Raw genomic sequence first — 57,671 nt, 5'->3', positions numbered from 1 at the left:
ATAGGTGAACGCGCCGAGCATGTAGTTGTGCGGCACGGCGGCCATATCGCCCGCCGAGTACAAACCCTTGACCGAGGTTTCAGCCTTTTCGTTGACCCACACCCCCGACGCCGAATGCCCGCTGCAAAAACCGATTTCGGAGATGTGCATCTCGACCATCTGCGTGCGGTAATCGGTGCCGCGATTGGCGTGGAACTGGCCACGACTCGGGCGTTCGTTGCTGTGCAGGATCTCTTCGATGTTCTGGATGGTTTCCTCGGCCAGGTGATCGAGCTTCAGGAACACCGGGCCATTGCCGCTTTCGAGTTCCTGGTGGAACTCCCACATCATCTGCCCGCTCCAGTAGTCACATTCGATGAAGCGTTCACCTTTGTTGTTGGCGGTGTAGCCGCCCAATGGACCGGTGACATAGGCGCAGGCCGGGCCGTTGTAGTCCTTGATCAACGGGTTGATCTGGAAGCATTCGAGGTTCGCCAGCTCGGCGCCGGCGTGATAAGCCATGGCGTAACCGTCGCCGGCATTGGTCGGGTTTTCGTAGGTGCCCATCAGGTAACCCGAGGAAGGCAAACCCAGGCGTCCGGCGGCGCCGCAGCAAAGGATCACGGCTTTGGCCTTGATCACGTGGAAGTCCGCCGTGCGGCAGTCGAAACCCATCACGCCGTTGACCGCGCCCTCTTCGTCCGTCAGCAAGCGCGTGCAAACCAGCCGATTGGTGATGCTCACCCGCGCCCGTTTCAACTGGCGGTACAGGACTTTTTTGATGTCGTGTCCTTCCGGCATCGGCAGCACGTAGGCGCCCATGTGGTGGACCTTTTTCACCGCGTAGTCGCCGGTTTCGTCCTTCTCGAACTTCACTCCCCAGCGATCCAGTTGCTCGATGGTTTCAAAGCTGTGGGTCGCATAGGCGTAGACCGCCGCCTGATTGACGATGCCGTCGTTGGCGATGGTGATTTCCTTGGTGTACTGCTCCGGCGTCGAGTGGCCGGGAATGATCGCGTTGTTCAGGCCGTCCATGCCCATGCTGATCGCGCCGCTACGCTTGACGTTGGCCTTGTCGATCAGCAACACGCGCAAATCGCGGTTGCGTTCCTTGGCCTTGATCGCTGCCATGGGACCTGCGGTGCCGCCGCCGATCACGACGATGTCGTATTCCTGTTCCAACGTGCTGCGCGTCATGCCTGCTCCCCTTTTTGCCGGTCGATCCGCAGGCGGTACTGGAAGGCATCGCCACGGTAGTAAAGGTGTTCGAAGTCCACTGGCCGGCCTTCGGCGTCGTGGGTCAGACGCTCGATGCGCATGATCGGCGAGCCGGTTTCGACGTTCAGGGCCTGGGTCAGGTCGCTGTCGGCCAACACCGCGTCGATGGCCAGATCGGCATGACCGAGGGTCAGGCCACAGTCGTTTTCCAGGATTAGGAAGATGTCGCGGGTGACCAGATCGGCCTTTTCCAGACGCTCACCGATGTCTTTGGGCAAGTAGGTGATTTCCAGCGAGATCGGCTCGCGATTGATCAGCCGTACGCGTTTGATCTGCGCCACGGTTTCACCTTCGGCAACCTGCAAACGCTCGGCGACGAGTTTGTCGGCGGCGATGAATTTGAAGCTTCGCAGGCGGTTGATCACTTCGTAGCCGCGACCGGTCATGGACTCGGCCAGGCCTTGCAAGGTGCTGACGTTCTGGAAGGTTTTCGGCTTGGCAACGAAGGTGCCTTTGCCATGGATCTTGAAAATCAGCCCTTCCTTTTGCAGATCGCCGAGGGCCTGGCGCACGGTGATGCGGCTGACTTTGAACAGCGCCCCCAGCTCACTTTCCGAAGGCATCTGGCTGCCTTGCGGGTATTCGCCGTCGAGGATACGGGTGCGCAACACATCCCGCAGTTGGGTGTACAGCGGGACGCTGCCAAGGGATAGAACGTTATCGGTCATGGAAGATCACTTGTTATAACGAGTTATGACGTGATCTTAGAGAGACAGTGCGGGGGTTGAGAAATATTGTTTAAGCATAAGGTTAGATTCACGCGCAGCCGTGTAGCAGCTGTCGAGGCTGCGAGGCTGCGTTAGCGTTTGAGGATCTGGTCCATTATCCGATCGGTTTTCAGCGCTTGTTCCGCCACCGCCGGGTGCAGCGCCTCACCCCGAATGTGCGCGTTCATGCCCAGCACGTGATGCCACTGAATGTGCGCGTGATTGTCGATGTGCAGGCTGAGTGTTTCATCGGCTTCCAGCACCACCGGCTGTTCATCAAACACGGCAAAACTGATCCGCCCTTGGCTGCCAATCACCTCGACCCGATCTTCGCGGCGATCCGCAACGAAGTTCCAGCAGCCCATGCCCAACGCGCCCGAAGCAAACCGCCAACTGGCGCTGACGGCATCTTCAGCGGCATACAACCCGGCCTGCTGCGCGGTAAACCCGGCAACGTCGACGATGTCCCCGAGCAAATACTGAAACAGGTCAAAGCCATGGCTGGCCAGGTCGGCGAAATACCCACCGCCGGCAATCACCGGATCGGTGCGCCAGTTGTGGGCGCCGTTGAGATCATCGGCCGATGGGGTTTTGATCAAGCTCCAGGTCAGGTGCCGGACCTCACCGATCCGCCCTTCCTCAAGCCACTGCCGCACTTGCTGAAAGCGCGGCAGCGAACGTCGGTAGTAGGAAACGAACAGATGCAGGCCGGCCTCGGCAAAGGCCGTTTGCATCTCCAGGCTTTGCCCGGCGTTCAGCGACATGGGTTTTTCGACGCAGCAATGTTTGCCGGCGGCGGCCACCCTCAAGGCATAAACGTGATGACTGGCCGGTGGCGTGGCGATGTACACCGCGTCGACCTCTGGATCATTGATCAACGCTTCAGCGTCGGTGTAGAACCTGGCGATGCCATGGCGCGCGGCATAATCGCTGACCGCGTCCAGCCGTCGCCCCATCACCGCCACCAGCGCCGAGCCAGGTGCCTTGTAGAAGGCCGGCCCGCTCTTGCGTTCGGTGACATCCCCGCAACCAATCATGCCCCAGCGCACCACGTTCATAGTCACTCCTTGATCGTTAGCCGACGCGCAATGCGCGCAGGTCCAGATGACCGTCCTTGAGTGGCGGGCACCAGTAATAGCCGCCAGTGATCGGGCGGCTGATGCGGTACAAACCGTCGGTGATGCCGTCTTCCAGACCGCTCATGCGCCGCAGTTGGGCTTCGAAGGCGTCGAGGGAGAAACCGAACGCCAGGAACATCAGGCCAGCGCGCTCACCTTCGATCCACGGCATAGAGCGACGGACCACGAACGCTTCGGGGGCGAAGCTTTCCTGGGCGGTGCGTTTGACGTGGGCGGAGATCGGCGCGTCGTCGAGTTCTTCGTTGTCGCTCAAGCGACGGCCCATGATGTTGTCCTTCTCATGGGACGGCATCGCGTGGAAGCCTTTCAGGTCGTGCTGCCATTGCTGGATCGCGGCGAAGCTGCCACCGACCGTACCATCAGCGCCCTCACCCACCAACGCGGCGGCCACGGCGGCTTCGTCGTGCGGGTTTTCGGTGCCGTCTTCGTAGCCGGTCAGGTCGTGGCCGGTGAGGTGGCGGAAGGTTTCGTTCATCTGCACCAGGCGCAGGGCCGGCGCCAGCGCGGCTTCAATGGCGTTGCTGCGATTGAGCAATTCGCCACGGTCGACACCGTGCAACCAGCACCACAGCGCGTGTTGGGTCGACGGGTTGTCGACGCCGACACCGGTCAGCGCCGGAAACGGACGCAGGCCTTCGATGTGGCCATGCAGGGCTTTTACCAGGGATTCACCGAAACCGACCACCGCCGACTTCCCGTCCACCAACCCCTGCAATTTGTCGAGCGCCGCTGGCAATGCAGCGGCGGATTCGAGGGCGAAGAACATATGACGGGCTTGAGGCGGAACGGGGGTGGCGAGAATGCCCGGCTGGTAGTAACTCATATGAACTCCTTTAGAAAGAGCGCGAAGTTTAACCGCAGCGTCGGCCGTTGTGTGTTCCCAGGTCAAAAGATCACGTTTCAACAAGCGGGCAAAGCAGTCTACGCTTGAGGCACAAGATCCAGACCTCCAGCCCTCTACTCTGCCCATCAGCGCTCAATACCAGTTAAAAAGTCGAGCCATTAAGGCGTATAACCTTTCAAGTGACATTCGCAACTGCAAGCCGCCAATGCATGGCTGACATCACACATGGGGTAGCGACATGACCACAGCACATATCCTTGGCAACCTGTTTCCCGATGCAAGCGACATCCCGGAAAAATACCGCCTCGACGGCCAGACCGAACAGCGTGAATACCTGGTCGACGGTGAACTGAAAACCTGGAATGGCCCCCTCGCCCAAGTCCGTAGCCCGGTGTACCTGACCGGCGAAAAGGGCGACGAACAAGTGATCCTCGGCAGCACGCCGCTGCTGGATGCCGACACCGCATTGACTGCCCTCGACGCCGCCGTCCGCGCCTATGACCGGGGCCAGGGCCTTTGGCCGACCCTGCGCGTGGCCGAACGCATCCAGCACGTCGAAGCGTTTCTGCGGCGCATGCGCGAACAGCGCGAAGCCGTGGTCAAGCTGCTGATGTGGGAAATCGGCAAGAACCTCAAGGACTCGGAAAAAGAGTTCGACCGCACCTGCGACTACATCGTCGACACCATCAACGCCCTCAAGGAACTCGACCGTCGCTCCAGCCGTTTCGAACTGGAACAGGACACGCTCGGCCAGATCCGCCGCGTACCGCTGGGCGTAGCGTTGTGCATGGGGCCTTACAACTACCCGCTGAACGAAACCTTCACCACGCTGATTCCGGCGTTGATCATGGGCAACACCGTGGTGTTCAAACCGGCCAAGCTCGGCGTGCTGTTGATTCGCCCACTGCTGGAGGCCTTCCGTGACAGCTTCCCGCCCGGCGTCATCAACGTCATCTACGGCAGCGGCCGCGAGACTGTCAGCGCGCTGATGGCCAGTGGCAAGATCGATATTTTTGCCTTCATCGGCACCAACAAGGCCGCCAGCGACCTGAAAAAACTCCATCCAAAACCGCACCGCTTGCGCGCGGCACTGGGGCTGGATGCGAAGAACCCCGGCATCGTGTTGCCGGAGGTCGATCTGGACAATGCGGTCAGCGAAGCGCTCACCGGCTCATTGTCGTTCAACGGTCAGCGCTGCACCGCGCTGAAAATCCTCTTCGTCCACGAAGACGTGGTCGACGCCTTCATCGAGAAATTCAACGCCAAACTGGCCGCGTTGAAACCGGGCATGCCGTGGGACAGTGGCGTAGCCCTGACACCGCTGCCGGAGTCGAGCAAGGTCGACTACCTGCACTCGCTGGTGGCGGACGCGGTCAGCAAAGGCGCGACCGTGGTCAATCCCAACGGCGGCGAAGCCCGCGCGTCATTCTTCTACCCCGCCGTGTTGTACCCGGTGACCCCGCAAATGCGCGTTTATCAGGAAGAACAGTTCGGCCCGGTCATCCCGATCGTGCCGTACCGTCATCTCGACACGGTGATCGATTACGTCCTGGAATCGGACTTCGGCCAGCAGCTGAGTATCTTCGGCACCAACCCGGTGGCGGTCGGTCGGCTGGTGGACACCTTCGCCAACCAGGTCGGCCGGATCAACCTCAACGCCCAGTGCCAGCGCGGCCCGGACACCTTCCCGTTCAACGGTCGCAAAAACTCCGCCGAAGGCACGTTGTCGGTGCATGACGCGCTGCGGGTGTTTTCGATCCGCACTCTGGTGGCGACCAAGTTCCAGGAGACCAACAAGGAGCTGATCAGCGAGATCATCAGCGGCCGCAGTTCGAGCTTCCTGACCACCGATTACATCTTCTGAGGAGACCGAGCCTGAGTACATTCAGAGCCAACCGACTGCCACCGTTGATGCGCCGGTTACTGCGTCCGTTGCTGGACCCGTATCGGCGTTATCGCCACGCCCGGGTTATCCATGCGGTCAGAGTGTCGCTGGGGTTGCTGGCCACGATTCTGCTGACCACCGGGATCAACCTGCCCCACGGCGAGTGGGCTTCGGTGACGATGCTGGTGGTGATCGGCGGCTTGCAGCATCACGGCAACATCGGCAAAAAAGCCGCCGAGCGCGCCATCGGCACCTTGATCGGCGCGGGCGTCGGCTTACTGCTGGTGGCGCAACAAGCCTGGCTCGGGTTGCCATGGCTGACCTATTTCGCGATGGCCGTGGTCTGCGGGTTCTTCTCGTACCACGCCATCGGCAAGGGCGGTTACACCGCGCTGCTGTCGGCGATTACCGTGTTTATTGTCGCCGGGCATGGTGACAACCCGATCACCGACGGGTTGTGGCGCGGGGTCGACATCCTGATCGGCATCGCCCTGGCCCTGGCGTTTTCCTTCGCCCTGCCGCTCTACGCGGTTTATTCGTGGCGCTACAACCTGGCCGATGCCTTGCGCGATTGCGCGACGATTTATGGACGCATCATCAATGGCCAATCGGTCAGCGACGACGAACACCACAAACTCGTGGGCCGCCTGAACACCGTGATGGTGCAACTGCGCTCGCTGATGCCGTCGGTGTCCAAGGAAGTGCGGATTTCCATGACCGAACTCGACGCCATCCAGCGCCACCTACGGATGTGCGTCAGCACCTTGGAAATCCTCGGCAACACCCGACCGGACGCCAATGATCCCGAGGCCATGGCCCATCTGCAATCGGCCTTGAAAACCGAGCATCGGCTGGTTCGCGTGCAACTGATCGGTATGGCCCGAGCGCTGAAATCCGGCGTGACCCAGCGGCTCAGTCGGCCTGTTGAACTGCCGTCGGACTCAACTTTGGATACACCGGTGTACAGCCCTCTGGACGGCTACCGATTGCTGGTCCGGCAACTGGCGGCCAACATCGGCGAGATGCGCCAGCGACTGGCCAAGACGGCACCGCGCTGGAACATCTGACACCCGCCTCGCTCCTACAGGGGTTATGCGTTAGACGGCGACTCGCCGAAACTTCAGGCTCCAGCCCTGTTGCATCCCGGCGGCGGCCAGCAGAATCGCGGCGACGCCGATCCATTGCAGCGGCTCCAGGCGATGGCCGAAGGCAAACCAGTCAACGAAAATGGCCGCAATCGGGTAGATGAACGACAGCGCACCGGTCAGTGCCGTCGGCAGTTTTTGAATCGCGCCGTAGAGCAGCACGTACATCACACCGGTGTGCACGATGCCCAGGGTCACCAGGCTGGCCCAGGCACTCGGCGCTTGCGGCAGTGCGGAAAAGTGCGCGAAGGGGGCGAGCAGCAGGACCCCGGTGGTGACCTGGATCAGCGCGATCAAATGCGGTGGCGTACCGGTCAGGCGCTTGATGATCAACGCGGCAACCGCGTAGAGGAACGCGGCGCCCAGCGCCAATGCGATACCCATCAGGTAATTATTGCCGCTTTCGCCTTGTCCGCCATGCGCGCTGACAATCGCTAACATCCCCAGAAACGAGATGCCCAGCCAGAACAGTTTCTGCAGGGTGATTTTCTCGTTCAGGAACAGCGCGGCCAACCCCACCAACATGAACGGCTGAACGTTGTACACCGCCGTGCCGATGGCAATCGAGGCGCGGGAGTACGACGCGAACAACAGCACCCAGTTGCCGACAATCGCCACGCCGCTGAGCACCGCCAGCAGGAAGGTGGTGCGGGTCAAAATGCCGGGGCGCAGGAAGCCGAATGCCGCGCAAATCAGCAACAAGGTGCCGGCGCCGAACACGCAGCGCCAGAACACCACGTCCAGCACCGGTTGCCCGGACACCAGCACGAACCAGCCGATGGTCCCGGAGATCAGCATGGCGGCGGTCATTTCGAATGACCCGTGACGAATTGATTTGTCCATCATCAGACTCCTGTGTTTGAGGCCAAAGTATGCCAATCCGCCGAGTGCCTTCTCCAGCGCAAAAATCAGGCTAAACTCGATTTCTGCCTTTTTTATCAAGGCGATTTCAATGAACGGCCTAATAGGGGATTTGCCATGACCGACGACATCGACCAAGTGCTGATCAGCGCATTGATGGAAGACTCGCGGCGCTCGCTCAAGGCCCTGGCGAACATCAGCGGCCTGTCTTCGCCCAGCGTCGCCGAGCGTTTGCGCCGGCTGGAAGAGCGCGGCGTGCTCAAGGGCTACACCGTCGAGATTGATCCCAAGTGCTTCGGCTATCAACTGCAGGCCATCGTGCGCATCCGCCCGCTGCCAGGCCAGTTGCAGGAAGTGGAACGGCAGATCCAGGCCATCCCGGAATTTACCGAGTGCGACAAGGTAACCGGCGACGACTGCTTCATCGCTCGCCTGCATGTGCGCTCGATGGAACAACTCGACACCCTGCTCGACCGCCTTAACACCCACGCCGAAACCAACACGGCGATCGTCAAGAAAACCCCGGTCAAACGCCGCTTGCCACCGATGGCGTAACCCGCCAGCCGAATCGCAGGCAATAAAAAACCCGCCGTGGCGGGTTTTTTACTCAAGGCTGTCGATTAATCATCGCGGCTCATGATGCCGAACAGTTGCAACAAGCTGACGAACAGGTTGTAGATCGATACATACAGGCTGATGGTCGCCATGATGTAGTTGCGCTCGCCGCCGTGAATGATGGCGCTGGTCTGGAACAGAATGCAGACCGAGGAAAACAACACGAAACCTGCGCTGATCGCCAGTTGCAGACCGCTGATCTGGAAGAAGAAGCTCGCCAGCGTCGCACCCAGCAGCACGAAGAAGCCTGCGGTGATGAAACCACCGAGGAAGCTCATGTCCTTGCGAGTGATCAGCACATAGGCCGACAGACCGCCGAACACCAGCGCAGTCATCGCGAAAGCCGAACTCACGACTTCAGCACCGCCCTGCATGCCCAGGTAACGGTTGAGGATCGGGCCGAGCAGGAAACCCATGAAACCGGTCAGGGCAAATGCCGACACCAGGCCCCAAGCCGAATCACGGAGTTTGTTGGTGAGGAAGAAAAGGCCGTAGAAGCCGATCAGCACCACGAAAATATTCGGGTAACCGACACGCATCTGCTGAGCGACAAACGCCATCACGCCGCTGAATGCGAGAGTGAGTGCGAGTAAGCCGTAAGTGTTGCGCAGGACGCGGCTAACCTCTAGCTGCTCAGCCTGCACGCTGTTATTAACTGCGTAATCCTGTTCGCGCATGGCGACACTCCTGTTGGTTTGAAACGTTCAGTCGCAAAGATCATAACAGACGCCCTGTAACAAGCTATGCAGAGAGTTTGACAGTGTGTTTCATTCAGGTATTATGGCGCCCGCAACGCAAACGGAGGTGTGGCCGAGTGGTTTAAGGCAACGGTCTTGAAAACCGTCGACTGTAACAGGTCCATGAGTTCGAATCCCATCGCCTCCGCCATATTTGTACCGACAAAGCCCTGATTATTCAGGGCTTTTTCGTTTCTGGCTTTTGGCCAATCTGCCAGCCCACACTTCAGCCCACACCTTGGATGAAGTATCACTTTTCGACCAGCGGCTGGTTTCCGAACGATCTCTGCCTGTAGTGACAGCCCTAAAGAATCGGTTTTCCGAACTCTACATTCGGGCATTAGCCCGCAGCGTGGACAACCGCGACGCTCACAGAGACGGGGGCTGTTCGAGCCTGTCATGGTTGGACAAGGCGGCGTGTCCTATCCGAATTGACTGTAGATGCGCGGTGTCTTACCAAGACAGCGGAGCCTGCAAGGACTCATGCAATGAAGTCGTGCTGCTGTGATGGTACGGCCAGGTGTTTCTCGACAAGCTGGATGAGGCAATGCAAATGCTGGCAGGAGCCGGGGGGGCGAGTCGACAGGTAGAACGCAGCATCGTTGGTCGTTGCGAATTGGCTACACAGGTCTGGTCAGCGATCTGGTACTACCACGCCTGATCTGCGAATTCCGGTACCAGCACCCTGCCATCGGACTCGACATCTGCTAGTTCAGTATTCAGATTAGAAAATGAGTGGTTTGTAGAAATAGAGGTTTTTTCAGAATGAGATAAGATCCGCTCGAGCGGCGTGCGCTGATCCCAATGGCGAGTCAGCAAGAGCCTCAAGTGGAATTGCTTAGGGCCTTCCTGGAGGGCGACGCGGGATAATAAAACTCCGCACCCTCGGCGTCGGACCGCTGATCGCCCTGCTGCTGAATAAAATCGTCCCGACAAAAAGCAAAGTACACAGTGATGAGCAACTGCCAGCCAACGACTCAGTGTTGATCGACAGCAAACATGAATAATCAGTGGTACCTAGAATTACGTCGAGTTAATTGATGATTCCTGATCACAATACCTTTGCGTAAATCAACGTTCTCCCCATGGATGCCTGAAGGGATACTACCGGACTTAAGTGTGGCGCACCCATGACCACTCGAAGCCTGTTACCAGATTGAAATAGCTTCAATCCGGCCTTTCATGAGGACTCACGATGCACGCTGATTTCGCCGCCTGGTCCTGGACCGCTGGTCAAGGTATCTACGGATTACAACTGATCCGCAAACCCCTTGTGCAACCTGGCCCGGGCGAGGTTCTGATTGCCAACCGAGCGCTGGCGCTTAACCCGGTGGACTGGAAAATCATCGAGTGGGGCCATCCGACATGGAAGACCGGCCATGTGCCCGGCGTGGATGGCATGGGCGTTGTGGTTGCCTGCGGTGCCGGAGTTCCAATCAAACCAGGGACTCGCGTGGCGTATCACCAGTCACTGGAACGCGATGGCAGTTTTGCCGAGTTCTGTTTGCTCGATTCCGCGACCGTCATGACGGTACCGGCCGCGCTCGATGACGCCATCGCCGCGTCGCTCCCCTGCCCCGGCCTGACCGCCTGGCAAGCATTAAACAAAGTACCGGTTAGCGGGCCGAGCGATATGTTGGTGGTCGGTGCCGGTGGCGCGGTGGGCCTGCTATTAGTGCAACTGGCAGTACAACGTGGTTGCCGAGTGTGGGCAACGGCGGCCACAAAGCATCATGCGAACTTAAAAGCGCTGGGTGCCGTTGGCGTGTTCGACTACCAGGATCGCAACTGGCAGCAAAACCTTCAAGCGAGCCTGGGTGAGCGTCGCCTCAAGGTTGTATTCGATACTGTCAGTGGCGCGCATGCGGCGGCCCTGGCACCTTTGCTGGGTTACAACGGTCATCTGGTGTGTATTCAGGATCGGCAGGAAACTGCACCGTTGCCGGCCTTCAGCACCGCGATTTCCCTGCATGAGGTTGCGCTCAACAGCTTCCATTCCTACGCAAGCCTGGGCGATCGACAACTGCTTCGAGACGCTGGCGAACACCTCCTCGAAAGCATGCTGGGCGGTCGCCTGACCGTACCTGAACGTCGAATCTTTGATTTTCGTAACCTTCCTGAAGCCCTGCTGGCTCTCAAGCAAGGTGGCGAAGGTGGAAAATGGATTGCCCTGTTGAACGAGTCAGGCGTCACGCCTTCCGGACAGCCGTAAAAAGAAATCGCCCGAGGCTCTTTTAGGGAGCCCTCGGGCGACAGATCAGCATGACCGAACGGAGGCGCTCTGGTTATACCTCCGCGAGATTTTCCTTTTTCTCCAGCCAATCGATCATCAGCTCACCCCAAGCGATGTCCGCTTGCAGCGCGTCTTTGGCCTTGGTCGAGTCGCGGGTGCGCAAACCTTCCAGCACTTCGAAATGCTTGTGTTTGGCACTGGCCAGCTCCCGCTTGGGGACCTCGGCGTGAAACCGGCTCAGCAGCGGCCCCATGATAACCCACATATTTTCGAGTGTTTTCGACACCACGGGCATGCGTGCCGCAGAGATCAACCCGAAGTGAAACTCCCGGTTGAGCAACGCCGCTTGTTTGTAATCGACCGTTACCGCTTTCTGGAACGCATCCTGAATGGCTTCGAGTTTCTCCAGTTCAGGTCGGGTGATCCGCTGGGCCGCTACACCCGCCGCCTCGCCTTCCAGCAAATGGCGGATCAGCTGGATTTCACGCAACTGGCTGACCGTCAGCTCAGGCACATAAATCGAGGTCGCGGCTTTCATGTCTAGCGCATGGTCGCTGACCAGACGGAAAATAGCTTCCCGCACGGGGGTGATCGAAACACCGAATTCTTCGGCCAGTGTGCTGATGCGCAACCGGTCTCCGGGTTGGTATTGCCCGTCCATCAACGCGGTGCGGATGATGGAATACACCCGTTCGCTCAAGTTGCCTTTATCAATGGGCTTATGCACGGTCACTGTTACTCGATCTCCATGGTCGATTACTGTGCGTCGGGCGACAGACTTGTGAATCTGCCGACCTGAAACGTCGATAACGCATCATACATCATCAACTTGCGCCTGCCACTCCGGCTGACGACTTGCTTATATGCGTGCATCGCGCCGACCGACGCCTTGCAACAACACCGCGATGACAATAATCGCGCCTTTGATGATCTGTTGTGGATAGGCCGGCACACTCAGCAAGTTCATGATGTTGCCGATCAACCCCAACACCAGCACACCCACGACGGTGTAGAAAATCGTGCCTTTGCCACCGGACAGCAGTGCCCCTCCGATTACGCAAGCGGCGATGGCGTCCAGTTCCAGGGCCATGCCGGCGCTGGGTGTGGCTACACCTGAGCGCGAAGCAATCACCACCCCGGCCAATGCTGCCAGGCCGCCGCAAATACCATAGGCGGCCAGTTTGTAGCGCTCCACCGGAATACCCGCCAGGCGCACAGCGGTTTCATTGCTGCCACTGGCAATGGTCAGGCGGCCATAGGCGTTGTAGCGTAGGATCAAGGCAAATACCACCGTCACCAGCCCCGCCAGCCACACCGGCCACGGGATCCCCAGCACGCCGTCGGCCAACCGGCCGAAATCACGTAACAGCTGGGCACTGACCAGTCTGTCATCCAGCCGTTGTGGCTGACCGTTGGACAGGATGAACGCAAGGCCACGAGCAACCGTCATCATGGCCAGGGTCGCGATAAAAGGGGCCATGCGGAAGTACGCGATAAAGGTGCCTGTCACCAGCCCCATCAGGACACCGGCCGCCACCGCAATCGCCACAGCCAGCAGTAACCCGAAACCACCTTCAACCGGAAGCACATTGAGGGTCATCGCAACCACGATTCCACCCACGGCAGCGACCGAGGCAACGGACAAATCGATGCCCGCTGTCAGGATCACAATCAACATGCCGATGCTGACCAGCAGCAACGGCGTCAATTGGCGCAACAGGTTGCCGAGGTTCTGATACGTGAAGAAGTCCGCCGAGAGCACGCTGGCGACGACGGCCAGTACCACCAGCATCACCAGCGCGTTGTGTTCTAGAAACAGACGCTGTAACGAACGACGGCCTGCCCGGCTTTCTCGAGCGTGATTGTTTTCCTGCAAAAGCTCGGCCGTGGCCAGCTTGGAATTAGGGTTACTCATGGTGCTCGACTCCCATTGCCAGGCAAATCATTTCTTGTTCTTTAATGCGCTCGCCCACCAGTTCGCCAGCGATCGCGCCTTCTCGCATCACCAGCACGCGATCACACATGCCGATGATTTCAATCATTTCCGAAGAGACCATGATGATCGCCACGCCCTGTTCAGCGAGGTCATTGATGACCCGGTAGATTTCCGTTTTCGCGCCAACATCTACGCCACGGGTAGGCTCGTCGAGAATCAGCACGCGGCAGCCCGCATCGACCCACTTCATCAGGGCGACTTTCTGTTGATTACCCCCTGACAGGTCACCGACCAACTGCTCGATCGAATGCGTCTTGACCGCCAGTTGCTGGCGCAAGGCTTCGATACCCTGGGTCTCCCGGCCATTGGCAATCCAACCCATACGCCCGGTATAAGGGCTGTCGGGACGCAGCGCGCCGTTGACCCGTATAGACATCTCCAGCAACACGCCTTGTTGCTTGCGGTCCTCGGGCAACAGGCCGATGCCGTTGGTAATAGCTTCCCGTGGTGTTCGGTTGTGTATCTCCCGGCCATCGAGGTACAGCGCGCCGGAGGTTTTCCGATCAGCCCCGAAGATCGCGCGCATGGTTTCGGTACGTCCGGCACCGACCAGCCCACAAAAGCCGAGGACTTCTCCCGCCCGTACCTCAAAGCTCACATCGCGCACCAGACGTCCCGCGCACAGGTGCTCGACCTTCAGCAACACCTCGCCGATGCATGGAGGGCGCGGCGGGAACAGGTCACTCAGTTCGCGACCAATCATCATCTCGATCAAGCCACGCTCGGTAATGTCAGCCAGTTCCAGTGTGCCGACCGTCTTGCCGTCCTTGAGCACCGTGGCGCGATCGCAGATCCGGAAAATTTCATCCATGCGGTGCGAGACATAAACGATGCACGCGCCTTTGCGGCGCAATTCATCGAGGATTTTGAACAGCTTCTCGGCCTCATGGGAGGTAAGCACTGCCGTCGGCTCGTCGAAGACCAGCACCGATGAGTTACGCGACAGTGCCTTGCAGATCTCCACTGCTTGCTGGTATGCCACCGGCAAACTACCAACCGACTGGCGCACATCGATATCGCTGAAACCCAGTTCATCGAGAATCGCCCGAGCTTTTTTGCGCATGGCGGCCCACTGGACAAACCCCTTGCTCTTGCCCAGATCATCGATGCAGATGTTCTCGGCCACCGATAAATGCGGGGCCAGGGCGAACTCCTGGTAGATGATCGAAATACCCAGCTTGAGCGCATCGCCGGGTTTGCGAATATCGACTTTCTCGCCGTTCAGGCTGACCCCTCCGGCATCACGCACATAGGCCCCGGAAAGAATCTTCATCAAGGTTGATTTGCCGGCACCGTTCTCGCCCATCAGTGCGTGGATTTCCCCCGCACGGGCCGAAAAATTCGCGCTGTTCAGGGCACTGATACCTCCGAACTTTTTCGAGATGTCGAGCATCTCTACGGCAGGTTTGTGCATCGCGTTCATTGTGTTCACCGTCTATAAACTGTCGCCATTCGAGCTGTGGCCGCCGTCAAACACAGCAGCCCCAGGCCGGTTCAATCGTGCGAAATTACTTCATCGCGGTTTTGATCTGCTCGATGGAGCGGAACGGCGGGACGGTTTCGGTGGATGGCGGCAAGCTGTCGGCCTTGATGTAGGTGTCGACGTTGTCCGGTGTGATCAGCGTGACCGGGAAGTACGACGCTAACGGCAGGTTGTTGGCATCCAGTCCCTTGTCGAGAATCTGGTGGATCAACTCGATGGCGGCCACACCGGTTTCCGAACCACTGTTGGTGGCACTTACCAGCAACTTGCCTTGCTTGATCAAGCCCAGCGCCACGCGAAAGCTGCCGGCGGCGGAAGCGACCATGACGCTGTTTTTCTTACCGGCATTTTCCAGGGCATTGATCGCGCCAATGGCAATGAAGTCGTTCTCTGCCAAGACCAGATTGAGTTTGTCACCCTGGGACGAAAGGATGTCTTCCGTGGCCGCCAGCCCACCCTCTTCGGTCCAGTCACCACGACCCCAGGCGAGTACGTTGAAGCCACCTTCCGACCAGCTGAAGCTGCCCTTGGCCTTGACCTGCTGGAACAGTTTGAAGCCCTTGAGCATTGCGTCTTCTTTGGAAAGTCCCAGCTTCCGCTCTTGCGAGCGCGCATAAACGATCCCGGAGATCATGCCGTTGAGGCGGCTTTCGGAGGTCGAGTTGCCCATCACCCCAATGACCATGGCGGCGTTGATCACCTTGGCCGGATCGGTCTTGGCCGCAACGTAACGCCCTGCCTCGAATCCACTGCCGTACGGATTGCCGGTGCTGGTGGTGATCACCGGCGCGCGTGCGTCCGGGGCGGTACCGACGGTGATCACCGGAATCCCGGCCGCCACCGCCCGCTCGACATCCGATACCGAACCGAGAACATCGGTTGGGTCAATCACGATCAGATCGACGCCCAGGGTGATGAAGTTATCGACCTGGGCACTCTGCTTGGCGACATCGCTGTCAGCCACTTGCAGCTCAATATCGTAGTTGTACTTCTTCGCGATGGTTTTCGAGTCGTCGATCATCGAGACAAACCAGGGGTTGCCGAGGGTGATTTCAGTCCAGCCGATACGCAAACGCTCGCCCTTCTTTTTCAGTGGCAAGGCTTTGTTGATCGAGGTGCGATCCGGCATGTCAGGATCAATCACGCCCGACAATGCGGTGTTAGGTATCAAACTGTAGATTTCATGTTTGGGAGCCGCCCAGGCGTGGGTGCCGATGAGGCTCGCCAGGGCCAATGTGGTGATCGAACGAACAGCTGACAGCTTCATAATTATTATTCTCCAGTGCGCTGATTTTGATCGGTGATGCAGGTGCTGTTTGTTTCAAACAGCACCGATTTCTCGTTTAAGGCTCAGGCCTGCAAATCGATCCAGGCGGATTTAAGTTCCGAGTACTTGTCCAGTGCGTGCAGCGAGCGGTCGCGCCCGTTGCCCGATTGCTTGTACCCGCCAAACGGCATGGTGATATCGCCACCGTCGAAGCAGTTGACCCAGACGCTGCCGGCGCGCAGAGAGCGGATGATCGAGTGGGCACGGGACAGGTCGCTGGTCCAGAGACTGGCGGCCAGGCCATAGGGCGAATCATTGGCGATGCGCACGGCGTCCAGGTGATCCTTGGCGTTGATCACCGACAGCACTGGCCCGAATATTTCTTCCCGGGCGATGGTCATGTCGTTAGTGACATTGTCGAAGATCGTCGGCGGGATGAAGAAGCCATCGGCCAAGGCGCCGCTGGCACGTTCACCTCCGAGGATGATGCGGGCGCCCTCTTCCGAGCCTTTCTTGATGTAACCGAGCACGCGATCCATCTGCGCCTTGTCGACCATGGCACCCAACTGCGTGGCCGGGTCGAGTGGGTCGCCGACGGCGATGGTCCGCGCCACCTTCAAGACTTCGGCAACAAACTCCTTGCGAATGCCTTGCTCGACAATCAGGCGCGAAGGCGCTACACACACTTCTCCCTGGTTGAAAAACATGGATTTGGCAGCGGTGGCGGCGGCTTTTTCCAGGTCGCGACAGTCATTGAGAATGATGTTCGGGGTCTTGCCGCCACACTCCAGCCAAACCCGTTTCATGTTCGACTGGCCGGAGTACTGCAGGAACAATTTGCCGACTTCACCGGAGCCAGTGAACACCAGCGTATCGACATCCATGTGCAGGCCCAAGGCACGGCCTGCGGTAGGACCGAACCCCGGCAGCACGTTGAACACACCCGGTGGAATGCCCGCCTGCGCGGCCAGGTTGGCGATACGTAGTGCGGTCAACGGCGATTGTTCGGCCGGTTTGAGGATTACCGAGTTACCCATTGCCAGGGCTGGGGCAACTTTCCACATCGCCATCAACATGGGGAAATTCCACGGGGTCACGGCAGCGACCACGCCAATGGCTTCGCGGGTAATCATCCCCAGCGCGCCTGGTCCCGATGGGGCGATTTCGTCGTAGACCTTGTCGCAGCATTCGGCATACCACTGCAGGCATTCGAGCACCGCATGTACATCGAAACCGGCGCTTTCGGACACGGGTTTGCCCATGTCCAACGTCTCGAGCAATGCCAGTTCGGTCATGTGTTGCTCGAACAACGCCGCAAAACGCAGCATGACTTTTTTGCGCTCCTTGGGTGCCAATTGCGACCACACGCCGCTATCGAACGCCTGGCGGGCGATCTTCACGGCGACATCGACGTCTTCGGCCTGGCAGGACGCGACGTAATTCAGCACCTGGCCGTTGCGCGGGGAAATATTGGCAAAAGTTTCTCCACTCAGGGCGTCGACAAAACGGCCATTGATGAAGGCTTGCCCTGGCAGGTTAAGGGCGGCGACACGCTGCTGGACCGCAGCGATATCAACGAGAGTGTTCATGCTGTTGCGTCTCCTGTTTTTATTTTAGGCGTAGGCGCCCAACGACGATATATCATGCATTATTGAAATCGCAAGCGAAGAAATGCCCTGAATCAGGGTGTTTTCTTCACAAGTTCTGTTCGTTAAACCGTGTAATCCTTTAGAAACTGACCTCGGTTTTCAGTCCGAACACCACGACGCTTTTATCCCCACTCAGCCCGCCAGGATTGACGACGTATTGCACGTTGGGCCGCAGGGTCAGGGCCGGTGTCACGCTGACGCCGTAGTACAACTCCATCGGGTATTCAGTGTCCGGTGCCGGTTGGGTGAATGCGTTTTGCTGACGGACGCGCTTGGCGGATTGTGAATTCACCTCGAGACGACCGATTGCCAGGCCGATTTCATCCTGCGGACGCGCGGCAAACGGGCCGGTGATAAACGCGCCGACGTGAAAGACCTTTTCCACGTAGGACACGTCGCGATCCGATTGAATGAAATTGGCAAACAGGGTCAGGCCACGGGCACTGTTATTCGGATCCTGATACACCCGTTGCTCGGCCATGGCGTAGTAACCGTTGGCCTGATCGTGCTGATCCGGCGCATCGCCGGTCAGGCCGATGGGCTGGCCATTGACGTCGTGGTAGACATCGTTGAAGTCACCGGTATTGCGCCAGATCCCTGCTCGATAGCTGCCGGGCAAGCCGTTCAGGGTCGGCTTCCAGGCCAACTCGCCGACCGCCAGATAACCGGTGGTGCCGGACGGGCTGCCAAAATTCAGGCCTTGGGAGTTTTCGGTAAAGCGCGGGTTGACCTGATACAGCGAAGCATTGACGAACAGTTCGTCAGTCAGCTTCGCTGCCACCGCGCCCCCCCATTGGCTGACCGGCCAGGTGAACCAGTTCGGTGTGATGTAACCGGGCACCGCGCCGCAGAACGTCAGGTTTTGAAACTTGCAGGAAAACGGAAATACGTCGCCGCTCATGGGTAAGCGCCCGAGTTTCACCACCAGTCGATCATCCAGTAACGCCTGTTGGTAATAGAACTGCACCAAGCGGGTAACGCTGCCGTAACCGTAGATTTCCTGGGCCGCCAACAAGGTGTTGGTCCCGGCTTCAGCGGTCAAGTTTTCGCCGTTGCGATTGCTGAAGGTCATGCGAAAACTCGCCCCCTGCCAGCCCAACAACTTCTGTAAATCGAAGTTGGTGTCAATCATCAGCTGATCGCTGTAAGTCCCTTTGTGCTCGTCGCCGCCCTGGGTGTTGTAGGCCAACTCGTTAACGTAGTTCAGCTGAAAATCAACACCCTGCTCATGCAAGCGGGTGCGTTCACCGTTCCAATCCCCCAGCAGAAAATTATTCGGCGAGTAACTGGCTGCATGAGCACCCGGTAATACGCAGGCGCTCAAAAGTCCGACGGCAACTATCGTTTTGTTGGTCATTATTATTGTTCCCGAAACTATTTTTATTGTTGGTCTTAGTGTTTTTCGAGCATGCAAAACCCCGCCAACCCAACTGACGGGTCGGTCAATCAACATTCTTTAGAACTTCGTGACAGAGACTTCGGCTAGAAACACATTCTCACTATGTCGGCGACCTCCTCTTTGCTGTTGATCTGTTTCGGATGACAAGCCAGGTCCTGGTTGAAACTGGTCCATACGGTCTGGGCGAAATCATCGATCTGCTCCGGGCGCAAGCCGTAGCTGCGGAAAGTGTCGGTCACACCCAACTGGCTGAACAGTTTTTTCAAGATGTCGGGAAGGCACTCGGCGCGTTCAATCTCGGAAAGGCCCAGCGTCGACGGGTCAAGGATCCCGGCCACGCGCGCGAACTTGTCGGCACATACCGGCAGCGTCCAGCCAATGACATAAGGCGTACTGGCCGCGACAGTGCCGCCATGCGGCGCATCAGTCATCGCCCCCAACGGTTGGCCCAAGGCATGGGAAACCGTTACGCCGGCACTTGCTATCGCCATGCCGCCGAGGGTCGAGGCAAAGGCCATGCGTGCGCGGGCCTCCAGGTCATCGCCGTGCTTTACGCACCGCAGGGCATTGGCGGCGAACAAACGTATCGACTCCAGAGCAACCATTTCCACCCACGGCGTGCAGTGGATGCTGATGTACGCCTCCAGCGCGTGGCAGAAGGTGTCGACAGCGGTCAACGCGGTCAACTTCGGCGGTTTCGAAACCAGAATCTGTGGATCGATCAAGGCGACATCGGGGTAGATGAACGGGTTGACGATGGCGCATTTGAGACCCAGTTCAGGGTTATTGATCACCGAAAAAGGGGTCGCTTCGGTGCCGGTGCCGGAGGTGGTCGGCACCACCAACAATGGCAGCCCACGGCTTTTCGGGCGGGTGACGGCCTCGCCCAGGCGCTCGGTATAGTCCCAACAGCTTCCGCCATGAACGGCAACGAAAGCCACGGCTTTGGCCGAGTCGATAGCGCTGCCGCCGCCCACCGCCACCACCACATCGCAACCAGCGTTGCGAACAAGCTCGACCGCACGATCGATCGTGGTATGCCGAGGGTTGGGCACGATGTCGTAGAACTCGACAAACTCAATGCCGCGTTCGGTAAAACTGCCGGAAATTTGCGCCACCAGGTCACTGCCCTGAAGAAACGGATCAACCATCAAAAAGACCTTTTTGCCGAACGGCTCGACCTTTTCACCCATGCGCTTGATCGCCCCGACTTCGAAATCCAGGGTCAACGGCAGACTTGCCTGAAATGCTTTCATCAGATCACCTTTGGGTTGTGGAAAGTGCACTGCCAACGGTCTCAACCGATCAGCAACGACCCGCCTTTTTTATAGAGTTCGCCCAGATCGCTCGCGGCGATCAGGGCCGCTTTCATTTCATCGAAAGTGACTTCGAACGGTTCGACCTTGCTGGTCTGATTGGGGTCGGCAGCAGTGCGCGCCACGCAATCGAGTTCTTGCGCGGTGATATCGGCCAGGCCCAGGTCTTCGAAGGTAACCGGCAAACCGATACTCAGGCAGAACCTCAGCACCGTATCCAGCTCACGACTGGATTTGCCTTCCAGCACCAGCATCACCAGAACGCCGAAGGCCACGTACTCGCCGTGGTACATCGTCGCCCGGGCACCCAGTTCACTGAACCCGCAATACACCGCATGGGCTGTCGCCACGCCGTTGCTCTCAAAGCCGATGCCACTCATCAGCGCATTGGCTTCGACCACACGGTTGAAGGCTTTGGTCACGCATTGGTTTTCCGCGGCGCGCCTGGCTTGCAGACCATCCTCCAGCAGTACCCGATAACACAGCTCGGCGATGGCCATTGAGGTCAGCGTCGACTTGGCACCGCCGCCGCCCGCCTTCATCCCGGCACCGGCGTTACCGAGAAAATTGTCCCGGTCCGACTCAACACAGGTGCGTGCTTCGAAATACGTCGACAGTGCATCGCCCATTCCGGCCACTAACAGGCGCACCGGGGCTTGGGCGATGATCCAGGTATCGACCACCACCACATCCGGGCTGCGTTCATAGAAAAGGACGTCATCAAACGCTCCCGCTTCGGTGTACAGCACCGAGAGTGAACTGGTGGGGGCGTCGTTGGAAACGATGGTAGGCACGATGCACAGCGGCACCTTGGCCTGATTGGCAACGGCTTTGGCGGCGTCGAGCACCTTGCCCCCGCCGACACCAATCACCCCGTCGCATTCAAGGGTATTGATGCTTGCCGTCAGCCGCTGGATTTCCTGACGCGTCACTTCGCCGGAAAAAATGCCGTAGTGCAGTTGCGTGAGTTCGGCATCGAAACTGGCACTCAGGGTCTGTCTCAGGCTGTCGAGGCGGCCCTGGGTGGTGATCACTAAAAAACGCCGACCGAACCAGGCCACATGCCGGTGCAGTCGATCAAGCTCCTTGTAGCCCTGGATATAGCGGCCGGGTGCAGCAAACATTTGAGTCATGTCATCGTCATCCTGGCCTCGTCGTGGAGGCTTTTTGTTATTGCTTTGAGGACGTTTGCGAGAGACTCAGCTCTCGGCGGATCGATGATATATCATATTTAATTTTCAACTACCAAGCGCTTTTTTGCGAGACGCACCGCCGTGAAAAACCCGGGATTGACGCTTGGGGGGCACCAAGATATATGATGCATGAAAATAAGAACAACACTGTTCGGAGGAAGGCATGCACGATTACGTTGTCATTGGAGGCGGTTCAGCGGGCTGCGCGTTGACCGGCCGCCTGATCGAGGCCGGCGCCTCGGTTCTGCTCATTGAGGCCGGCCCTCGAGATACTCATCCGCTGATCCACATCCCCGCCGGATTCACCCGGCTGCTGTCCAGCTCACTGTTGTCGCGCCACGAAACCCAACCGCAAACGGCCATGGACGGGCGCAAGCGCATTCTTCCCCAGGGTCGGGTGCTGGGCGGTGGGAGCTCGGTGAATGCGCTGATTTATATCCGCGGCCAGCACGAGGATTACGACGACTGGGCTGGCGCAGGCTGCGACGGTTGGTCGTTTCGCGAAGTGCTGCCGTACTTCAAGCGTGCCGAAGACAATGAGCGCTTCGACAATGGTTACCACGCTACCGGTGGCCCGCTGGGTGTCTCGGACCTCAAGCAAGTGTGCGAGTTGTCCCGTGGGGTTGTGCGTGCCGCGCAGCAGGCCGGTATCCCCTTCACGCCCGACTTCAATGGCGAACGCCAGAACGGCGTCGGCTTTAACCAGATCACCGCTCGCAACAATCGCCGCTGCAGCGCCGCCGTGGCGTACCTGCGCGCAGCGGAAAAATCCGATCGTCTGACGGTCGTCACCGACGCCACAGTGCAACGCATCCTGATCGAGGGTGATCAGGCCATGGGGGTCGAGTACACCCATAAAGGCCAGCGGGTCCACGCCCGTGGCAGTAAAGAAGTGATCCTCAGCGCGGGCGCCATTCAGTCACCCAAGTTGTTGATGCTGTCCGGTATCGGCCGGGCTGAAGAACTTGAACGCCATGGCATCCCGTTGCTGCATGAATTACCCGGCGTCGGCCAGAACCTGCAAGACCATGCGGAAGTCGGCACCATTGCCTATTGCCACGGCAAGTACGGTTACTACGGCCAGGACAATGCCTTCAACACGGTCAAGAACGGCCTGCAGTACTTGATGTTTGGCAGTGGTCCTGTCAGTTCGAACGTCACCGAAGCCTGTGCGTTCGTCAACACCGACAACCCACAGGAACGACCGAATGCTCAGATGCATTTCGTGCCCATCGTGTTTTTCGACCTCGATCAGGAGGCCATCAAAAAGCCCGGCGCGACCATAAATACCTGCGTACTACGCCCCATGAGCCGCGGCGAAATCCGCCTGGGCGACAACAAGGCTGGAACGCCGCCGCGCATTGACCCGCGGTATTTCGCCCACCCGGAAGACCGGCGTGTCGCGATCAAGGGCTTGAACCTGTCACGGGAAATTCTCGCGCAACCGGCCATGCGTGCGTACACCGGCGAAGAGGTTTTCCCGGGACTGAGCGTGCGCAGCGATGAAGCGTTGCTGAGCTACATCAACCAGCGCGCCAAGACCGTCTACCACCCGGTCGGCACCTGCAAGATGGGTGACGACGACATGGCCGTGGTCGACCCGCAACTGCGCGTTCGCGGCCTGCGAAATCTGCGGGTGGTCGATGCCTCGATCATGCCCAATCTGATCTCCGGCAATACCAATGCACCGTCCATCATGATCGGTGAAAAAGCCGCGGACATGATCCTCGGGCGAGCCCCGTTGCCAGCCTTCGCATCCCACCTTTGAAAGAGGAATTTCGTTGTGCCTATCAGCGGTAAAACCAAAGTAGTCGTTCATCTGACTTACCCGGCCAAACACCTGCGCACCCCTGAGTTTTTCAACCCATTGCTGGAGCGCCTCGGTCATGACGGCGTGCTGGTGCCTTGGGAAGTCTCACCGGCCAACCTGGCCACGGCGTGGGAAGGATTGCGCGGAATCGAAAACCTGGCGGGCGTGATTGTCACCGTTCCGCACAAGCTGGAGGTGGCGAAGTTGTGTGATGAACTTAAAGGCACGGCCAGTCTGCTGAAGGTGTGCAACGTCGCCAAACGTCTGCCTGATGGGCGCTTCAGCGGGCGCATGTTCGACGGTGACGGTTTTGTCGGCGGCCTTAAAAAACAAGGTCATGACCTGAGTCACAAACGTGTCCTGTTACTGGGTGCGGGGGGCGCGGCCACGGGCATAGCCCATGCATTGCTCGCCGAAGCGATTCAAGAATTGGTAATCAGCAACCGCACACCGGCCAAGGCCGAAGAACTGGCGCGCGAACTGCGGCAGCTTTTCCCTGATCGGCAGATCAATGCAGGCCCCGCCGACGCGACGGGGTTCGATGTGGTGATTAACGGGACCGCGCTGGGTCTCAAAGCCGAGGACCCACTGCCACTGCCCATCGAGACGCTCGCCCCCGGCACGGTGGTCGGCGAAGTGGTGATGAACCCGGACATCACGCCGCTGCTGCGCGCCGCCGCCGAGCGTGGCTGCATCATCCATAAAGGCGCGCACATGATCACTGGCCAGATTGATCTGCTGGCCGAGTTTCTGTTTTCCAAAACCGGCGTTTAAACGCCCTCCTCTCAGACATAAGGAAAAACCATGAAAAAGACTGCAATCGTGACCGGCGGCGGCTCCGGCATCGGCCTCGCTACGGCACAACGCCTGCACGCGGACGGCTATGAAGTATTCACCGTAGGGCTCGGTGAACCCGAGCAACGCATCGAGGGCATTCACTACCAGGAACTGGACGTGACCAACGACGAGGCAGTAACCGTGTTCTTCGAGCAGTTCGAGCGCGTCGACGCCATCGTCAACGCCGCCGGTATCATTGACCACAATCGTGAGTGGGAGCTCGAAGGCTTCAGTCGCGTCATGGACGTCAATCTCACCGCCGTGTTGCGCATCACCAACGCCGCCCTGCCCGGCCTGAAGGCTGCTCGGGGTGCGGTGGTGAATTTCGCCTCGATGTGGGGGATTTTCGGCTCCGCCAAGACCCCGGCCTACGCGTCGAGCAAAGCGGCCATCTCCGAACTGACACGCTGCATGGCGGTGGCGTGGGCGACCGATGGCGTGCGGGCCAATGCCGTCGCGCCGGGCTGGATTCTGACGAATCTGTCGCGTCGTGCGTTTGAAGACCCGGTCCGCTCGGAAGGTATCCTGGCGCGCATTCCGATGAAAAGCTGGGGAGCACCGGAAGACATCGCCAATGTAATCGCCTTCCTGGTGTCGGATAACGCGCGCTACGTGACGGGCACAACGTTGCCGGTAGATGGCGGGTATTCGATCGCCTGACGTCATCTCGTCGCTTGGGTGCTTGACCGTTTAAAAACATGATATATCATGCATCACAACAAGACCGAGGCGTCGGCACCCTGTCGCCGAGCCTCGAATAACAATAAGCAGTGAAGTGAGAGGTGCTGAATGAATCTGGTTTTCGGCTCGCCCGGACGGTACGTCCAGGGCACTGAAGTGCTCGCTGAGGCGGGTACTTATCTGGCGCACTGCGGACGCAAGGCCGTGGTGGTCATCGACAGTTATGTGCTGGGCCTTATCCGGCAACGACTCGATGACACCTGTGCGCAATCCGATGTCGAGTTGCACTACATCACCTTCGACGGCGAGATCACTGCCGATGGGATTGCCGGCCTGAGGATGGCCGCCTCGGAGATTGAGTTCGACATGATCCTGGCCGTCGGTGGCGGCAAGTGCATCGACGCCGGCAAAGCCCTCGCCCACACCTCGGGTCGTGCGCTGATCACCATGCCCACCGTGGCGTCCAACGACGCCCCAACCTCCAAGAACTACGTGGTCTACGACGCTCATCATCAACTGAGCGAAGTCGGTCACCTGCTCGTCAGTCCTCGCTACGTGCTGGTGGACACCTCACTGATTGCCCAGGCACCGCGTCAGTTTTTGCTGGCCGGTATCGCCGATGCCCTGACCAAAAAGTTCGAAGCCGAGCAGTGCTACAAATCCGGTGGCGTGAACATGTTTGGCGCACGCCCCGCGCTGTCGGGGCTGGTGCTGGCGCGCGAGTGTTATCACATCATTCGCAAATACGCCGAACCGGCGCTGGCCCAGGCCGGTACTGGCGAGGTGACTGTTGCCTTTGATCACTTGGTTGAAGCCGTGCTTTTGATGAGCGGCCTGGGGTTCGAAAGCGGTGGCCTGTCCATTGCCCACGCGATGACGCGCGGGCTGTCGAAAATCCCTGGCGCGCAACAGCAGGTTCATGGCTGGCAAGTGGCGTATGGCTTGCTGGTGCAGTTGGTTCTGGAAGACCGCGACGCCGAACTCATGGGCGATATGTTGAGCTTCTATCAACGTATCGGCTTGCCACGCAACTTGACCGAACTAGGCGTACTCAGCGTCGACGATTCGGTGTTGATGCGGGTGGCCGAACCCACCCTGAAGGCCCCTCACGCCCGCAACTTTGCCTCCGTTTCGGGCGGCGTACTGACGTGCGACGAACTGATCGCGGCGATGCGCGCGCTCGAAGGGTTGACCCACTGAACACCCACTGAAACATCGACGATTGAACCCACAACCACCCCGTTGAAGTTCAAGCCCCGCCACTGAGATTCAACTTCAACAAATTCATGCCTGTGATTGGAGGTAGAGATGTCTGCACCCCGCAAAACACTCGAACAGTGGAAAGCCAGCAATTTTGTGCCTTCCCCCGAGACGGTTATCAAGTTGAAAGACCGGGCGAAATTCGTCCGGCTTGAAACTATTCGCCTGATTGAAATCGCCAAGACCGGCCACTACACCTCGGTGTTCTCCGCCGCTGAGTTGTTCTCTGCGCTCTACTACGACGTGATGACTATTCGCCCCGATGAGCCGAAGTGGCCAGGACGCGACCGATTCCTGATGGGCAAGGGCCACGCCGCCGTGGGCCAGTTCCCGATTCTTGCGGACCTTGGCGTGTTCCCCAAGGAGTGGCTCGATGAATACACCCGCCTGGGCAGCCCTCTGGGCGATCACCCTGACATGCGCAAAGTGCCCGGCATCGACTTCTCCTCAGGCTCCATTGGCCACGCCCTCTCCGGCGGTCTGGGCATGTGCCTGGCCCAGCGTTTCACCGGCGAAGTCTACGACGTGTTCGTCATGCTCGGCGACGGTGAAATGCAAGAAGGTCAGGTGTGGGAAGCCGCGATGAGTGCGGCTCACCACAGAGCCAAACACCTGATCGCGATTGTCGACCGCAACGGCTTCCAGCTCGACGGCCAAGTGGACGACGTGATCGGCATCGAACCGCTGGACGAAAAGTGGCGAGCTTTTGGTTGGGAAGTTCATGTCATCGACGGGCACAACATTGCTGAAGTGACTGAAACCCTGCGTCGGGTGAAAGCCGATGAAACCCGCGACAAACCGGTCTGCATCATTGCCAAGACCGTCAAAGGCAAAGGTGTTTCCTACATGGAAACCGAACCTGGCTGGCACCTCGGTTACCTCGACCCGGAAGACGCCAAACGCGCTATCGCTGAAATTGAAGCCATGGAGATCTGATCATGAATGCCCCTCTTTCCCCCAATTCCTGGCAGTACCGTGGCCTCAACGCGCTCAACCCGGGCCTGTCTTATTTGTCCGACGCGCTGATCGAGCTGACCAAGGCCGGCTACCCGGTGATGGCCGGCTCGGCTGACTTGCAGTACTCCAACGGCCTGAACAAATTTGCCAGTGAGTACCCTGAGCGTTACCTGCAGTTCGGTATCTCCGAACAGAACATGGTGACCGCCGCTGCTGGCCTGGCTACCTGTGGCGTGATGCCGTTCGTGGCGACCTTTGCTTCGTTCCTCGGCCTGCTGTGTTGTGAGCAGATCCGCATGGACGTTGCCTACTCGGCGCAACCGGTGCGGTTGATCGGTCACCACACGGGTATTTCTCTGGGTTTCTACGGCACTTCGCACCACGCCACTGAAGACATTGCGACCATGCGTTCGATCGCGGACCTGGCGGTGGTTTCACCGGCTGATGGCCCACAACTGGTCGCGGCAATCAAAGCCTCGGCCACTTATGACAAACCGGTGTATTTCCGAATTGGCCGTGGTCGTGACCCGATTGTTTACGAGGATGGCGTTGTCTTCGAATTCGGCAAGGCCCATGAGCATATCGAAGGTGAAGAGCTGACCATCATCGCCTGCGGCATCACCGTGCATGCGGCCCTCACCGCCGCTCGCAAAATGAACGCTGAAGGCCGTTCCGTGGGTGTGATCGACATGGCGTCGATCAAGCCGATCGACCGTGACGCAATCCTGCGGGCGGCGGCGCGCAGCAAACGCATGATGACGGTAGAGGAGCACAACGTGCTCGGCGGCCTGGGCGCTGCGGTGGCCGAAGTCCTGGCGGACGAAGGCGTTGGTGTGAAGCTCAAGCGCCACGGAATCTACGACGAATACAGCCTGATCGCTCCGCCGACGCACTTGTACGAACACTACAAGCTCGATGCAGCCGGGATCGAGGAGGTGGCGTTGGCACACCTCAACGCCTGATACCCGCCCTGTGGGAGCAAGCACGCTCCCACAGGGGATTTTTACTGGACTGAAAACCACGTTTTTTTCAGGGAGCCTTACGCACCCCCATCGTCACCCGCCACGTCCCGTGGTTCATGAAACATCTCGGAGCCAACAATGAATAACATCACCGAGACCCTGTCCGATTACTCGATCGGGCAAGGCAAAACACATACGTCCTTGCGCAGAAAGTCATTGATGGCCACCGGCATCGGCAACTTACTGGAGTGGTTCGACTGGACAATCTACACCGTGGCATCGGTCTACATCGCCGCCGCACTCTTCGATAAAAGCAACGCCACTTCTGCCCTGCTAAACACCTTGGCGGTATTTGCCGCCGGGTTTCTGTTACGGCCGATTGGCGGCATCTTCTTCGGCATCCTGGCCGACAAACTGGGCAGACGCATGGTGTTGCTCAGCACCATGTTGTTGATGGCTGGCGCGAGTCTGCTGATCGCCTTTATTCCCTCCTATGATTCGATTGGCAGTTGGGCTTCAGGACTCTTGTTGCTGGCCAGGCTGGTACAAGGTTTTGCCCATGGCGGTGAAACCACCACTTCTTATGCCTACATCGCTGAAATCGCGCCACCCAAACGCCGAGGACTGTGGTCAAGCACTGTGTTTATCGCCGTTGGCTGCGGTTCGTTGCTGGCGACGTTCTACATGGCATTGCTGACGTCATTGTTGTCGTCAAGTGAAATGCAGGAATGGGGCTGGCGTATCCCCTTCGCAACCGGTGGCCTGCTGGCCGTCTTCGCCTTGTGGCTGCGTCGCAACATGATGGAAAGCGAACATTCGCCAAGCGCTGGCGGTGAATCGACAGCGCCAGCATGGAGCCGTGGGAAGATCATCCAGCACGGCGTTCGTCTGTTTCTTTATGAAGCCGGTGCCACGTTGACCTACTACACCTGGGTCACCTCGGCTTCGATCTACGCCATCAGCGTCAAAGGCATGGACCCGCGCAGCGCGTTCACCATGAGCTGCATTGCACAGGTCATTTACCTGATATTCCTGCCGATCTCCGGTTGGATATCGGACCTGTGGGGGCGGAAGATTTCAGCGTTGATTTCCTTGCTGGGGATTGCCGCCACGCTGTTTCCGCTGTGGGGTCTGATTTCCAGCGAACCGTGGACTTTGATGGTGGCGCAGACTGCAGGCTTGTTGTTGGTGGCCTTTATCACCGGTTGCAAACCGGCTTCGATCTCGGAGCAGATTCCGACTCGCTATCGCACTCGAATGTTTGGGGTATGTATCTCTCTGGGCGTCGCGGTGTTCGGTGGTACAGCCTCCTATCTGACGACCTGGCTGTACTCGGAAAACATTGGCTGGATGTTCAATATCTATTTGATCGTTGTCGCGGTCATTGCCAGTGCCGTGGTGTTGATGTGGAAAAACAACCACGGTGTGCCGATCGACAAAATCTGAAATGATTGACCTGTGAGAGCGGGTTTGCCCGAGAAGTAGGTAAGTCAGTCAACATTGATGTTGAATGTCCGGCCGCTTTCGCGAGCAAGCTCGCTCCCGCACAGGTTTTGAAGGTTCTACAACCCGGTTAACCGCCCAACGCATTCACCAACGCCGCTTGATTCTGCCACTGAGCGGTCTTGACCTGGGACAGCGCATTCTGCGCCGTCAGTTGCACCCGCTGAGCCTGCAATACATCAAGGAACGGCGTCTCTCCGGCCCGCCATGCCCGCTGAATCTGCTCGGCAGCTGAGCTGGCTTGACTGGCCGCACTGGCCAGGAAAGTCTGACGTTCGGCATTGCGTTGGGCTGCAGCCAGCGCTGACTCCACCTCGGAAACGGCCGTCAACACGGTGCCTCGATAACTCAGCAACGCCTGCCGCGCCTCGGCATCCCGAAGATCGACCACGTTGCGCCGACGTCCGCCGTCAAACACCGGCACACTGGCATTCAACCCGGCCAACCAGAACGTCGAACTGGCCAGATTGGCGGCGCTCATACCATCAATCAAAGCCCCCAGGGCCGCTGACAGGCTCAAGCGCGGCAACAGATCCGCCTTGGCCACACCGACTCGCGCATAGGCCGCAATCAAGCGTGCTTCGGCAGCGCGTATGTCAGGACGCCGACGCAACAGATCCGCAGGCGTACCGGCGTCCAGCAACGACACCGTCGAGATCTTCGCCGGACTCTCCTTGAACTGCTGATAAAGCGTCTCGGTCGACTGGGCGAGCAGCACCGACAAGCGATGCAGCGAACGTTGCCAGTTCAGTTGCAGCGCTGGCACTTGGGCGGCGGTGGAGTCCGACTGCGAACGTGCGCGAAGCAAATCCGCTTCAGGACTGTCCCCCGCCGCATACAACTGCTCAGTCAACTGCAGGGTTTCTGCCTGGCTGGCAGCACTTTGCTTGACGATCGCCAGGCGCTCCTCCAGTCCGCGAGCCTCGGCATAGGCCTGGGCGACTTCAGTGATCAGCGCCACCCGCACGCCCCGCGCCTCTTCCTCGGTCGCATTGAGGTCGGCGTCGGCAGCACGCACACCTTCACGGATGCGGCCGAACAGATCGATTTCCCAGGCCGCACTCAATCCCAGTGACGTCGGCTCGGTGATCAGCGAGTCGGTGAAACCCGCCTGATCCGCCGAGATACGCTGACGAGCGACACTCGCCCCCAAATCGACCTGAGGGCTGCCGGAAGCTCCGGCGATGTTGCGCAGTGCACGCCCGGCATCGATCCGCGCCAACGCAATCTGCAGGTCAAGGTTTTCCCCCAGGGCGCGCTCCACCAGACGGTCGAGCAACGGGTCCTGATAAAGCTTCCACCAATTGTCTGTCACGCTGGCGGGTACAGCCGTTTGAGCGTTGACGAAACTGTCGACCGGCAAGTCGCTCTTGGGCGGCATGACCGGCGAGGCGCAGGCACTCAGTAGCGCGGCCCCAAGTACCAGGCCTGGAACGCTGAGATAATTATTCATGGGCCTCACCCTGTTCAGAATGGTTGGTTTTAGACTGTGCCTGACGCTCGCCACCGGCCATTCGGCGGATCAACACATAGAAGACCGGAGTGAACAGCAGACCGAACAGCGTGACGCCGATCATCCCGAAGAACACCGCCGAACCGACTGCCTGACGCATCTCGGAACCCGCGCCCTCGGACATCACCAACGGCAACACACCGAGGACGAAGGCCAGCGAGGTCATCAGAATCGGTCGCAAGCGAAGACGACACGCCTCGACGACCGCATCAACGATGCCTTGCCCCTCTTTCTCCTGCTGCCTTGCCACTTCGACGATCAGAATCGCGTTCTTCGCCGCCAGTCCCACCAGTACGATAAAACCGATCTGAGTCAGGATATTGATGTCCTGCCCCATCAGACGTACGCCACCGGCAGCCGCCAGCAGACACATCGGCACGATCAACAGAATCGCCAGTGGCAGACTCCAGCTGCCGTACTGTGCCGCCAGTACCAGGTAGACAAAAATCACACACAACGGGAACACCAGGAGGCCCATGTTGCCGGCAGTGGTTTGCTGATAGCTCAGATCAGTCCACTGATAGGTGATACCGGCTGGCAGCGTCTCATTAGCCAGACGTTCCATCGTCTTGATCCCGAACTCGGAACCCAGTCCCGGCAACGTATCGCCGTTGATTTCCGCAGTAGGAAACAGGTTGTAGCGCGGGAATCGCTCCACACCCAGCGCCTCATGCAGACGCGTCACGCTGGCAATCGGCACCATCTGCCCGGCATCGTTGCGCACCTTGACCCGTGACAGATCCTCTGGCGTGACCCTGTACGGCAAGTCCGCCTGCGCCGTCACTCGATATGTACGTCCCACGAGGTTGAAATCGTTGATGTAGGACGAGCCAAAGTACGTCTCGATGGCCTGGTTGATCTGGCTACTTGGCACGCCCAGCATTTCGGCGCGTTCACGATCCAATTCAACGAACACCTGTGGCGTCCGGGCCGAGAACGGTGAATAGACGCCGGTCATGCCTTGAGTGGCGTTGGCGGCAGCAATCAGGTCGTCGGTTGCTTTGGCCAATGCTTCGGTACCCAGCCCGGCAGTATCCTGCAAACGCATGGAGAAGCCGCCCGTGCTACCCAAGCCTTGAACCGGTGGTGGCGTGGCGACAATGACCGTTGCACCGCTGACCGCTTTCAAACGTTCACGCAAGTCTTCGGCGATCTTGTCCGACGTCAACCCATGCACTTTACGCACGGACCACGGCTGGAACACGGGCGCCAGGCCGGCCGAGTTCGATGAGCTGGTACCGGTCACCATCGAGAAACCGGAGAACGTCGGTACTCGGTCCACACCCGGCACATCCAGGGCAATCGCCTCGATCTGCTGAGAGATTTCGTTGGTCCGCTCCAGAGAGGCACCGTCAGGGAGCTGCACGATGACCACCAGGTAGCCACGATCCTGAACCGGGATGAAGCCTTTGGGCGTCGACACCATTAGATAAGCGGTCGCGGCAATCAACACCGCGTAGATCGCCAGCATCAACGGAGTTTTTGCCACGAGGCCACGCACGCTGCCGGCGTAGCCTGAAGAGAGTTTCAGGAAGCCGCTGTTGAAGCCATCAGCGGCACGCTTGAGCACACCAAAGACGCCTTTTTTCGGCTTCTGATGGGCTTCTGGATCATGTCGACGCAGAATCATCGCCGCCAACGCTGGAGACAGCGTGACCGAATTGAACAGCGAGATCGCTGTGGCCACCGCAATCGTGATCCCGAACTGGCGGAAAAACTCACCCGAGATACCCGGAATGAACGCGGTCGGAATAAACACCGCACACAACACCAGGGTAATGGCGATCAACGCGCCGCCGATTTCCTGCATGGTCACGATGGTCGCTTCCAGCGGGTTCTTGCCATCAGCCAGATGTCGCTCGACGTTCTCCACCACCACAATGGCGTTGTCGACCACGATCCCCACGGCCAGTACCAGCCCGAACAGGGTCAGGTTGTTGATCGAGTAACCGAGCATCGCCATGACCGCGAAGGTGCCGACCAGCGACACGGGGATGGCCAGGATCGGAATGATCGACGGCCGCCAGCCTTGCAAAAAGATCATGATCACCAGCACCACGAGGATGACCGCCTCGTAGATGGTCTTGCCCAGCTCGCCGATACTGTCGGCAATAAACGCAGTCGGGTTGTAACCGATGCTGTATTCGATGCCTTCGGGGAAGTCCTTGCCGATTTTCTCCATGGTCTCTTCGACCACTTTCATCGTCGCCAGCGCGTTGGCGCCCGGACGTTGCAGCACTTGCAGGCCGATCGCCGGGTTACGCAAGTAATAGGTATTGTTGACGTACGCCAGCCCGGCGATTTCCGTGCGTGCGACGTCCTTGAGACGCACAAGGCGTCCGGCAGTACCCGACTTGAGGACGATGTTGTCGAAGTCGGCAGGCTCTTTCAGTCGACCCTCGAAGATCAGGTTTGGCTGAAACGCCTGAGACGCCACCGGAGGCTGGGCGATCACCCCGCCGGCCACCTGGGTGTTTTGCGAACGCACGGCGGCGATGATCTCTGCCGGCGTCAGGTTGAAGGCCGCAACGCGCTCTGGATCGAGCCAGATGCGCATTGAATATTCGCGAGCCCCCAGCGGGTTGATGTCGCCGACACCGTCGATACGCTTGAGGACATCAGCGACATTACGGATCGCGAAATTCGACACATACAACTGATCGTAGGTGCCCTTCGGCGACGAGATGAAAATCGTCGACAGCTGCGTCGGCGAAGACTTGCGCACCGTCACACCACTGCGCTGTACCGGTTCCGGCAGGCGCGGGGTGGCCAGCGCCACACGGTTCTGCACCAACACCTGGGCCTTGTCGACATCAGTGCCGCTCTTGAAGGTCACGGTCAGGTTCAGGCTGCCATCGGAAGTCGCCTGACTGTACATGTAGAGCATGTCTTCAACGCCGTTGACCTCCTGTTCGATGGGGATCGCCAGGGTCTCGGCGACCGTCTGCGCCGAGGCGCCGGGATAGGTCGCGGTGACCACCACAGTGGGCGGTGCAATGTCCGGGTACTCGGAAGTCGGCAGCACCAGATAGGCCAGGCCACCGATAATCATCAGGACGATGGACAGCACAATCGCCAATACCGGTTGTTCGATGGACGTTCGTCCCAGGCTCATAGCGGCGCCTCCTGGTTGCCCGTCGCTTTCGCGGCCTGCGCCAGCGAACGATCCTGAGCCGTTGCCGTATCACCGGCCCGCACGCGTTGCAGGCCATCGACAATCACCCGGTCCTGTGCCTGCAAGCCGCTGGCGATTTCGCGCAAACCGTTATGCAGCTTGCCGAGCGTTACAGGGCGAACTTCGACCTTGTTCTGCACATTGAGCACATAGACAACTTTGCGGGTTGCATCGACGGTGATCGCGGTGTCCGGCAGCAACAATGCCGGGTAAGCCGCCTGGCTGGAGAACTGCACCCGGCCAAATTGCCCCGGGCTCAACTGCAGGTCTTTATTGCTGACCCGGGCACGCTGGCGCAAGGTGCCGGTGGACGGGTCGAGTCGGTTGTCGATGAAGTCCATGCGCCCGGTCATGCTTGGTTCGGCTTCACCCGGCAAGGCAATCCGCACCTGGCTCTGGTTGGCAGCGGTCTTCGCCTGGCGACGGTATTTGAGGTAGCTCTGCTCATCGATATCAAAGTAGATATCAATCGGGTCAATCGAAACGATGGTGGTCAGCAACGTGGCGCTGCTGTTGCCGCCGTTGACCAGGTTGCCCTCGCTGATCAGCTTGCGGCTAATGCGACCGCTCATGGGCGCGGTGATACGGGTGAACTCCAACTCCAGCTTGGCATTGGTCAATGCACCTTCGGCACTCAGGACTTCAGCTTGCGCCGCCTGACGCGCCTGCAAGCGTTGGTCGTAGAGACTGCGGGCGATGGTTTTCGATTCGATCAACACATTGGCCCGGGCGAATTCCTGCTCGGCGAGTGCCAGTTGCGAGCGCACTTGAGACAGCTTGCCCTGCGCCTGGACCACGGCAGCCTGGAACGAACGCGAATCGATCACGAACAGCAAGTCGCCCTTCTTGACGATGGCGCCATCCTGAAACGCGACTTTCTCCAGATAGCCGCTGACCCGCGAGCGAACCTCCACCGAATCGGTCGCCTCGAAGCGCCCGGTAAAACTGTCCCAGTCAGTGATCACCGACTTGACCGGCTGACTGACCGTCACGCTCGGGGCAGCGGTCACGTTGCTGTCTTTATCCGGACCACAACCGCTCAAGGCCGCCATCAGCGCAAGGCTGAGCGCTGAAAACGCCGCGCCTTTTATCACCTTCGATTTGATTGGGGATACTGTCGGTTCCCCCGTTGTATGCAAGTTCACTTTTGTGCTCTCCGAAGTTAGCAAAACTAAAACAACAGTTCATTTATTTAGAACAGGCTTAATTAACTTCCGACAGCGCGCTCATTCAGTGCTTTATTGCGATCAACAAAGGCGCCAGACTCTTCCGCCTGAACTGAAAAAGATGCAGAAAGAGCAGTCAGGGTAGCCAGCAGGGCAACGGCTTTTTTGAAGTACGTCATGGGGGACAATCTCGGTAGTGATTAAGATGGAATAGATTTTCCAGCACCACCCGCCGAAGATAAACCGCAGGAATACGAAAACAATATTGACTAAAAGACAAGAGCGAGCGCTCTAGCACAGGACTTTTGTAAATACCACCGCACTGATCCGGCACCAGACGACAATGACTTGTGAAACGCATTCACCGCTGAGTGCCACTTATTAAGGATGGATCAATACATAAATAAAAAGAAACCGGGATTATTTAACTTTCAAAAAATCAGGAGATGGCCTGTCGACCATCTCCCCGAGCTATCAGCGGTCAATACCTCCCAGGCAGAGATACTTTATCTCAAGATAATCTTCGATCCCGTACTTGGAACCTTCACGACCCAGTCCCGACGATTTTACCCCGCCGAACGGCGCCACTTCCGTCGATATCAACCCCTCATTGATCCCGACGATGCCACACTCAAGCGCTTCGGCCACGCGCATGATCCTTCCAATATCCCGACTGTAGAAATACGAGGCCAGACCGAACTCGGTGTCGTTGGCCATCTCGATGGCTTGCGCCTCGGTACTGAAACGGAACAGCGGTGCCACGGGACCAAACGTCTCCTCACGGAACACCTTCGACTCCCTTGGCACGTTCACCAGGATGGTCGGCCGGTAGAAACTGCCCCCCAACGGATGGCGTTCACCCCCCACCAGGACAGAGGCTCCGCGCTCAACGGCATCGGCGACATGCTCCTCGGCCTTGCGCACGGCGGCGTCGTCAATCAGCGGGCCGATCGTCACACCGTCCTCAAATCCGCTGCCCACTTTCAGGGCCTCGACGGCGGTTTTCAGTTTGGCGGCGAAAGCATCATAGATACCGTCCTGGACCAGCAGACGGTTAGCGCACACACAGGTCTGCCCGGCGTTTCGGTACTTGGACGCGAGCGCACCCTGCACCGCAGCATCCAGATCAGCATCGTCAAACACGATAAAGGGGGCGTTGCCGCCGAGTTCCATGCTGGTCTTTTTGATCGTCGGCGCGCATTGGGCCAACAGTGTGGCACCGACCTCGGTGCTACCGGTAAAGGACAACTTGCGCACGTCCGGGTTGGAGGTCAGTTCGGCCCCGATTTCACTGCCCGGCCCCGTAATCACGTTGCACACGCCAGCAGGCAGACCGGCGCGCTCGGCCAATACTGCAATGGCAATCGCCGAAAAAGGTGTCTGACCAGCAGGACGCAGCACACCGGTGCAACCGGCTGCCCAGCCTGGCCCGGCCTTGCGGGTGATCATCGCGGCGGGGAAGTTCCACGGGGTAATCGCCGCAAACACGCCGATGGGTTCTTTCTGAACAATGATTCGGCTGGTCGTAGAATGGGAGGCGATGGTATCGCCATAAACACGCTTGCCCTCCTCCGCGAACCATTCAATGAAAGACGCGGCATAGGTAATCTCGCCACGACTTTCGGCCAGCGGCTTGCCTTGCTCGGCCGTCATGATCCGCGCAAGGTCTTCGCGGTGGGTGATCATCAACTCGAACAAGTGGCGCAGTTTTACCGCGCGCTCTTTGGCGGTAAGCGCTCGCCACGCTGGTTGCGCGTGTTTGGCGGCGGCAATGGCCTGGGCAGTCTCAGCGGCCCCAAGTGAAGGTACGCGCCCCAGTATCTTGCCGGTGGCCGGGTTAGTCACGGTGATGCTGCGCCCCTCGCCAACCTCCAGCCACTGGCCATTGATGAAGTTCGCCTCACGGAACAACGCAGGGTCGTCGAGCGTTGCCAGGAAGTTTGTATCGGCCATGCTGTCGCTCCTCAAAATTCAATGACCTGACGGACCGCACTACCATCGTGCAGTCGGTCGAAACCTTCGTTGATGTCTTCCAGTTTGAGCCGGCCGCTGAGCAGTCGATCCACCGGCAAGCGACCATCGCGATAGAGCTCGATGAAGCGCGGAATGTCGCGCAGCGGCACACAGGTGCCGATGTAGCTGCCCTTGAGCGTGCGTTCCTCGCCCACCAACTGGACAACATTGACCGGCAGTGCCGAACCGGGTGGCGGCAGGCCGGCGGTCACGGTCATGCCTCCTCGCTTGGTCATTTTCATGGCGTTATCGAGTGCCCGGATCGAACCGGCCATTTCGAAAACGTAGTCGGCGCCGCCACCGGTCAGTTGCCGTACTTGCTCGACAGCATCCGGGTCGCCACCGTTGACCACGGCTGTTGCACCGACTTCTTTGGCCAGGGCGAGCTTTTCCGGTGACAGGTCAACGGCAATGATTTTGCTCGCCCCGGCAGCTCTTGCACCTAGCACTGAAGCCAGGCCGACACCGCCCAGGCCAATCACCACGGCAGTCGAGCCCACGCGCAATTGCGCGGTATTGACCACGGCGCCAACCCCGGTCAACACCGCGCAACCAAAGAGCGCAGCTTCTACAAAGGGCAAATCGCGGTCGATCTTGACCACGGAGTTACGCGATACCACGGCGTACTCGGCAAACGCCGAAACGCCCAGATGATGGTGGACATGACCTGCCGGGCTGCTCAACCGCACCGAGCCGTTGATCAACGTCCCGGCCGCGTTGGCTTTTGCTCCAGGTTCACAGAGGGCTGGACGACCTTCTGCACAAGGCAGGCAATGGCCGCAACTGGGCATGAACACCATGACCACATGATCACCCGGCTCGAGGTCACTGACCCCTTCACCCAGCGCTTCGACAACGCCTGCCGCTTCATGGCCGAGCGCCATGGGCATCGGCCGAGGGCGGTCGCCATTGATCACCGACAGGTCGGAATGACAAAGGCCGGCGGCGCGGATACGCACCAGCACTTCTCCCGGTCCCGGTGGTGCCAGTTCGATTGTCTCGATCACAATCGGTTTGCTCTGTGCATAAGGTGGGGCAACATTCATGTGTCTTAGAACAGCAGCTCTGACTTGCATCTTGTGTCTCCGACGCAGCTGGACTCGATAGTGAGTACTCATCACTATGCCGCACACCCTGCGCCTCAGAAATGCATCGCCGGGCGTAGCTGTTTGGAATTGAATTCGCAAAACCAACGCCACCGGACCCACACAGTTGTTATTTGAATTCTCAGATCTTGTGCGCGGTCACTGCGTTCTCCGCTACCCGCCCAATGCTTATCCTGAACCCACAAACAACATCACAGCGTTCCTCAAAAGAGCGCCTGAATGAGGGTTTCAAGATGTCCGAAGCAATCACCCGAAAAAAACTGGTAGAGGCCGCACCTCACGCCTCGTTCGATCTCAATGCGATCGTCAAAACGTTCCCCGAGACCGCTGACACACTCTTGGTTGATACCCGTTTGACCGACGAAGACGAAGCCAGCGGACGGGTTTTCCGGGTCTACCACCCGACGCCTGCCCACTATCATGCAACCTGTGATGAGTACCTCATCATCATGTCTGGGCGCGCGCGCTTTTTCATGGGTGACCGTGAACCGTTCGAAGTGGGTCCGGGCGAGATGCTGTTCTTCAAGAGGTTCACCATCCACGGCATGCCAGAGATCCTCGAACACCCGCTGTTCATGGTCTCGGTCGACACGCCACGACGCGACCCCAGCGACATCATCTTCGTCGATCCGACTGCCGGCACCGCGGCCTCTTTCGTCAAGCCACTGTCATGAACGCTCATCCACTAGAGATCTTTGCGACATTCCCGGTCGAGCGGCCGGGGAATCCAACCGTCATGCCCGACGGGCGAGTGCTGGTATCGGTATCTGCCATCATCGCACCGGACATTTCAGTGCGCGCGGTGGCCCAAGACGGTCAACACCCGGCTTACCCCAATGAAACCTGGGCAGGTAAGCCCACAGCGGATGGCCGCGGGATGTCCGCCGTGATCGGCATCCGTACCGACCCCGAGGGCATCGTCTGGATACTCGATATGGGCGGCCCGCAGCAACAGCCGCGGCTCATTGCCTGGAATGACCACGAGAACCGGCTGCAACGCCTGATCGTGCTGCCGCAGAATGTGCTCCGCCCAAGCTCATTCACCCAAGACTTTGTGATCGACTGGCGACGTCAGCGCATTTACATCGCAGACATGACGATGAACCCTTCTGGCGAGAGCGACTATCCGGCCATTGTCGTGGTCGACTTGCAAACGGGTCTTTCGTGGCGATCACTGGAGTGTTACCCAGGGTTGATGCCCGGCGATGTGCCGCTGATGGTCGACGGAAAACCGCTTTCGCTGCGTACGCCAGAAGGCGAAGTCATTCCTTATCGCTATGGCCTCAATCCTATCGCCATCGATCCGTTGGGCCGCTGGGTTTATTTCGGCTCGATGTCGGCACGCAAGGTCTATCGGATTGCCACCGAAATCCTCGCACAACCGGCAGGCGTCACACCTCAGGACGAAGCTGTAGAGTACTGGTGCGAGAAACCGCATTGCGATGGTTTTGATGTCGACGCAGAGGGCAACGTCTACGTGACCGACATTGCCAGCAACGCGATCGGGCTGGCCTCTCCGGCAGGCTACCGCATTCTGGCCAAGGACGAGCAGTTGCTCGGCTGGCCGGATGGAGTCGAACTCGATGCCCAAGGAAAATGGCTCTACATCACGGCCAACCAACTGCACCGTCATCCCTTGCTCAATGCAGGTGAGGACGCCAGTCAGCCACCGTTCCATGTTTTGCGTTTGCGGGTGGATGCACCGATGGGATCGAGCGAAGCACCATGAGCCATAACCGCGTTGCATTCGTTGTTATTGCGCTGCTGCTCACGGTCAGCGCCATCGTTTTCGTGCTGACTGGAGGCACTGCCGCTATGGGCGTCTGCATCTACGTCGTGGTGGCCATCGCCGCCTTAACGTTCTCCCGAGCCAGACCAGACGCTTGGCCTAGCCGTTTGTTCGAGGTGCCGAGGATTAGACGGGCTTCGCTGGCCCAGCGTCTGCTGACCCAAATGGCAGCGCTGGTGTTTTTGTTGTCAGCCCACTCTTTGAGCGGGAACGAATCTGCGACCCTCTCGGTTGCCGGCCTTCTGCTGTTCATTCATTCCCTGGTGCTGGCGCGCCTGCCCCATCGTCCCTGGCCTCACAGGACGCATTGATCGATGACGGCACAGAATTCTTTGTCGGAACGACCCGACGTGCCCGCCGCCCAGCAATCACCGGTGCCCGGACGCCTTTCGCTATTGATGGGCCCGGGGCTGTTGATCGCAGTGGGTTACATGGACCCCGGCAACTGGGCCACCGGTATCGCCGCGGGTGCTCAATTCGGTTACAGCCTGCTGTTCATGGTGGTGTTGTCGAGCCTGGCGGCGATGCTTTTGCAAACACTCGCCCTGCGTCTGGGCGTCGTCACAGGTCAGGATCTTGCCCAGACCTGCCGTCTTCGCTATGGGCGACAAGCCACACTTGCGCACTGGGCAATGGCGGAGATCGCCATCATCGCCACCGACATCGCCGAAGTGTTGGGTGCAGCATTGGCGTTCAAACTGCTGTTCAACCTGCCGCTGAGCGTCGGCATCGTGCTGACCGCTATCAGTACGCTGGTCATCCTGGGTGTGAAGGGAGCCGCCAATGGCCGAGTGCAGAAGATTGTCCTGGTACTGGTGGCGATCATTGTCCTGTGTTTTGCCATTGAGCTGGCACTGATCACACTCGATACAAACGCCCTGTTCCAGGGGTTCATTCCTTCATTGGACACGCTGGCTGAGCCAGGGGCGCTGTTCATTGCGGTGGGCATCATCGGCGCCACCGTCATGCCCCACAATCTATACCTGCACTCATCACTGGCCCGGTCCACCCGCGCTACACCGGACAGTGAGCAGGTAAAGCTATCCCTGCGCCGGGGTTCCAACGATACGATCCGCGCGCTTTCAATTGCGGCAGCCGTCCAGGTTGCCATTCTGCTGGTGGCTGCCGCCGTCTTCCACGACAGCGGACACACGGATATCGGCGGGATCGAGCAAGCCCATCAACTACTGACACCTCTCACCGGTGTGGCCCTTTCCGCCGTGCTGTTCGCCCTGGCACTGCTCGCCTCGGGGCAAAGCGCGACGTTGACCGGCACCCTCGCTGGCCAGGTTGTGCTCGAAGGGTTCTTGAAACTGAGGGTTTCATTGTGGAAGCAGCGCGTCGTCACTCGTCTGCTGGCCATGGTGCCCGCGTTGTGCGGGATCCTCTGGCTTGGCGACGCCGCGGTAGGTGATCTGTTGGTGCTTTCTCAGGTGGTGTTGTCTGTACAGCTGCCGTTTGCGGTCTATCCGTTGATTCGTTTCACCCGCGATAAAACGCTGATGGGCAACTTTGTTATCTCACGCCCGGTCGCCGTCATGGCCTGGTGTATTTTCCTGCTGATCAGCGCTGCCAATCTCTGGCTGGTTGCATCAGTCGTGCTTTGAATACCCTCCTCCCACTACAGGTGAAAACATGAGTGAAGTCCGTGTCTCGATTACCATTGCACGCCCTGCCGGAGACGTCTGGTCGCTTCTCGGTGGATTCGATTGGCTTCCCCGCTGGCTGGACGTCATCGCCAGCAGCAGCTTGAGCGACGGCGGACGCCTGCGTCACCTGACAACCGCCGATGGCGCGATCATTGTCGAGCGCTTGCTCACCTTCGACGAGGATGCAAAGCACTACAGCTATGCCCTGCTCGAAGGCCCGTCTCCGGTCGTTGATTATGTCGGCACGATGTCAGCGCAGAACGATGGCAAAGGCGGGACGCTGGCATCCTGGTCCAGCACCTTTCTTGTCCAGGGCGCAGAAGAAGCGCAGGTCGTCGCGCATTTCGAGGCGCTCTATCGCACAGGGCTGCAACGCCTGAAGGCCGTCATCGAGTCCCGGGACTGACGACGGCAGCAGGTTTACCCGCGGCTCATGAAGGCTTGTAGGCGCGGAACCATAAAGTCGAGGAATGTCCGAATACGCTGGGGCACATGCTGACCGCCCTGATACAGCGCGTGGACTTCCTCGCAGTCGTGACCGGTTTGCGCGAGCACCTCGACCAATCGGCCGGCGGCGAGGTCCTCGTCAATGTGAAAGTCGGCCAATCGGGCAATCCCCACCCCGGCTATGGCCATACGCCGAACAGTCTCGCCGTTGTTGGCTTGCAGGTTGCCCTGGACAATGCGATCAACAATGCGGCCACTTTGATGCATGGGCCAGACCGGACTCGCACGTCGGAAATTGAAACTTAAGCAATTGTGCTCGCCGAGCTCTTCGAGGGTCTCGGGGACGCCGTACTTTTCCAGGTAAAGGGGTGAGGCGACTATCTTTCGGCGCGCAACACCGATTGTCCTCGCGCGCAGCGTCGAGTCGTTCAATACGCCGACCCTGAAAGCGATGTCCGTTCGATCCAGGTACATGTCGACGATGTCATCGCACAGGGACAGGTTGATTTGAATATTGGGATGAGCCTCCCAGAAAGCTGGCAAGTTGGGTTCGATCGCCAACGTACCAAACGCTACCGAGGCATTGATGCGCACTGTTCCGCGAGCCTTCTGAGCACCTTGCGCCAATACCCGTTCGACGTCATCGAGTTCTGCCAGTAACGCATTACTGCGTTCATAGTAAATGCGCCCTTCATCCGTCAACGACAGCTTGCGTGTCGAGCGCTCCAGCAGGCGAACGCCCAGACGCAACTCCAGGCGAACAATCAATTTGCTGACCGTTGAAGGCGTCATCAGCATCTGGCGTGCGGCTTGCGAAAAGCTACCGGCATCGACAACCCGCACGAAGACCGACATCTCACCCGCTCTGTTATCCACGTCATTCTCCCTCTGAATTATTAGTGAAAAAATATCACAAGCGCTTCACTAAAAATCACAGAAATAATGGGATAGCGTTCACTTGGCTTATGAATAAGATTCAAATATATAGCCCAATGCAACACCGTCTATGCACTCACTGTGTCCCGCGCAGTTGTGAAACGACCTCACAGAACATGTTCAGCGTTGCCAGGTTATCAGCGAGCTACCCGGCGCCTACCCTCTTGAGCATCATCAAGTGAGGACAGGTTTCCATGAGCACATTATTCGACCCCTGCCAGGCTGGCGTGCTGACCCTACGTAATCGAATCGCAATGGCACCGATGACCCGGGCTCGCAACCCCGATGGCGTCGCCAACGAACTGACTGCGCTTTACTACAGCCAACGGGCCAGCGCAGGCCTGATCATTACCGAAGGCACTCCGATTTCACGCTCGGCTGAAGGCTTTCTGGCCATCCCCGGTATTTACACCACGCCACAGATCAATGGCTGGCGCAAAGTGACTCAGGCTGTCCACGATGCCGGCGGCGTTATCTTTGCGCAGCTTTGGCATGTCGGACGTGTCTCCCATGTCAGCATTCAGCCGGACGGTATCGCACCGGTCAGCTCGACCTCTCGGATTGCCCGCAACTCCCAGGCCTGGGGCATGACTGAACGTGGTGAGCCCGGGCCAGTCGATGTCTCCACCCCCCGCGCCCTCGGCACACACGAAGTCAAAGAGGTCATTCGTGACTTTGCCCAGGCAGCCGCCAATGCGATTGATGCCGGCTTCGACGGCATTGAATTGCATGGAGCGAACGGCTACCTGATTGAGCAGTTCCTCAATCCGTTGGTCAATGACCGGACGGACGAATACCGCAGCGATACCCTCGAAAACCGCGCGCGCTTTTTGCTGGAAGTGGTCGATAGCGTCATTGAACGAATTGGTGCACAACGCACGGCCATACGCCTGTCACCGTTTGGCGGCCTGTTCGACATGGGGCTTTACGAGGACGTCGAAGAAACCTACCTGTATGTCGCCGATCAGCTTTCTCGGCGAGGATTGGCCTACGTCCATTTCATGGATCAACTGTCGCGTGGCAGTTCGCCGATTCCAGACGACTTCCTGAAAAAATTTCGCAGCCACTACCAAGGAACATTGGTTCTCGCCGGGGGCATGACCAAAGAGCGTGCCGAGAAATTCCTGCGCAGCGGGTTGATCGACCTCGCCGCATTCGGTGAACCTTTTATCGCCAACCCCGACCTGGTTGAACGCTTGCACAACGATTGGCCTCTGTTAAAACCAGACCGCGCACTGAGCTATGGTGGTGGCGCCAAGGGGTATACCGATTACCCGACCTACCCGATCGCTTGACGCCCGTTGAGTGGCGTGTGGGTTTGATCCGCCACTTCGCGGGTCAGGAAGTCGATCAGCGCCCGGGACGCGGCCGATAACTGGCGATGAGGCGGGAAAATCACCGAGAACGGTCGGGACCTTCCACCCGACTGTTCGAGCAGCGGCACCAGGCGTCCGCTTTGAATCCGCTCCCGGACTATAAAGTCGTAGGTCTGACAAATCCCCATACCATGCTCGGCCAAAGACACAGTGCCCAGCACGTCGTCGGACACTTGTACATTCGCCTCAGGTATCCATTCCCGATCAATACCCTGTTCACAGAACAACCAGGGGCCAATCCGGCCGCTGCTGGGCATCACAAATGGCAGGCAGGCAGGCATGCGCTGGCAGTTCGTCGACGCTGTGCGGCGTACCTGCACGCTCGAGATAATCCGGTGCGGCGACCACGCACAAACGCGCATCCTCAAGTTTGCGTCCAATCAGGCCACTGTCAGGTAATGGCCCAAGGCGAATGGCCAGGTCATACCCTTCGGCCACCAGATCCACATTTCGATTGCTGACACTCAACTCGATGCGCACCTGCGGGTACTGTCGAGTAAAGCGACAGAGCAATGCCGGCAGTCGGTAGTGTCCGTATGTCGTCGGTACACTGAGCCGTACACGGCCCGTCAACGCACCTTCCTGCCCACGGATAGCCCGCTCTGCATCATCGATCAACGAGAACGCCGCGCGGGACTGTTCAAGGTAAAGCAGACCCGCCTCGGTCAGGCTCAGGCGTCGAGTCGTGCGGCGCAACAACTGAACACCCACGCGTGCTTCAAGGCGAGAGATCGCTCGACTGACCACTGACGGGGTGGTCGCCAGAACAACGGCCCCTGCGCTCAGGGAGCCCTTCTCCACCACGGTGATGAAGACTTCTACGTCCGCGAGATAATCGAATCGACGGCTCACCTTTACCTCCATAGAACAGGTGCTTTGCTTTTCAGCAAGTTTATCGCCCATAGAGGCATGAATATAGTTCTATCGGGATCAGACACCTGCTGATCGAAATCACTCTCTACTGCTCGGAAATCCCATGCGCCCTATCACCCGACTCGCCCTTGCAATGACCATTTGCACCTCGGCCTTCAACGCCCAGGCCAGCAACGTACTGATCGTGCTATCCGATTCAGACCACCTCGACCTCAAGGACAACAACGTTTTTGCAACCGGCTTTTACCTGAACGAATTGATGCAACCGGTAAAACTGCTGCTCGATGCCGGGCACACGGTGACCTTTGCCACGCCTACAGGCAAGGCGCCGACTTTGGACAAATCGTCCACCGACAAGATGTATTTCAACGATGACGTTGCGGCACTGCAGGAGCACAAGGCGCTGCTGGAGCACCTCAAGATCACCTCGCCGGGTGAGTCACCGGTCATTAGCCTGTCGCGGGTCGAACAGATCGGCTACGAGCACTTCGATGCTGTCTATGTACCTGGTGGCCATGCACCGATGCAGGATCTGCTGCACAGCGTCGAACTCGGAAAACTGCTGAATAATTTCCATGCGCACAGCAAGACAACCGCCCTCGTTTGCCATGGACCGATTGCCCTGCTGTCGACGCTGTCAAACCCCACCGCTTTCACGCGCCAACTCGAAACCGGCACCCAGGCTACGACCTCGGACTGGACTTACGCCGGCTACAAGTTCACGGTCATCAGCAATCAGGAAGAAGAGTTGGCCAAGGGATTATTGAAGGGAGGCGTTATGAAGTTCTATCCGCAAACGGCACTGGAACAAGCCGGCGGCGTATACAGCAGCAACTCTTCACCGTGGACCAGCCATGTCGTCATCGACCGCGAACTGGTGACCGGTCAAAACCCAGGTTCTGCGCTGGACGTGGGTAAGGCAATACTTGAGCGACTCAAGTCCCAGAGCCAACCAAAAGGCTGATCAATTCAAGCTCGCATTTTTGAATCGATATTACGCTGCTCGATGAGCGGCGTTTTTTTGAGCGTTGAAAAGGAGGGAGGCTGCTTCCAATTGTGCATTTTCATCAAAGGTATTGTGCTTGTTGGTGCATTTTTCTCCCGGTCGGGGCCACCAATACTGTCGGTATTCACCCATAGCGCTGCCTCAGATATGCAGACTCAGGAGACCTCATGGATTCACACTTTCAACGTTTGCTTGGTCCCAACAACTTCTCCATCGGACTGGAATTGCCCCTGGACAATGATTGGTCCACTGAGGGCCAGCGTTTGCGCATTGCGGAAAAACGTCCATTCGGCGTTCCGGACATTAAGCAACATGCCCAACTGGCCCGATTAGCGGACAGCAGCGGCTTTCGAGCGCTGTGGGTGCGTGATGTCCCGATGTATGACCCGAGTTTCGGAGATGCTGCACAAGTATTCGAGACCTTCTCTTACTTGGGGTATCTGGCCGGCATCACCCGGAACATCATGCTTGGCACTGCAGCGGTCGTGTTGCCGCTTCGACAACCATGGCTGACCCTCAAGGCCGCCAATAGCGTCGACGAATTGAGCGACGGGCGTCTGCTGCTAGGAGTGGCCAGTGGCGATCGCCCCATGGAATATCCGCTGTTCAACGTCGACTACAACCAGCGTGGAGCGTATTTTCGCGACGCCGTAGAGTTACTCAGAAGCCAAGGCAGCGGACGTCTGCCGGAGGGCGCCCAAATCCTGCCGCAGCGTGAAGAACGCGTTCCTCTGCTCGTTGCCGGACTTGGCCAACAATCACCCGACTGGATAGGAGAGCACATGGACGGCTGGCTCGCTTACCCGGGAACAGTGCAGGAACATCGTCGACGCGTAGGACTCTGGCGTGAAATAAGTACAGACAAACCCTATATCACCTTCTTGCATCTGGACCTTGAATCAGATCCTCATTCGCCAATGAAACCCGTACGCTTCGGTGGACGCGGCGGACGTATGGCCCTCATTGCAGAGTTGGAGGCACTACGTGAAGCAGGTGTGCAACATGTCGGTCTGCACCTGCGTCACAGCGCACGCTCAGTGGTGGAGGTGATGGAAGAAATTGCCGAGTACGTTTTACCCAGGTTTCACAGCACAATCTGAGACGAGTTTCTCTCCTGTCAGCTTATGCGAGTGAATCGCGAGACTTCGTACTTCATCGCCCTATTGCTATGACGCGGGGCGCTCCCCCACTACTCTCCGCGAACGCCCATAACAAAAGGATCTTTATGAATACTTCTATCGCAATCGTCGGTGCCGGGCTCGGCGGATTGACCCTCGCACGGGTCCTTCATGTGCACGGTATCGCGGCGACGATCTACGAGGCGGAACCATCGGCAGGTTCGCGTGCGCAGGGCGGCCTGCTTGATATTCACGAATACAACGGGCAGCTCGCGCTCAAAGCTGCGGGTCTGTTCGAGCAATTTCTCAGCATCATCATCGAGGGTGCTGATGCCAAGCGAATATGCGATCTGCAGGGCAACATCCTGTTTGATTGGCCCAGCCCCGATAACGGCGGACGGCCCGAGATAGAACGCGGTGAGCTGCGCAGAATACTGCTTGAATCACTGCCGGCCGATACGATTCGCTGGGGACACAAGGTGACCGCCGTAGCCGCGCTCGGCGGCGGGCGGCATGTGCTCACCTTCTCCAACCGTTCAACCGTAACGACCGACCTTCTAGTGGGGGCCGATGGCGCATGGTCGAAAATCCGACCACTGCTATCGGACGTTAAACCTGCCTACGTCGGCACCTCTTTCATCGAGACCTTCCTGTTTGACGCCAACCGTCGCCACCCCGATAGTGCAGAGGTGATCGGTGAAGGAACCCTAATGGCGGTTGTGCCGAACAAAGGAATTCTTGCCCACCGCCATGCGAGCGGAACCTTGCAAACCTACGTGGCCCTGAACAGAGCTGAGGACTGGTTTGCTCACCTCGACCTCGCCGATCCCGTGATGGCCATGGCCCTGGTCGCCAAGGAATTCGATGGCTGGGCGCCGGCACTGACTGCGCTCATCACCGATACTGATACTGATCCTGTGCTTCGCCCGATCCATGCGCTCCCAGTCGACCACCAATGGGACCGAGTCCCCGGCGTTACACTGCTCGGCGATGCCGCGCACCTGATGTCGCCGTTCGCTGGCGAAGGCGCCAACCTCGCGCTATACGACGGTGCTCTGCTTGGGGAAGCCATCGCCGCCCACCCCGAAAATGTCGAGGCTGCATTGATTGCTTATGAAAAGGAATTATTCCCCCGCAGTGCGAAGGTGGCAGAGGAAACGGATAGCAACCTCAAGTTGTTCTTCGACGACAGTGCCCCCCAGAGTCTCATTGACCTGTTCAACCGATACAAATCTGCCCTCTGACTTACCGCCAGAGCATCACTTCAGAGTATCGACCGTATGGTTCCGCCTTCAATTCGCATGGCCATGCCATTGAGCGCTGGTGATGCCGCCAGGTGCAAAACACTGCAAGCCACCTCTTCAGGATCAATCATGCGCCTGATCAAAGATGTCGGTTCGGTATCGTCAAAATAATCGTTTACCACCTGCTGTGCAGTGATGCCCTTCTCAGCAGCGATTTCCTGGTGGTAGCGCTTGACCGCTTCGGTGTAGGTCGGTCCAGGCAATATCGAGTTGACGCGCACGGCCGTGCCCTTGGTCAGCTCCGCTAGCGCTCTTGAGACACCCAGCAGACACGTTTTCATCGCGCCGTAATGAACCATCCATGGCTGTGGCTTGACGGCGGACTCGCTGCTGATAAATACAATCGACCCCTGCCCACGGTTGAGCATTTCCTTCATGACCAGGCGAGTCATGCGCACGCCGCTCATGACGTTGACATTGAAGTAATGAAACCACGTGGCATCGTCCGTTTCGAAAAAATCTCTGACCTCGAAAATACCGACGTTATTGATCAGGAAATCGATCGGACCAGACTCGAGCGCCAACGCCACCAGACACTCCGCCGCCCCGTCCTGTGTCAGATCGGCAACCAGCCCCTTGCTGCAATCACCCAATTCATTGAGAGCCGCGTCGACTTCCTTGGCCAAAAGGCCGCTGATGACAACCTTTGCCCCCTCAAGGATGAAGCGTTGGGCGATGGCTTTTCCAATGCCTGTCGCCCCGCCGGTGATCAATGCGGTTTTGCCAGTCAGTTGATAATCCATGGAAGCTCTCTTTTCTGTTGTTATGCAGAAAATCTTGCCTCAGGCCCAGGCTGAAGTCTTTCAGGGGTTGGTGAAGACTGATTGTGCAAAACTCTGAAAGTGGAGGCTTGACCTACCGCCATCAAGAGGTGAGGTGCGGCCCGATCCTCTCCAACAAAAAATCAATAAACACCCGTACACGATGGGGCAGTTGCTGTCCTGGGCCGATAAACACCGCATGAATCGCCTCGGACTCACCACTGTTGTACTGCTCCAGCAGCGGCACCAGACGTCCCGACTCGATATCGGCATTAATGTGGAAGCTCGCCAGTCGGGCAATCCCTATTCCGGCCAGCGCCGATTGACGCATGCTCTCTCCATCGCTGAGCAAGATGTTACCTTTGGGCTCAATTTCAATGCGTTTGCCATCGGCGTCATGAAAAACCCAGGCCTGCGAATGACGATGAAAACCAAAGCTGAGCCGGTTATGCCGTTGCAGGTCTTCCAGGGTTTTCGGATTACCAAATCGCGCGATGTACGCGGGTGACGCCACCGTGATCATTCGGCTTTCACCCAGCCGACGCTGGACCAGGCTCGACTCTCTCATCGGCCCGGTACGTATCGCGACATCTGCGCGTCGCTCAAGAAGATCCACAACGGTATCGGTGAGCTCCACGTTCAGCGTGATATCCGGGTAAGCCGTCAGAAAATCGGGCAGCTGTGGTAGCAGGCAATGCAGGCCGAAAGGTAGATTGGCGTTCACCTGAATCAACCCGCTAGGTTTGGTCACATTGGCGATATCACGCTCGGCAGAGTCGATCAGCTCAAGAATCCGCAGGCATTCATTGTTGAATCGCTCACCTTCGGCCGTGAGTTCCAGGCGCCGGGTAGAACGATGAAGCAAGCGAGCGCCCAGGCGCGTCTCCATACGGGCAATCAACTTGCTCACCGCCGAGGGGGACATGTCCAGTCGTCTTGCAGCTTCAGAAAAGGTGCCGGCATTGACGACTCGGGTGAAGACCTCCATCTCGCCAGAACGGTTGATGTCTTTGATATTTAGCATGAACTGTATTCACAGATACTTGTAGTTAAAGCAGTCTAGCTCACAAACAGTCCCCGTCGTATCGTGATCTGATTCCTCGACCAGGAATGACTGCGCTTTTGTTTCAGTAAAGGCCAGGCAAACTCAAGCTACAAGGGAGACAGAACATTGAAAATTTTCGTTACCGGCGTGACCGGTTACATCGGCGGTTCCGTGGCCAAATACCTGGTGGATGCGGGTCATGAAGTCAGTGGCCTGCTCCGTAACCCGGAACAACGCGGTGCATTGCAGGCGCTGGGCATCACCCCTGTGCTCGGCACCCTGGATGACGCTTTTATTCTCAGCGAACAGGCCCGTGCTGCCGACGCGGTCGTGAATGCGGCCAACTCCGATCACCTGGCCTCGGTGCAAACCTTTATCTCGGCCCTGAGCGGTAGCGGAAAAGTCCTGCTGCACACCTCAGGCTCAAGTGTTGTGGGTGATGATGCGCGCGGTGCTTATGAGCGCGCCGAGATCTTCACCGATGAGACGCCTTTCACGCCCATGGACATCCGTAAGGACCGCGTCCACATTAATCAGACCGTACGGCGCGCAGGTGTGGAACAGGGTATCCGCAGTATCGTGTTTTGCCCGACCATGATTTACGGTGAGTCACTGGGATTACCGGTGAAAAGCGATCAACTGCCAAAACTGTTTGCGCAATCGCGCAAGTATGGCGCCGGGGCCTACATGGGCGCCGGGGTGCATCGCTGGTCCAACGTTCACATCGAGGATTTGGTCGAGCTCTATCGCCTGGCCATCGAAAAGGCCCCATCGGCCTCGTTGTTCTTTGCCGAAAACGGCGAGGCATCGTTCCTCGAAATCGCCACGTCCATCAGTAAATCCCTTGGTTTTGGCGGCGATATTCAAAGCTGGCCTGCCGATGACGCGATCGCTCAGCTTGGGGACTGGGCTCGTTTCGCGATCGGCTCCAACAGCCGTGTACGTGCCGTCAACGCCAGAGCACTGCTCGGCTGGACGCCCAAGCGTGAATCGATATTGCAATGGATCGAAACCAGCGGCGTGCAATGGTAAAAACCGCTCGATGAATGAAAGCTCACTTCGGTGAGCTTTTTTTATGCCTGTGCCCCCCCCGACGGCACAAATCCGACCCATAAAAAAACGTGCGACCCGGGTATTCTTCAATGAAGACCCTGGTCGCACGTGCAGGCCCAAACAGCCTAAAAGGAATAATTGCGGGTAGTCGGTTACACAGTACTTCCGTCAGGCATGACGGCTACGCAATCAACCCAATACTTCCTGTGCCACGCTTTCGATGCCGACGGCATCCAGTCGGTAGTGGCGGTATAGATGGGTTGGCGGTGCAATCAGGCTGTACTCGTCGTAGATTCCATGCACGCGTACCTTGACGCCGATCCCCTCTTGCGCGATGACTTCACACACCGCACCGCCAAGTCCACCAATGATGTTGTGCTCTTCAACGGTCAGAATGGCCCGACTGTTGCGCGCGGCGGTCAGCACCGCCTCACGGTCCAGTGGCTTGATGGTGGTCATGTCGATCACGCCCACCGAACGCCCGGCGGCATTCAAGGCACGCGCAGCTTCAAGGGCCGGGTGGACCGTGGAACCCGTCGCAATGATGGTCAGTTCATCGCCGGTCAAGTGCACGGTGGCTTTGCCGAACTCAAAGTGCGGAACCGTTTCATACACCACCGGATCACGCCCGCGCATGATGCGAAAGTAAATCGGCTGCGGGTAATTCGCCGAGGCGATAATGGCTGCCTTGAGTTGATTACCGTCGGCTGGAGCAACCACCGTGAGATCAGCGATCGAACGCATGATCGCCAGGTCTTCGGTGGCGTGGTGCGAAGTGCCGTAGAAGCCGAGGGAAATCCCAGCATGGTGGCCAATCAGGCGCACCGGCAGCGCGGAATACGCCACGTCCATACGAATTTGTTCGCAGCACAGCAACGGTAGAAAGGAGGCGAAGGTCGCCACGAACGGCTTCATGCCAACCGCCGCCATACCCGCCGCCGCAGTCACCATGTTTTGTTCGGAAATGCCAAATTGCACAAACCGCTCAGGGTGCTCTTTCGCGAATTTCGACAGGCCGTTGGAGTACTGCAGGTCAGCCGTGCCGACGACAATTGGCTCACCTTGTTCGACCAGTTCGATCAGCGCATCGGACAATGCATTCAAGCTCGGTGTCTGGCTATTGAGTTCCCGATACTGCCAGGAGTTATTCGACAGAGGTGCGTTATTCATGAGTTAGATCACCTTGCTTTTGATTTCGTCGATAGCACGTTGAGCATCTTCGGGATCGAGATACCCCAGGTGCCAGCCCGGTTCGGTTTCCATGTAGGAAACCCCTTTCCCTTTGACCGTATTGGCAATAACGCACACTGGCTGCGTGCGCGCGGTGTCAGCCTTGAGGCGACGCAACAGGCTCGTGACCGCGGCGAGATCGTGACCATCCACCACATGAGTTTCCCAGCCGAACGCGATCCATTTGTCCGCCAGCGGCTCGATTCCAATAACATCATCGACATTACCGTCGAGCTGATAGCCGTTGCGGTCGATGATCGCCACCAGGTTTTGGGTTTTATGGTGGGCCGCCGACAGCGCCGCTTCCCACACCTGCCCTTCCTGCATCTCACCGTCGCCGAGCATCACGTAGGTGGTAAACGACTTGCCCAGCATCCGCCCGGCCAGTGCCATGCCCAAACCACCGGACAGGGCATGACCGATGGACCCGGAGGAAAAATCCACACCGGGGACTTTGCGCATATCAGGGTGATCGCCCAGCGGATTACCGAGGCGCGTGTAATTGTCGAGGATTTCTCTTTCGAAGAAGCCCCACTCCACCAACACCGGAAACAGCCCGACAGCCGCATGTCCCTTGCCCATCATGAAACGGTCGCGGTCGGGCCATTTCGGCTCGGCGAACCGAAGGTCCATCACGTCGTAATACAACGCGGCAAACAGTTCGGCGGCGGAGAACACCGAGGTGTAGTGGCCAACCTTGGCGATCTCGATCAGCCGAATGGTTTCCAGCCGAATGAACTGGGCTTTTCGCCGCAACCGGGCCAGCTCATCGTCAGTCAGTTCAAAAGCGCGATCCGCGCTTTGGCGGAAATCTGTCAAATCAGTCATATGTCATGTCCAAGCGCATTTTCAGAGTTTCGGCCGCATCCGTGATGCGGCCGCACATAAGCCCAGCGCAATCGCAACCAGGCGATTACTGCGCTTTCAAACGTGGCGTCATGTAGTCGTTGAGGCGTGGCATGACTTGCTGCGCGGTCAACTCCATCGAGCGCCGCCACAGCGCTTCATCGTCCCATTCGTGGAAGGTGGTCATCAGTGTGCCGAACGGCCCGGTCTGCTCACTGAACGCCACCAGTTGCTCGGTGACAGAGTTCACGTCGCCGTAAATCACCATTTCCTTGATGCAATGGTCGACCGTCACTTCCTCGTCGGTCATGTCGGGGCGGGTCTTGAAGATCTTGGTGTAATGGTTGGTGGCCAGGTTATCGATCATGTAGTCGAAATAACGCCGCAGCGTGCAGCTCTCTTGCGCCAGATAGTCTTCGGCCTGTGCCTGGGAATCGGCGACGAACACCGAACGGGCCACGCGCCAGTTATTGGCATCCGCCTTGATCCCGGCACTTTCTGCGCCCTGACAGTAAGCCTGCCAATGTGAGGCCACGGTTGCCGTCGGGTTGAAGTTGGCGGACATCAGGTCCCAATCCTTGGCCCCCGCGAGTTTCGCGGTGCCGGAAAACGGACTCATCGCCGTGGTTGCCACCCGTGGAAACGGCTTCTGGAATGGCGTCGGCATGTAGCCTATTTCCAGCTCGTGGTGCACCGCTTCCTTGAGGCTGACCTGGTAGTGCTCCGAGGAAAAATCATAGGGCGCACTCGAGTTCCAGATGGCACGGATCATCTCGTAGCATTCCACCATCATCTGCCCACGGTCCTTGCCGTTGCTGCCGTACACCTCGAAGTCGGAGGCCAGCCCACCCGGGCCGATACCCATGATGAAGCGTCCCTTGGACATGTGGTCGAACATCGCGGCATCGGCGGCGATCCGTGCCGGGAAGTGGTGCGGAAGATTCAGCACACCGGTGCACAATTTCATGCGACGAGTGAGCGGAATCAACGTGGAAAGAAATTGCAGGGCGTTGGTGATCGGCTCAGTGCGCTGTGACGTGTGTTCACCGACCCAAAGCTCATCAAAACCGACGCTGTCGGCATGGACCGCACACGCGATGTCCTGATCGTACATCTCGTGATAGTCCCAGCCCTTGTGATGAAGTGGCTGCATGAACATGGCGAGTTTCATGTCGTTCTCCTACTGTTTACAGTGACGGGCGTGGGACGAAACTTTCTTTCGCAACACACCGCTTTCATGACGAGCGCTCGTTTCGCAGGCGTGCCAATGCCGGCGCTGCAAGTCGCAACGTTCAAGGAATGGGTTAAATATCCGGGTCAGATGACGCGCGATTTCAGCGCATGCAACTCACCCTTGAATGTCTTTTTTGCGATTCAACTTCCGTGCAACAACCAGCCCCCGTCCACCAACAGATCGATGCCTGTGACGTAGGACGACAGTGGCGAAACCAGGAACAACACCGCATCGGCGATCTCCCACGGCTCTGCCGCCCGGCCTAAAGCGATGTTGCCCAGCACGTTGTTTTTCCGGTGCTGCTCAAGCAGTTCCGGCTCCAGATTGCCCGGTGTCGCCGTCAACCCCGGCGAGACCGAGTTGACCCGAATGTTGAAGGGGCTCAAGTCCTTCGCCAGACTTCGGGTCATGGCCATGACTGCCCCTTTGGAAGTGTCGTAGGTGCAGTGATTGGCCATGGGTCTGTGGCCACAAATCGACGACAGATTGACGATCGCCCCGGTGCTTTTCTGTTGGCGCATCTGCCGTTGCGCAACCTGAGCCCCCAGAAACACTGCCCGGGTGTTGATGCCTTGAAGCTGGTCCCAGAAACCCGCATCGATGTCGTCAATTGCCTTGAGCGGGTAAATCCCGGCGTTACTGATCCAGATATCCAGGCTGCCGAAACACTCGACGGCGGTATCCGCCAGCCGCTGAATATCATCCGGGCGACTGACATCGGCGGCCTGAAAGGCCACCGAAAAACCCGCCTCGACCAATTCACCGCTGCGCTCCGGCGCCAGGCTTCCAATCAGTACATTCGCCCCGGCTTCCGCCAGGCGCCGACTGATGGCGAAACCGATACCGCTGCCACCGCCAGTGACAACTGCGGTTTTGCCGGACAAATCCAACAGCTCGGCAAAGGGTCGATACGGCAGAGCCTGATACGGTGCAGACATGGAAGATCCTCCTCGATGACTGTCCGTCATCACGCGGTGGCCAGGGTCATGATGCTGTCAGGGGCAATCTGCGGCCGATGCAGAATGCCCTGGGAGCACCCGCGCGCCATGACCATCACCCGATGGGACAAACCAATGACTTCCTCCAGGTCGGAACTGACAACAATCACCGACACGCCGGTTTTCGACAGGTCGATGATCAGCTCATAAATGGCCGCACGCGCGCCCATGTCGATGCCTCGGGTCGGCTCATCCAGGATGATGACTTTGGGGTTGCGCGCGATCCATTTGGCGATCACCACTTTCTGCTGATTGCCACCAGACAACTTGTCGAGCATCTGCCCCGCCACGCCCTTGATTCCCAGTGCAGCAATGCGTTCACGGGCAAACGCAGCGACTCGGTGGTTGGCCATGATGCCGCAGGAGCTGAGGCTATCCAGATTGCAGTACGCCAGGTTTTCGGCAATCGTCTGACTCAGCACCACGCCTTCGGATTTGCGATCTTCCGGGATCAGCACCACACCGGCATGGATCGCCGCCAGCACATTATTGGCCGGCAGTTGTCGATCCCCCAGCATCACCTTGCCCCCGCTCACGGCGCTCAATCCGGCAATCGCCTGGACCAGCTCCGTACGGCCGGCACCGACGATGCCGGCAATGCCGAAGATCTCCCCGGCCTTCACCGAAAACGACACATCGTGAAAGCGCCCCGCCCTGTCGGACAGGTGCTCGACGCTCAGAACCAGCGCATCCCGAGGGGGCGGTAACTCCGGAAATAAACGGTCGATCGGGCGCCCCACCATTTGCGACACCAGCACGCCGACATCCGCCGAACCACTGTCGTGACGCGCAATCAGGTGACCATCGCGCATGACCACCACCTTGTCGGCGATCCGGGCAATTTCGTCCATGCGATGACTGATGTAGATGAAGGAAACGCCTTCCTTTTTAAGCTCCTTGATCTGTTTGAACAGCAAGTCGGTTTCGTCCTTCCCCAGGGCCGCGGTCGGCTCGTCGAGAATCAACAGGCGCGAGTTGAGCGTCAGGGCTCGCGCGATTTCCACCAGTTGCTGTGCGGCGATTTTCAACTGCCGCACCGGTGTGTCCGGCGAAATATCCAGACCCAGGCGGCGCAGTTGTTTCTCTGTTTCCCGGTACATTTTCTTGCGGTCGATAATGCCGTCACGAGTCGGCAGATGACCGAGGAAAACGTTTTCCGCCACACTCAGGTCGGGCAGCAGGTGGATCTCCTGATGGATCATGTTGATCCCCAGTGCCATGGCAGCACCCGGACCGTTCGGCGCGTAAGGTTCGCCGACGAGAAACATCGTGCCTTTGGACGGCGTCAGTGCTCCGG

The 57,671-nt window shown here is 58.5% G+C and carries 49 protein-coding genes, 1 tRNA gene and 1 pseudogene (2 of these 51 running past the window's edge); 22 read left to right on the top strand and 29 right to left on the bottom strand.

Annotated elements, in window-relative coordinates:
* The 4 genes from ACA057_RS12440 to ACA057_RS12425 all read right to left on the bottom strand — a co-directional run.
* Window positions 1–1,176: the 5' portion of a fumarate reductase/succinate dehydrogenase flavoprotein subunit gene (locus ACA057_RS12440; RefSeq protein WP_497348706.1), read on the bottom strand. The gene continues 555 nt to the left of window position 1, outside the view; only the first 1,176 of its 1,731 coding nucleotides appear in the window; it begins with the start codon at window positions 1,174–1,176; the stop codon falls past the left edge of the window.
* Window positions 1,173–1,925 carry a GntR family transcriptional regulator gene (locus ACA057_RS12435; RefSeq protein ID WP_497348704.1) on the bottom strand — a complete coding sequence of 251 codons (753 nt, stop codon included), beginning with the start codon at window positions 1,923–1,925 and terminating at the stop codon, window positions 1,173–1,175. Before ACA057_RS12435 ends, ACA057_RS12440 begins: the two co-directional genes overlap by 4 nt.
* 131 nt (window positions 1,926–2,056) lie before the next feature.
* Entirely contained in the window at window positions 2,057–3,022 is a 966-nt protein-coding gene (locus ACA057_RS12430) for a Gfo/Idh/MocA family protein (protein ID WP_497348702.1), read from the bottom strand.
* 16 nt (window positions 3,023–3,038) lie between these two features.
* Window positions 3,039–3,926, bottom strand: a complete 888-nt coding sequence (locus ACA057_RS12425) for a Dyp-type peroxidase (RefSeq protein ID WP_497348700.1) — start codon at window positions 3,924–3,926, stop codon at window positions 3,039–3,041.
* Between the two features lie 259 nt (window positions 3,927–4,185).
* Between ACA057_RS12425 and ACA057_RS12420 the strand changes: the two genes are divergently transcribed.
* Together ACA057_RS12420 and ACA057_RS12415 are read left to right on the top strand one after the other, a co-directional pair.
* Window positions 4,186–5,811 (top strand): NADP-dependent glyceraldehyde-3-phosphate dehydrogenase, encoded by a 1,626-nt coding sequence (locus ACA057_RS12420; RefSeq protein WP_497348698.1) that lies wholly within the window; start codon window positions 4,186–4,188, stop codon window positions 5,809–5,811.
* 47 nt (window positions 5,812–5,858) lie between these two features.
* On the top strand, window positions 5,859–6,899 hold the full coding sequence (locus tag ACA057_RS12415) for an FUSC family protein (protein ID WP_497348696.1): 1,041 nt from the start codon (window positions 5,859–5,861) through the stop codon (window positions 6,897–6,899).
* A 30-nt stretch (window positions 6,900–6,929) separates the two neighbouring features.
* Here the strand turns inward: ACA057_RS12415 and ACA057_RS12410 are convergent, their stop codons facing one another.
* The gene (locus tag ACA057_RS12410) at window positions 6,930–7,820 is read right to left on the bottom strand and encodes a DMT family transporter (RefSeq protein WP_497348694.1); all 891 of its coding nucleotides are present in this window, start codon (window positions 7,818–7,820) and stop codon (window positions 6,930–6,932) included.
* 135 nt (window positions 7,821–7,955) lie between these two features.
* Between ACA057_RS12410 and ACA057_RS12405 the strand changes: the two genes are divergently transcribed.
* Window positions 7,956–8,393: an Lrp/AsnC family transcriptional regulator gene (locus ACA057_RS12405; protein ID WP_090183345.1), complete on the top strand. Its 438-nt coding sequence runs from the start codon at window positions 7,956–7,958 to the stop codon at window positions 8,391–8,393.
* A gap of 65 nt (window positions 8,394–8,458) precedes the next feature.
* Here the strand turns inward: ACA057_RS12405 and ACA057_RS12400 are convergent, their stop codons facing one another.
* The gene (locus tag ACA057_RS12400; protein WP_008006561.1) at window positions 8,459–9,130 is read right to left on the bottom strand and encodes a Bax inhibitor-1/YccA family protein; all 672 of its coding nucleotides are present in this window, start codon (window positions 9,128–9,130) and stop codon (window positions 8,459–8,461) included.
* Between the two features lie 123 nt (window positions 9,131–9,253).
* Here ACA057_RS12400 and ACA057_RS12395 point away from each other — a divergent pair.
* Window positions 9,254–9,341 (top strand) — tRNA-Ser (locus ACA057_RS12395).
* Window positions 9,342–10,385: 1,044 nt separating this feature from the next.
* A complete protein-coding gene (locus ACA057_RS12390; RefSeq protein ID WP_497348692.1) occupies window positions 10,386–11,402 on the top strand; it encodes a zinc-binding dehydrogenase in 1,017 nt (338 codons plus the stop codon).
* 73 nt (window positions 11,403–11,475) lie between these two features.
* On the opposite strand, the gene ACA057_RS12385 is transcribed toward ACA057_RS12390, so the two are convergent.
* The 8 genes from ACA057_RS12385 to ACA057_RS12350 form a co-directional block, all read right to left on the bottom strand.
* Window positions 11,476–12,156, bottom strand: a complete 681-nt coding sequence (locus ACA057_RS12385; protein WP_169369564.1) for a GntR family transcriptional regulator — start codon at window positions 12,154–12,156, stop codon at window positions 11,476–11,478.
* A gap of 126 nt (window positions 12,157–12,282) precedes the next feature.
* Window positions 12,283–13,338 (bottom strand): ABC transporter permease, encoded by a 1,056-nt coding sequence (locus ACA057_RS12380; protein WP_169369562.1) that lies wholly within the window; start codon window positions 13,336–13,338, stop codon window positions 12,283–12,285.
* Window positions 13,331–14,842 carry a sugar ABC transporter ATP-binding protein gene (locus tag ACA057_RS12375; RefSeq protein WP_497348689.1) on the bottom strand — a complete coding sequence of 504 codons (1,512 nt, stop codon included), beginning with the start codon at window positions 14,840–14,842 and terminating at the stop codon, window positions 13,331–13,333. The genes ACA057_RS12380 and ACA057_RS12375 overlap by 8 nt, the downstream gene beginning before the upstream one ends.
* Window positions 14,843–14,927: 85 nt before the next feature.
* Window positions 14,928–16,169 (bottom strand): sugar ABC transporter substrate-binding protein, encoded by a 1,242-nt coding sequence (locus ACA057_RS12370; protein WP_497348687.1) that lies wholly within the window; start codon window positions 16,167–16,169, stop codon window positions 14,928–14,930.
* Between the two features lie 83 nt (window positions 16,170–16,252).
* A complete protein-coding gene (locus ACA057_RS12365) occupies window positions 16,253–17,758 on the bottom strand; it encodes an aldehyde dehydrogenase (RefSeq protein ID WP_497348685.1) in 1,506 nt (501 codons plus the stop codon).
* Between the two features lie 139 nt (window positions 17,759–17,897).
* On the bottom strand, window positions 17,898–19,175 hold the full coding sequence (locus ACA057_RS12360; protein ID WP_497348683.1) for a carbohydrate porin: 1,278 nt from the start codon (window positions 19,173–19,175) through the stop codon (window positions 17,898–17,900).
* A gap of 125 nt (window positions 19,176–19,300) precedes the next feature.
* Window positions 19,301–20,473, bottom strand: coding sequence for an iron-containing alcohol dehydrogenase (locus ACA057_RS12355; protein WP_497348681.1), 1,173 nt, complete (start codon window positions 20,471–20,473; stop codon window positions 19,301–19,303).
* Between the two features lie 41 nt (window positions 20,474–20,514).
* Entirely contained in the window at window positions 20,515–21,666 is a 1,152-nt protein-coding gene (locus ACA057_RS12350; RefSeq protein ID WP_497348679.1) for a glycerol dehydrogenase, read from the bottom strand.
* 223 nt (window positions 21,667–21,889) lie between these two features.
* Here ACA057_RS12350 and ACA057_RS12345 point away from each other — a divergent pair, with 223 nt between their 5' ends.
* The 7 genes from ACA057_RS12345 to ACA057_RS12315 all read left to right on the top strand — a co-directional run bounded on the left by ACA057_RS12345 (window position 21,890) and on the right by ACA057_RS12315 (window position 29,679).
* A complete protein-coding gene (locus ACA057_RS12345) occupies window positions 21,890–23,494 on the top strand; it encodes a GMC family oxidoreductase (protein WP_497348677.1) in 1,605 nt (534 codons plus the stop codon).
* Between the two features lie 15 nt (window positions 23,495–23,509).
* Entirely contained in the window at window positions 23,510–24,310 is an 801-nt protein-coding gene (locus ACA057_RS12340; protein ID WP_497348675.1) for a shikimate dehydrogenase family protein, read from the top strand.
* Window positions 24,311–24,340: 30 nt separating this feature from the next.
* Entirely contained in the window at window positions 24,341–25,033 is a 693-nt protein-coding gene (locus tag ACA057_RS12335) for an SDR family NAD(P)-dependent oxidoreductase (RefSeq protein ID WP_497348673.1), read from the top strand.
* 129 nt (window positions 25,034–25,162) lie between these two features.
* Complete coding sequence (locus ACA057_RS12330; RefSeq protein WP_497348671.1) at window positions 25,163–26,254, top strand: glycerol dehydrogenase; 1,092 nt, start codon at window positions 25,163–25,165, stop codon at window positions 26,252–26,254.
* Window positions 26,255–26,362: 108 nt separating this feature from the next.
* Window positions 26,363–27,250: a transketolase gene (locus ACA057_RS12325; RefSeq protein ID WP_497348669.1), complete on the top strand. Its 888-nt coding sequence runs from the start codon at window positions 26,363–26,365 to the stop codon at window positions 27,248–27,250.
* Window positions 27,251–27,252: 2 nt separating this feature from the next.
* The gene (locus ACA057_RS12320) at window positions 27,253–28,233 is read left to right on the top strand and encodes a transketolase family protein (RefSeq protein WP_497348667.1); all 981 of its coding nucleotides are present in this window, start codon (window positions 27,253–27,255) and stop codon (window positions 28,231–28,233) included.
* 138 nt (window positions 28,234–28,371) lie between these two features.
* Window positions 28,372–29,679, top strand: coding sequence for an MFS transporter (locus ACA057_RS12315; protein ID WP_497348665.1), 1,308 nt, complete (start codon window positions 28,372–28,374; stop codon window positions 29,677–29,679).
* A 127-nt stretch (window positions 29,680–29,806) separates the two neighbouring features.
* On the opposite strand, the gene ACA057_RS12310 is transcribed toward ACA057_RS12315, so the two are convergent.
* The 6 genes from ACA057_RS12310 to ACA057_RS12285 form a co-directional block, all read right to left on the bottom strand.
* Window positions 29,807–31,189, bottom strand: a complete 1,383-nt coding sequence (locus ACA057_RS12310; protein ID WP_497348663.1) for an efflux transporter outer membrane subunit — start codon at window positions 31,187–31,189, stop codon at window positions 29,807–29,809.
* Window positions 31,182–34,364, bottom strand: a complete 3,183-nt coding sequence (locus ACA057_RS12305; protein ID WP_497348661.1) for an efflux RND transporter permease subunit — start codon at window positions 34,362–34,364, stop codon at window positions 31,182–31,184. The genes ACA057_RS12310 and ACA057_RS12305 overlap by 8 nt, the downstream gene beginning before the upstream one ends.
* Window positions 34,361–35,434, bottom strand: a complete 1,074-nt coding sequence (locus tag ACA057_RS12300; RefSeq protein WP_497348659.1) for an efflux RND transporter periplasmic adaptor subunit — start codon at window positions 35,432–35,434, stop codon at window positions 34,361–34,363. The genes ACA057_RS12305 and ACA057_RS12300 overlap by 4 nt, the downstream gene beginning before the upstream one ends.
* Before the next feature lie 197 nt (window positions 35,435–35,631).
* Window positions 35,632–35,769 (bottom strand): hypothetical protein, encoded by a 138-nt coding sequence (locus ACA057_RS12295; RefSeq protein WP_168187333.1) that lies wholly within the window; start codon window positions 35,767–35,769, stop codon window positions 35,632–35,634.
* A 295-nt stretch (window positions 35,770–36,064) separates the two neighbouring features.
* Window positions 36,065–37,543 (bottom strand): NADP-dependent succinate-semialdehyde dehydrogenase, encoded by a 1,479-nt coding sequence (gene gabD / locus ACA057_RS12290; protein WP_497348656.1) that lies wholly within the window; start codon window positions 37,541–37,543, stop codon window positions 36,065–36,067.
* Window positions 37,544–37,554: 11 nt separating this feature from the next.
* Window positions 37,555–38,649, bottom strand: coding sequence for a zinc-dependent alcohol dehydrogenase family protein (locus ACA057_RS12285; protein WP_497348654.1), 1,095 nt, complete (start codon window positions 38,647–38,649; stop codon window positions 37,555–37,557).
* A gap of 293 nt (window positions 38,650–38,942) precedes the next feature.
* Here ACA057_RS12285 and ACA057_RS12280 point away from each other — a divergent pair, with 293 nt between their 5' ends.
* From ACA057_RS12280 to ACA057_RS12260, 5 genes are read left to right on the top strand one after another with little or no spacing between them, the layout of a single operon-like run.
* Window positions 38,943–39,383, top strand: a complete 441-nt coding sequence (locus tag ACA057_RS12280; RefSeq protein ID WP_497348652.1) for a cupin domain-containing protein — start codon at window positions 38,943–38,945, stop codon at window positions 39,381–39,383.
* Window positions 39,380–40,438 carry an L-dopachrome tautomerase-related protein gene (locus tag ACA057_RS12275; RefSeq protein WP_497348650.1) on the top strand — a complete coding sequence of 353 codons (1,059 nt, stop codon included), beginning with the start codon at window positions 39,380–39,382 and terminating at the stop codon, window positions 40,436–40,438. Before ACA057_RS12280 ends, ACA057_RS12275 begins: the two co-directional genes overlap by 4 nt.
* Window positions 40,435–40,809: a hypothetical protein gene (locus ACA057_RS12270; RefSeq protein ID WP_497348648.1), complete on the top strand. Its 375-nt coding sequence runs from the start codon at window positions 40,435–40,437 to the stop codon at window positions 40,807–40,809. Before ACA057_RS12275 ends, ACA057_RS12270 begins: the two co-directional genes overlap by 4 nt.
* A gap of 3 nt (window positions 40,810–40,812) precedes the next feature.
* Window positions 40,813–42,105: an Nramp family divalent metal transporter gene (locus tag ACA057_RS12265; RefSeq protein WP_497348646.1), complete on the top strand. Its 1,293-nt coding sequence runs from the start codon at window positions 40,813–40,815 to the stop codon at window positions 42,103–42,105.
* 28 nt (window positions 42,106–42,133) lie between these two features.
* Entirely contained in the window at window positions 42,134–42,553 is a 420-nt protein-coding gene (locus tag ACA057_RS12260; RefSeq protein ID WP_497348644.1) for an SRPBCC family protein, read from the top strand.
* Between the two features lie 14 nt (window positions 42,554–42,567).
* Here ACA057_RS12260 and ACA057_RS12255 read toward each other — a convergent pair whose 3' ends face one another.
* Window positions 42,568–43,470: a LysR family transcriptional regulator gene (locus ACA057_RS12255; protein ID WP_285434318.1), complete on the bottom strand. Its 903-nt coding sequence runs from the start codon at window positions 43,468–43,470 to the stop codon at window positions 42,568–42,570.
* Window positions 43,471–43,724: 254 nt separating this feature from the next.
* Between ACA057_RS12255 and ACA057_RS12250 the strand changes: the two genes are divergently transcribed.
* On the top strand, window positions 43,725–44,825 hold the full coding sequence (locus tag ACA057_RS12250) for an alkene reductase (protein ID WP_497348641.1): 1,101 nt from the start codon (window positions 43,725–43,727) through the stop codon (window positions 44,823–44,825).
* Here the strand turns inward: ACA057_RS12250 and ACA057_RS12245 are convergent.
* Window positions 44,810–45,758: pseudogene (locus ACA057_RS12245) on the bottom strand (LysR family transcriptional regulator). The gene ACA057_RS12250 and the pseudogene ACA057_RS12245 overlap by 16 nt on opposite strands.
* 124 nt (window positions 45,759–45,882) lie before the next feature.
* On the opposite strand from ACA057_RS12245, the gene ACA057_RS12240 reads away from it, so the two are divergent.
* From ACA057_RS12240 to ACA057_RS12230, 3 genes are all read left to right on the top strand, one after another.
* Window positions 45,883–46,743, top strand: coding sequence for a type 1 glutamine amidotransferase domain-containing protein (locus tag ACA057_RS12240; RefSeq protein ID WP_497348639.1), 861 nt, complete (start codon window positions 45,883–45,885; stop codon window positions 46,741–46,743).
* A 209-nt stretch (window positions 46,744–46,952) separates the two neighbouring features.
* On the top strand, window positions 46,953–47,885 hold the full coding sequence (locus ACA057_RS12235) for a TIGR03571 family LLM class oxidoreductase (protein ID WP_497348637.1): 933 nt from the start codon (window positions 46,953–46,955) through the stop codon (window positions 47,883–47,885).
* Between the two features lie 125 nt (window positions 47,886–48,010).
* Window positions 48,011–49,147, top strand: coding sequence for an FAD-dependent oxidoreductase (locus ACA057_RS12230; protein WP_497348635.1), 1,137 nt, complete (start codon window positions 48,011–48,013; stop codon window positions 49,145–49,147).
* A gap of 20 nt (window positions 49,148–49,167) precedes the next feature.
* Here the strand turns inward: ACA057_RS12230 and ACA057_RS12225 are convergent, their stop codons facing one another.
* Together ACA057_RS12225 and ACA057_RS12220 are read right to left on the bottom strand one after the other, a co-directional pair.
* A complete protein-coding gene (locus ACA057_RS12225; protein WP_497348633.1) occupies window positions 49,168–49,950 on the bottom strand; it encodes an SDR family NAD(P)-dependent oxidoreductase in 783 nt (260 codons plus the stop codon).
* Window positions 49,951–50,071: 121 nt separating this feature from the next.
* Window positions 50,072–50,992, bottom strand: coding sequence for a LysR family transcriptional regulator (locus tag ACA057_RS12220; RefSeq protein WP_497348631.1), 921 nt, complete (start codon window positions 50,990–50,992; stop codon window positions 50,072–50,074).
* A 147-nt stretch (window positions 50,993–51,139) separates the two neighbouring features.
* Between ACA057_RS12220 and ACA057_RS12215 the strand changes: the two genes are divergently transcribed.
* The gene (locus ACA057_RS12215) at window positions 51,140–52,045 is read left to right on the top strand and encodes an NAD-dependent epimerase/dehydratase family protein (RefSeq protein WP_497348629.1); all 906 of its coding nucleotides are present in this window, start codon (window positions 51,140–51,142) and stop codon (window positions 52,043–52,045) included.
* Window positions 52,046–52,255: 210 nt separating this feature from the next.
* Here ACA057_RS12215 and ACA057_RS12210 read toward each other — a convergent pair whose 3' ends face one another.
* From ACA057_RS12210 to ACA057_RS12190, 5 genes are all read right to left on the bottom strand, one after another.
* A complete protein-coding gene (locus ACA057_RS12210; RefSeq protein ID WP_497348627.1) occupies window positions 52,256–53,236 on the bottom strand; it encodes a transketolase family protein in 981 nt (326 codons plus the stop codon).
* Between the two features lie 3 nt (window positions 53,237–53,239).
* A complete protein-coding gene (locus ACA057_RS12205; protein ID WP_497348625.1) occupies window positions 53,240–54,124 on the bottom strand; it encodes a transketolase in 885 nt (294 codons plus the stop codon).
* Window positions 54,125–54,209: 85 nt separating this feature from the next.
* Window positions 54,210–55,313, bottom strand: coding sequence for an LLM class flavin-dependent oxidoreductase (locus ACA057_RS12200; RefSeq protein WP_497348623.1), 1,104 nt, complete (start codon window positions 55,311–55,313; stop codon window positions 54,210–54,212).
* A 203-nt stretch (window positions 55,314–55,516) separates the two neighbouring features.
* Entirely contained in the window at window positions 55,517–56,314 is a 798-nt protein-coding gene (locus ACA057_RS12195) for an SDR family NAD(P)-dependent oxidoreductase (protein WP_497348621.1), read from the bottom strand.
* Between the two features lie 29 nt (window positions 56,315–56,343).
* A protein-coding gene (locus ACA057_RS12190) for a sugar ABC transporter ATP-binding protein (protein ID WP_497348619.1) crosses the window boundary here: on the bottom strand, window positions 56,344–57,671 show its 3' portion. It continues 172 nt past the right edge of the window; 1,328 of the gene's 1,500 nt are visible here — the last part of the coding sequence; the start codon falls outside the window, past its right edge; it ends in the stop codon at window positions 56,344–56,346.

Source organism: Pseudomonas sp. LBUM1661 (assembly GCF_059695925.1).
This window is presented reverse-complemented; position numbering and strand designations above follow the sequence as displayed.

Excerpts from the sequence above, each read along its gene's own strand:
- ACA057_RS12435 (WP_497348704.1), bottom strand. The coding sequence starts at position 1,925 with ATGACCGATAACGTTCTATCCCTTGGCAGCGTCCCGCTGTACACCCAA.
- ACA057_RS12430 (WP_497348702.1), bottom strand. The coding sequence starts at position 3,022 with ATGAACGTGGTGCGCTGGGGCATGATTGGTTGCGGGGATGTCACCGAA.
- ACA057_RS12425 (WP_497348700.1), bottom strand. The coding sequence starts at position 3,926 with ATGAGTTACTACCAGCCGGGCATTCTCGCCACCCCCGTTCCGCCTCAA.
- ACA057_RS12420 (WP_497348698.1), top strand. The coding sequence starts at position 4,186 with ATGACCACAGCACATATCCTTGGCAACCTGTTTCCCGATGCAAGCGAC.
- ACA057_RS12415 (WP_497348696.1), top strand. The coding sequence starts at position 5,859 with ATGCGCCGGTTACTGCGTCCGTTGCTGGACCCGTATCGGCGTTATCGC.
- ACA057_RS12410 (WP_497348694.1), bottom strand. The coding sequence starts at position 7,820 with ATGGACAAATCAATTCGTCACGGGTCATTCGAAATGACCGCCGCCATG.
- ACA057_RS12405 (WP_090183345.1), top strand. The coding sequence starts at position 7,956 with ATGACCGACGACATCGACCAAGTGCTGATCAGCGCATTGATGGAAGAC.
- ACA057_RS12400 (WP_008006561.1), bottom strand. The coding sequence starts at position 9,130 with ATGCGCGAACAGGATTACGCAGTTAATAACAGCGTGCAGGCTGAGCAG.
- ACA057_RS12390 (WP_497348692.1), top strand. The coding sequence starts at position 10,386 with ATGCACGCTGATTTCGCCGCCTGGTCCTGGACCGCTGGTCAAGGTATC.
- ACA057_RS12380 (WP_169369562.1), bottom strand. The coding sequence starts at position 13,338 with ATGAGTAACCCTAATTCCAAGCTGGCCACGGCCGAGCTTTTGCAGGAA.
- ACA057_RS12375 (WP_497348689.1), bottom strand. The coding sequence starts at position 14,842 with ATGAACGCGATGCACAAACCTGCCGTAGAGATGCTCGACATCTCGAAA.
- ACA057_RS12370 (WP_497348687.1), bottom strand. The coding sequence starts at position 16,169 with ATGAAGCTGTCAGCTGTTCGTTCGATCACCACATTGGCCCTGGCGAGC.
- ACA057_RS12365 (WP_497348685.1), bottom strand. The coding sequence starts at position 17,758 with ATGAACACTCTCGTTGATATCGCTGCGGTCCAGCAGCGTGTCGCCGCC.
- ACA057_RS12360 (WP_497348683.1), bottom strand. The coding sequence starts at position 19,175 with ATGACCAACAAAACGATAGTTGCCGTCGGACTTTTGAGCGCCTGCGTA.
- ACA057_RS12355 (WP_497348681.1), bottom strand. The coding sequence starts at position 20,473 with ATGAAAGCATTTCAGGCAAGTCTGCCGTTGACCCTGGATTTCGAAGTC.
- ACA057_RS12350 (WP_497348679.1), bottom strand. The coding sequence starts at position 21,666 with ATGACTCAAATGTTTGCTGCACCCGGCCGCTATATCCAGGGCTACAAG.
- ACA057_RS12345 (WP_497348677.1), top strand. The coding sequence starts at position 21,890 with ATGCACGATTACGTTGTCATTGGAGGCGGTTCAGCGGGCTGCGCGTTG.
- ACA057_RS12335 (WP_497348673.1), top strand. The coding sequence starts at position 24,341 with ATGAAAAAGACTGCAATCGTGACCGGCGGCGGCTCCGGCATCGGCCTC.
- ACA057_RS12330 (WP_497348671.1), top strand. The coding sequence starts at position 25,163 with ATGAATCTGGTTTTCGGCTCGCCCGGACGGTACGTCCAGGGCACTGAA.
- ACA057_RS12325 (WP_497348669.1), top strand. The coding sequence starts at position 26,363 with ATGTCTGCACCCCGCAAAACACTCGAACAGTGGAAAGCCAGCAATTTT.
- ACA057_RS12320 (WP_497348667.1), top strand. The coding sequence starts at position 27,253 with ATGAATGCCCCTCTTTCCCCCAATTCCTGGCAGTACCGTGGCCTCAAC.
- ACA057_RS12315 (WP_497348665.1), top strand. The coding sequence starts at position 28,372 with ATGAATAACATCACCGAGACCCTGTCCGATTACTCGATCGGGCAAGGC.
- ACA057_RS12310 (WP_497348663.1), bottom strand. The coding sequence starts at position 31,189 with ATGAATAATTATCTCAGCGTTCCAGGCCTGGTACTTGGGGCCGCGCTA.
- ACA057_RS12305 (WP_497348661.1), bottom strand. The coding sequence starts at position 34,364 with ATGAGCCTGGGACGAACGTCCATCGAACAACCGGTATTGGCGATTGTG.
- ACA057_RS12295 (WP_168187333.1), bottom strand. The coding sequence starts at position 35,769 with ATGACGTACTTCAAAAAAGCCGTTGCCCTGCTGGCTACCCTGACTGCT.
- gabD (WP_497348656.1), bottom strand. The coding sequence starts at position 37,543 with ATGGCCGATACAAACTTCCTGGCAACGCTCGACGACCCTGCGTTGTTC.
- ACA057_RS12285 (WP_497348654.1), bottom strand. The coding sequence starts at position 38,649 with ATGAATGTTGCCCCACCTTATGCACAGAGCAAACCGATTGTGATCGAG.
- ACA057_RS12280 (WP_497348652.1), top strand. The coding sequence starts at position 38,943 with ATGTCCGAAGCAATCACCCGAAAAAAACTGGTAGAGGCCGCACCTCAC.
- ACA057_RS12275 (WP_497348650.1), top strand. The coding sequence starts at position 39,380 with ATGAACGCTCATCCACTAGAGATCTTTGCGACATTCCCGGTCGAGCGG.
- ACA057_RS12270 (WP_497348648.1), top strand. The coding sequence starts at position 40,435 with ATGAGCCATAACCGCGTTGCATTCGTTGTTATTGCGCTGCTGCTCACG.
- ACA057_RS12265 (WP_497348646.1), top strand. The coding sequence starts at position 40,813 with ATGACGGCACAGAATTCTTTGTCGGAACGACCCGACGTGCCCGCCGCC.
- ACA057_RS12260 (WP_497348644.1), top strand. The coding sequence starts at position 42,134 with ATGAGTGAAGTCCGTGTCTCGATTACCATTGCACGCCCTGCCGGAGAC.
- ACA057_RS12250 (WP_497348641.1), top strand. The coding sequence starts at position 43,725 with ATGAGCACATTATTCGACCCCTGCCAGGCTGGCGTGCTGACCCTACGT.
- ACA057_RS12240 (WP_497348639.1), top strand. The coding sequence starts at position 45,883 with ATGCGCCCTATCACCCGACTCGCCCTTGCAATGACCATTTGCACCTCG.
- ACA057_RS12235 (WP_497348637.1), top strand. The coding sequence starts at position 46,953 with ATGGATTCACACTTTCAACGTTTGCTTGGTCCCAACAACTTCTCCATC.
- ACA057_RS12230 (WP_497348635.1), top strand. The coding sequence starts at position 48,011 with ATGAATACTTCTATCGCAATCGTCGGTGCCGGGCTCGGCGGATTGACC.
- ACA057_RS12225 (WP_497348633.1), bottom strand. The coding sequence starts at position 49,950 with ATGGATTATCAACTGACTGGCAAAACCGCATTGATCACCGGCGGGGCG.
- ACA057_RS12220 (WP_497348631.1), bottom strand. The coding sequence starts at position 50,992 with ATGCTAAATATCAAAGACATCAACCGTTCTGGCGAGATGGAGGTCTTC.
- ACA057_RS12210 (WP_497348627.1), bottom strand. The coding sequence starts at position 53,236 with ATGAATAACGCACCTCTGTCGAATAACTCCTGGCAGTATCGGGAACTC.
- ACA057_RS12205 (WP_497348625.1), bottom strand. The coding sequence starts at position 54,124 with ATGACTGATTTGACAGATTTCCGCCAAAGCGCGGATCGCGCTTTTGAA.
- ACA057_RS12200 (WP_497348623.1), bottom strand. The coding sequence starts at position 55,313 with ATGAAACTCGCCATGTTCATGCAGCCACTTCATCACAAGGGCTGGGAC.
- ACA057_RS12195 (WP_497348621.1), bottom strand. The coding sequence starts at position 56,314 with ATGTCTGCACCGTATCAGGCTCTGCCGTATCGACCCTTTGCCGAGCTG.